The following is a 57671-nucleotide window of genomic DNA, read 5'->3' on the forward strand; positions in this document are numbered from 1 at the left end:
CGCTCCCGCCCCGGCCCGGCAACTGGACGAGACCGCGGAGCGGGCACAGGACTGGGCGGACTCCCTTCCCCCGGGCCAGCGGGACGGCGTGAGCGCGATCGAGGTCGACCCCTCCACGGGCGACGTCACCGTGGTGGTGGAGGACTCGGCTACCGCTCCCGCGCCCCCCGCCGACCTCGGGGCGGGCGTGCGCGCCGCAGGCCTGCGACCCGCCCAGGGGTCGCTCGGGTCGGGAGCGGCCATCCTCGACGCGCCGGACCCCCCGAACCCGGACCCGGGCACCCTGTTGTCGAACTCCATGGTGGGCGGGACCCGCATGTACGTCCTGTCCCCCTCCCGCACCGTCGCCAACTGGTGTTCCCTGGGTTTCAACGGGATACGTGACGGACGGGTCGTCAACATCACCGTGGCCCACTGCAGTTCCTTCACCGACCAGACGACGGGCCAGTCGGTGTTCCGCCCCGGCACTGTCTCTGAGGACAGCAGGTCGCCGAGACTCGGAGCCTTCACCTCCGCCGAGGCCGACGAGGGCATGGACGCGGCGCTGATCACCGTCGACCCCGAGGTCCGCCCGCGATTCCGGAACTCCCACGTCCTCGGCGAGAACGCGCTGCCCATCGCCCTGTCCGGCACGCAGTCCCCGGTCAGGGGGCAGATCCTGTGCAAGTACGGCCAACGGACGGGTCACACTTGCGGGTCGGTGTCCGGCGTCGACTCGGCGACACCGGGTGGGGTCAGGAACGTCACGATCAACCTGTGCGCGATCGCGGGCGACAGCGGAGGGGTGGTGTTCTCCGCGACCCGTGCGGTCGCCGTGACCAGCCTGTCCAACGCCTTCGACAGGTACGACCAGCCCTACCCCAACTGCGAGGCGGCCCGGACCGACCTCGCGCTCCGCGGAACGGTCCCGACGATGGTCGGGGTGACCGTCGGGGCGATCTCGTCGCGCTTCCCGGGCCTCCAGGTGGGCGCCGCCTGACACATCAATCCCACTAATCACACGTGTCGCACTGGACTCAGTAATCACATCTTCGTAATCTTGGCCTCAACTGGGCGACCTGAAGTCGTCCACCGTGCATCACGGAAGGCCACCATGCGCACCACCACGAGACTCGCCGCCCTCACCGCCGCCGCGGCCCTGGTCGTCACAGCGGCCCCCGCCGGCGCCGCCCCCTCCCCTGCGCCCGCCGCCCCCGCACCGGCGGACTCGCAGGTGCTACCCACCCTCGACTCCGCCCTGGGGTCCCAGTTGACCTCGCTGGTCGAGGCCCTTCGCCGGGACCTGGGGCTGACCCCCGAGCAGTTCCTGGACCAGGCCGGTATCGGCGAGCGCCTCGCCGAATCCCGGCCTCGCTGGGAGAAGGCGTTCCGCGACTCCTTCGGCGGCGTGTGGTTGGACGAGGAGGGCACCGGCCTGGTGGGCGTGGTCGCCGGGGAGGCGGGCGATCTGCTGCGCGCCGAGGCCACCGACGCGGGGTTCACCGTGCAGGACGTCGCGCTGACCACCGAGGAGCTCTCGGCCCGTGAGCGGCAGGTGAGCAAGATCGTCACGGACCTCCCCGAGGACCTCCGGGCACTGGTCACCGGGGTGCGGGTCGACCCCACTCGCAACACCGTCGTCGTGTCCACCCGCGGCGGAGAGGCCGCCCAGCTGGGCAACCTCACCGCGCGACTGAAGGACCTCGCCGAGATCGACATGACCGAGGCACCCGACCCCGCATGGGACACCGCGCCCTTCGGCAGCGAGGACGGTGGGACCCAGTCCGACGGCGCGCCGAACACGGCCGGGCTCCAGCCCGCCACCACCCGCGCGGGCACACCGGGCCAGACGCCCGCCGGTGGCGACTCCGGATCGCTCGGCAGTCTCGCCCTGCTCAACCAGACCGGTGTGATCCCCGAGGGCCCGATGCGCACCGTCGTCGAGCTGCTCGCCGGACTGACGCCCGGCACCGGCTCGATCATCGACGGGATGAGCCAGACGATGTCCGACCCCGTCACGCCGGTCCCCCAGAATCAGACACGTGCCGACGGTCCCGCCCCCACCGGCCCCATCGCCGGGGGCACCGCCTACTCCGTCGCCGTCCCGGGAGGGATCCTCGAGTGCTCGACCGGATTCAACGGTGAGCTCGACGGCTCGCCCGTCGTCATCACCGCCGCGCACTGCGCCGGCGCGGACGGCACCCGCGCCGCACTCGCCGACGGCGAGGAGTTCGGCACCATGACCCGGACCCAGCGGGAGGGGATCGACACGGCGCTCGTGGCCGTCGACCCGGAATTCTCAGACCGCTTCCGCACCAACCTCGTCGGCGCCGGTCCCGATACCACCCAGGCGATCACCGGGAGCGCCGAGCCCGTCGTCGGCCAGAAGGCCTGCAAGACCGGATTCCGGACCGGTTTCTCCTGCGGCACCGTGTCCGAGGTCGGCGCGACGATCGACGTGGCCGGGTCCCGAACCATCGCCAACGCGTTCACGGTCGACCTCTGCGCCCTCCCCGGCGACAGCGGCGGCGTCGTGTTCTCAGGCGACAAGGCGCTGGGGATCTCCAGCGCATCCAACGTCGCCGAGACCGGGACCTGCGCCAACGCGGACGCGGTGGCCAGGGAGAACGGGTACGTCCCGCGCCTGTCGGCGGTCCCGATCGCCGACGTCATGGCCGCCCATCCCGGTCTGACACTGCGTACCAACTGACGTCACCAACCTCGCGGGCCCCGTTCCACGAGTCGAGTGCGCTCCACTTAGGGCGACCTCAACTCGGTGAACGGGGCCCGCGTGGCTTACCTTTAACGACAAGACCGTCGGCGGGCACCCCAGGGGTCGTCAGGTGCTCGTGCGTCGAGAAGTGCGACGAAAGGCCGCGAACCATGTCAGGCGTGACCATCACTCTCGGGACGATCGGTGTCCTGCTCAGCCTATTTGCCTGGGCCTCGTTCATCGGCGGCCTGTCGCAGATGGTGCGGAGCATCATGCTCGGGCAGAAGGACGGCTTCAACCGATTCGGCCCGGTATTCGCACGGATGAAGAACACGATTATCGAGGTCGGCGCCCACACCAGGATGGCCAGGAAGCGGTCGGTCGGCTTCTTCCACTGGTTCGTCATGATCGGCTTCATGCTCGGCTCGATCGTCTGGTTCGAGGCCTACATCCAGACGTTCAACCCGCGCGGCGGCTGGCCGTGGCTGTCCGATCAGACGTGGTACCACGGGCTCGACGAGTTCCTCGGCCTGGGCACCGTCATCGGCATCACCGTGCTGATCATCATCCGCCAGGTCAATCAGCGTCGGGGCCTCAACCGCTTCAACGGTTCGGACCGCCGGGCCGCGTACTTCGTGGAGGCCGTGGTCCTCCTCGAGGGCCTGGGCATGATCTTCGTCAAGGCCGGCAAGCTCGCGCTGTACCGCGCCGAAGGCCAGGACTTCCACTGGTCGACCGACTGGGTCTCCGGCCCCATCTCCACGGTCCTGCCAGCCAACGAGCTCATGGTCTCCATCTTCGCGCTGATCAAGCTGCTCACCGGCATGATCTGGCTGTACGTCGTCGGCCGCAACATCACCTGGGGCGTCGCCTGGCACCGCTTCTCGGCCTTCTTCAACATCTACTTCAAGCGCGATGCCGACGGTCGCACCGCGCTCGGCGCACTCAAGCCCATGACCATGGACGGCGAGGCGCTGACCATGGAGAAGATCGAGGAGCGCACCGAGGCGGACGAGGACTTCGAGCCGGTCCTGGGCGCGGGCGCGATCGAGGACTTCTCGTGGAAGGGCTGGCTGGACTTCTCCACCTGCACCGAGTGCGGACGCTGCCAGGAGCAGTGCCCCGCCTGGAACACCGGCAAGCCGCTCAGCCCCAAGCTGATGATCATGGCGCTGCGTGACCACGCTCACGCCAAGGCCCCGTATCTGCTCGCCGGTGGCAAGACCACGATGGGTGAGGAGACGGGACTCGTCGACGCCGAGGGCAACCCGGACGAGAAGAAGCTCGCCAGGATCCCCGAGGCCGCCCGCGTGGAGGCCCAGCGCCCCCTGGTCGGCCACACCACCGCCGACGTGTCCGACGACCCGACGGCCGCCGGCATCATCGACCCGGAGGCCCTGTGGTCCTGCACCACCTGCGGCGCCTGCGTCGAGCAGTGCCCGGTGGACATCGAACACGTGGACCACTTCATCGACATGCGCCGCTACCAGGTGCTCATCGAGTCGGAGTTCCCCACCGAGCTCGCCGGCCTGTTCAAGAACCTCGAGAACAAGGGCAACCCCTGGGGGCAGAACAACGCGGGCCGCGACGAGTGGATGAAGTCCCTCGACTTCGACATCCCGGTCATCGGCTCCGACATCGAGGACTTCTCGGACACCGAGTACCTGTTCTGGGTCGGCTGTGCCGGAGCCTTCGAGGACCGCGCCAAGAAGACCACCCAGGCCGTCGCCACCCTGCTGCACACGGCCGGCGTGAAGTTCGCCGTCCTGGGCCAGGGTGAGACCTGTACCGGTGACTCCGCCCGCCGCGCGGGCAACGAGTTCCTGTTCCAGATGCTCGCCGAGCAGAACATCGAGACCATGAACAACGCCTTCGACGGGGTGCCCACCGGGCAGCGCAAGGTCGTCGTGACGTGTGCCCACTGTCTCAACGCGCTCAAGAACGAGTACGGCGACTTCGGCGGCGACTACCAGGTCGTCCACCACACGCAGCTGCTCAACCGCCTCGTGCGCGAGAAGCGACTCGTGCCGGTCGCACCGATCGATGGTGGCGTCACCTACCACGACCCGTGCTACCTCGGCCGTCACAACAAGGTCTACGAGGCCCCGCGCGAGCTCATGGACGGTTCCGGTGTGACACTCACGGAGATGCCCCGCCACGGCCAGCGCTCCATGTGCTGTGGCGCCGGTGGCGCGCGCATGTGGATGGAGGAGACGGTCGGCAAGCGCATCAACATCGACCGTGTCGACGAGGCGTTGTCGACCAAGGCCACCAAGATCGCCACCGGCTGCCCGTTCTGCCGCGTCATGCTCTCGGACGGCGCGACCGCCCAGACCGACGGCACCGAGCAGGAGGGCCAGGTCGAGGTCGTGGACGTGGCCCAGTTGCTGCTGGAGTCCGTCACGCGCGACGGCGGCCTGCCGGAGCCTCGTGAAGCCGCGTGGCTGGAGCAGCCGAAGCGCGAGAAGACCGCGGCCGAGAAGGAGGCCGACGATAAGGCGGCTGCACAGGCCGCCGCGCCGGCCGAGGCCAAGACCGCTGTCGCCGAGCCCGCCTCGGCCCCGGACAACCCGGTCATCGACGAGGGCGAGGGCGCCGAGGTGGCTGCGGCCGGCACCGCGGGCACCGTCAGTGCCGCCGAGTCCGGCCCCTCGGCCGCCGATTCGCAGGGCGCACCCAAGTCGGGCGGACTGTCGCTCGGTGGGGGCGGAAAGGCGCCCGGCGGGCCCAAGGCTCCCGGCGGGGCGAAGGCTCCCGGTGGGGCGAAGGCACCGGGCGGAGCCAAGGCGAGCGGTGAGTCCGCGACCGAGGCGCAGTCCGCGGTCAAGGACGCCGAGCGCACCGAGGAGACCAGGGAGGCCGCCACGGGGTCCGCGCCGGGCACCACCGGGGCTCCGAAGTCCGGCGGTCTCACCCTCGGCGGCGGCGCCAAGGCCCCGGGGGCGCCCAAGGCTCCCGGCGCAACCGGCGCACCCAAGGCACCCGGGGCACCGAAGACGGCGGCCCCGGCTCCTGCCGAGGCCGAGGCGCCCGAGCCCTCATCGGCGCACCCCGCCGGTGACGCCTCCGCTGACGCCGAACCCGCCACGCCGGCCAAGCCCACGGTCGGGCTGGGTCTGAAGGGCGGCGGCAAGGCCCCCGGTGCACCCAAGGCCCCCGGCGCGCCCAAGGCCCCCGGCGCACCCGAGGCGTCGGCCCCGGCCGCACCGGCCGAGGAGTCGCCCGCCGAGAAGTCGGAGACCGAGGAGCCGCCAGCTGAGACGGCGGATCAGAAATCGGAGACCGAGGAAGCGAAGACCGACACCCCGGCGGCCGATACCCCGGCCACCGAGGCGGAGGCACCGGCGGCGTCCGGGAAGGCCAACTCGATCCCCCGGTCGACGAAGCCGGGCGGCTACGGCCTGTCCCTCGGCTGACCTCCCGTCACACGCACCGCGGCCCGTGATCGACACCTCGATCACGGGCCGCAGTGCATTTCCGGTCCCGCCGTCAGCAGGGGTGATGAGCCCGCTGGACCTCGTACACCTGGGTGGGCACGCCCTCCATCCTCGCCTTGAGCTGCAGGGCGAGGTACTTGGAGTAGTGCCGTGACTGGTGCAGGTTGCCACCGTGGATCCAGAGCTGGTCGACGTTCGTCGGCTTCCACATGTTGCGCAGCTCCCCCTCCCAGGGCCCGGGATCCCGGGTGGTGTCGGAGCCGTAGCCCCAGACCTTGCCCACCCGGTCGGCCACGTCCTGGGACACCAGATCGGTCAGCCACTGGTTCATCGAGCCGTAGCCGGTGGCGTAGACGATGAGGTCGGCGGGCAGGATCCTCCCGTCGTCCAGCTCTACTCCGTCGGAGTGGATCCGCGTCACCTGACCGCGCGCCAAGGCGACCTCGCCGTCGATCACCAGCTGACTGGCACCGACATCGATGTAGTACCCCGATCCGCGACGGAGGTACTTGAGGAACAACCCGGAGCCGTCCTCCCCGAAGTCCAGCTCGAATCCGGCATCGCGGAGCCTGCCGTAGAACTCGGCGTCCTTCTCCGCCATCTGCTCGTAGACGGGGATCTGCACCCCGGGGAGCAGCCGGTAGGGCCAGGAGGCGAAGAGCATGTCGGCCTTCTCGGTCGTCACGCCGGCCTCGAGTGCCTCCTCGGAGTACAGGGGTCCGAGCGCGAGAGACATGAGCGAGTCACTTCTCGCGATGTGGGTGGAGGAGCGCTGCACCATGGTGACCTCGGCGCCGTGGTCCCACAGTGCGGCGCAGATGTCGTGCGCGGAGTTGTTCGAGCCGATCACCACGGCCCGCTTACCCTCCACGTCCCCCTCACCCGTGAACTCGGAGGAGTGCCACTGGTCCCCGGCGAACGACTCGGCACCCTCGACGTGAGGGATGTTCGGGTAACCCGAGACGCCGAGGGCGAACACCAGCTGGGTGGGTCGGAGCTCGACCTTCTCACCGCGCCGGTCCACCTCGACACGCCAGGTGCCGGACCGGTCGTCGAAGTCGGCGTTGAGACACTGCGTGCCGGACCAGTAGTCGAGCTCCATGATCGCGGTGTAGTGCTCGAGCCAGTCCCCGACCTTGTCCTTCGAGGGGAACACGGGCCAGTCGTCGGGGAACGGGATGTACGGGAGGTGGTCGTACCAGACCGGATCGTGGAGGTGGAGCGACTTGTAGCGCTTGCGCCACGAGTCGCCGGCCCGCTCGTTCTTCTCGATCACCAGGGTCGGCACGCCCAGTCGCTTGAGTCGGGCCGCGAGCCCGATCCCGCCCTGTCCTCCGCCGATGATCACCACGTACGGCTGCTCGGTGTAGCCGAGCGTCTCCTGGCGTTCCCGCTTCTGTTCGAGCCAGGTCTTGCGACCCCGCCGGATGACGTGTTCGACGCCCTGCTCCCGGGTCCGACGCCTTTTCTCCTCGTGGCCTTTGAGCTCCTGCATCGTGGTCAGGAGGGTCCAGGCCTTTCCGTCGCGCAGTCGGAGGTGGGCCCATCCGCGGCCGGCCACGGTCTCGAAGGTCACCCACGCCTCGACCACACCGTCCGACGCGCTCGCGGGTTCGTCGAGCGACCAGTCGCAGGGCGAGACCGCGGTGAGCTGGGAGTCGAGCATCCGGCGGATCTCCTCGCGTCCCTCGAGTGTCTTGAGGTTCCAGGTGAAGGCCACGAAGTCGCGCCAGTAGCCCTCGGGCTCGAACAGCTGCGCGGCCCGGTCGGAGTCCCCCGCCCGGAGGGCATCGTCGAACTCCGCGAGCCAGGCGGTGATCGTCTCGTCCGGCCCACCTCGCCCGGTGGGGACGACTGTCGTCTGGGTCATATCCGCTCCTTCGTGTCGTGTAGCTTCGGCAATGACGTAGATCACACTTTTGTCCCCAGGGGGTGGCAATGTCGTTGCACCCGGCCCTACGGTTCTCCGACCCCCGGGCCTTCGCCGAGCGCTCCATCCGGGCTCACGGGATCGCGCTCGCCGGGGGCGCGACCTCGGACCTCGACACGCGGGTACTGCAGGCGTGGAGGCGGAGCGGCGCGGCCGGGATATCGCCGGATCAGGAGCTGCCGACGCGGGTCCTCACCCGTGAGCAGGTGGCGGACGCGCGTGGGCGCACGCCCCTGCGGCACATCGCCGCCGACGTGGTGGCCTCGGTCTCCGACACGTCCGTCGCGGGCCGGCACCTTGTTGTGCTCACGGATGCCCGGGGATGCCTGCTCTGGAGATCGGGCAGTCCCGAGGTGCTCCGTCGCGCGGACGCGATCGCGTTCGCCGAGGGAGCGGACTGGTCGGAGCGGGGAATCGGCACGAACGGCATCTCCCTCGCGTTGGAGACCGGGACGTTGACCCATGCCACCGCGGGCGAACACTACGTGCGAGCCCACCACGGGTGGACGTGCACGGCCAGTCCCGTCCGCGACGCCGGCGGCAGGATCCTCGGCGTGCTGGACGTCTCCCACCCGGTGCGATTCTCGAGTTCGGAGACCGCGGCACTGGTCCGCTGCGGTGTGCGGCTGGCCGAGACCCTCCTCGCGAGCGGGGCGGGGGGACCGGGCACGGGGGCCCCGGTGACCGAGATCCGTCTACTCGGGTGGCGGCCGTCGGTGATCCGCGCCGACGGGTCGAGTGTCGACCTCACTCCGCGACGGGCGGAGTTGCTCGCACTGTTGGCGTCCCGGGAGGCGTGGACGGCGCGGTCCCTGTCCGAGGCGCTCTACGGCGACAGCGACGCCACGGCCACGGTCCGCGGGGAGGTACGCAGACTCCGTCAGCTCACCGGCCTGTCGATCGACTCCCAGCCGTACGCCCTGGCCCCGGACGAGAGGCGATGCGTGGACTACCTCTCGGTGGAGCATCCTGACGACCTCCTGCCCCATTCGGATATCCCGGCCATCATCGACCTGCGGCACGGGATCTGACGCCACGGGGCTGACGCCAGTCGAACCCCACCGGGTCGGCGCGACCGAAGCAGCGTCCGCCCGGGGTGGCACAATCTGCAGACATGACGCCTGAGACCACGGGACGCACGCTCCACCAGCCGCGCACGCTCGACCAGTCGTCCAAGCTCAAGGACGTCCTCTACGAGATCCGTGGCCCCGTGCTCGCGCGGGCGAACCAGCTCGAGGCGGAGGGCCACCGGATCCTCAAGCTGAACATCGGCAACCCCGCGCCCTTCGGGTTCGAGGCACCGGACGTCATCATGCGCGACATGATCGCTGCTCTCCCCCACGCGCAGGGATATTCCGAGTCCAAGGGCATCCTGTCGGCCCGTCGGGCGATCTTCACGCGTTACGAGTTGGAGCCCGATTTCCCCCACCTGGATGTGGAGGACATCTACCTGGGCAACGGCGTCTCCGAGCTCATCACCATGACGATGCAGGCCCTGCTCGACGACGGCGACGAGGTCCTCATCCCGGCGCCGGACTATCCGCTCTGGACCGCCATGACCTCTCTCGCAGGAGGCAGGCCGGTCCACTACCTCGCGGACGAGGACGACGACTGGAATCCATCACTCGAGGACATCGCCTCGAAGATCACGCCCAGGACCAAGGCCATCGTGGTGATCAACCCCAACAACCCCACCGGGGCGGTCTACTCCCGGGAGGTCTTGCAGGGGATCGTCGACCTGGCCCGCGAGCACAGTCTGCTCATCCTGGCCGACGAGATCTACGACCGGATCATCTACGACGAAGCCCAGCACACCTCCATCGCCTCGCTCGCGCACGATCTGCTGGTCCTGACCTTCAACGGACTGTCCAAGACCTATCGCGTGGCGGGTTACCGGGCGGGCTGGGTGGCGATCACCGGACCCAAGGCGCACGCGGCCGGGTTCCTCGAGGGGCTGGAGCTGCTGGCCTCGACGAGACTGTGCCCCAACGTGCCGGCGCAGCACGCGATCCAGGTGGCTCTGGGCGGGTACCAGTCGATCGACGAGCTGATCGAGCCCGGGGGACGGCTGCACGAGCAGCGCGGCATCGCGTGGGAGAAGCTCAACTCGATCCCGGGGGTGAGCTGCGTCAAGCCGATGGGAGCCCTCTACGTGTTCCCCAGGCTCGACCCGGAGGTCCACGAGATCCACGACGACCGCCTGTTCGCCCTGGACCTCCTCGAGCGCGAGCGCATCCTCGTCACCCAGGGCACGGGGTTCAACTGGCCGGACCCGGACCACTTCCGGGTGGTCACCCTGCCGGCCGGCCGTGACCTCGCCGTGGCGATCGAGCGGATCGGCAACTTCCTGGCCTCCTACCGTCAGTAGGCGGGCGAGCGCAGCGGGCGGGCACCCGGAAGCGGCCCGCCGCGCTCACGCACGCGTGCCGATCGTCGCCCGGTCCAGTTCCTCCGGGGTCACGTCCCGTGAGAGCCACACCGCGGCCGCGGTGGTGAGCGGGACGCACAGCGCGAGCGCGATCGCGCCGACGAGCGACCGCATCAGCTCCACCGCCACGACGTCGGAGGTGAGGATCGACAGCGGCGAGCGGGTTCCCAGCGAGAACAGCAGCAGCAGGGGGAGCGCCGACCCGGTGTACGCCAGCACCAGGGTGTAGACCATCGAGGCCACGTGGTCGCGTCCGACGCCCATCGCGGACCGGAACACCTCGACGGGGCCGGCGTGGGGGTCGAGGTGGCGCATCTCGAACACGGTCGCGGACTGGCTCACGGTGACGTCGTTGAGCACGCCGAGCGCGCCGATGATGAAGCCGGCGAGCAGGAGCCCGGTGAGCGAGACGTGTTGCACGAACACCTGGACCTGGGTCGTGGAGTCGCCACTGAGCCCGGTGATCCTGGTGGTCTCGATGACCACCCAGCTCAGTAACGCCGCCGCCAGCATCGCGGACAGCGTTCCGAGGAGGGCGGCGTGGGTCTTGAGGTTGATGCCGTGCACCACGTAGATCACCAGGTAGAGGACGGCGGAGCCGCCGATGACGGCCACCAGGATGGCCGGGTTGCCGTCCAGGATCGAGGGCAGGACGAACCCTACGACGACGACGAGGGCCACCACGATCCCGATGAGGGCCCGCAGCCCCTTCCATCGCCCGACGGCGACCATCACCGCGGCGCCCACGAGGAGCCACAGGGCCATGGGCACGGTCCGCGTGAAGTCCTCGAACGCGTAGATGTCGGTGGCTCCCTGGGGTGAGCGGCCCAGCTGGATCTGGTCACCGGCGCCGAGATCCGGGGATCCGGGCCCGGGCGGTATCTCCAGCAGCACCTCCCGGCCGGCGTCCGGGCCGGTGTCGAGCCGCACGATCGAGCGCGGGCACTCGGGGCCGGGGAACCGGGGGTCGAGCGGCGGCCCGGGCAGGACCCGCCCGTTGTCCGGGGAGCCGCAGGGCGCCATCTCGGTGGACACGACCTCGCCGCGCTCGGTCATCACCGAGGCCCCGGACGCCTGGGCGAAGTACGGGTCCAGCTCGGGGTCGGTGAAGGTGGGCCAGAGGAGCGCCACCCCGATGAGGGTCGCGATCGCGCCCAGGGTCAGGGCGACCACCGTGATCCGCCCGGCGCTGCCGGACGGCACGAGGCGGGTCCCGCGAGGGGCGCGCTCGACCCGGTGCCGGTGCCTGTGTCTGGGGCTAGGGCTGGGAGGGGTCGCCGACCGGTCGCTCACGCCGGTAACCCTAACCCGGACCGCGCCCGCCGGCAGGGGCAGCACGATCGCCGGCGCGACCGGTCAGGAAACGGCCACCCCGCGGCCGAGGGCGCGGTAGGTCCAGCCGGCCGCGCGCCAGGCCTCGGCGGGCATGCAGTTGCGCCCGTCCAGCATGATCCGCCCCCGCGCCACCCGGGCCACGGCCGCCGGGTCCAAGCCGAGGAACTCCGGCCACTCGGTGGCCACCAGCACCACATCCGCGCCCTCACACGCCTCGAGCGCCGACCCCGCGTACGTCAACGTCGGGAACAACGCCCGCGCGTTGTCCAGCGCCTGCGGGTCGTACACCACCGCCTGCGCCCCCTTGAGCGAGAGCATCCCCGCCACGTTCAACGCCGGGGAGTCCCGCACATCATCGGAGTCCGGCTTGAACGCCGCCCCCAGCACCGCGACCGTCTTACCGATCAACATCCCCCCACACGCCTCGGTCGCCAGATCCACCATCCGCTCCCGGCGACGCATGTTGATCGAGTCCACCTCCCGCAGGAACGACATCGCCTGATCGGCACCCAACTCCCCCGCGCGTGCCATGAACGCCCGGATGTCCTTGGGCAGACACCCCCCACCGAACCCCAGCCCGGCGCCCAGGAACCGCCGACCGATCCGCGGATCCATCCCGATCGCATCCGCCAACACCGTCACATCAGCGCCCGCCGCCTCACACACCTCCGACACCGCGTTGATGAAGCTGATCTTGGTGGCCAGAAACGCGTTCGCGCTGACCTTGACCAACTCCGCCGTGGCCAGGTCCGTCACGATCACCGGGCACGGATCGGACTCCAGGATCGGCACGTACGCCCCCCGCACCACCTCCTCGACCGGACCACCGGGCTCCCGCACCCCGATCACGATCCGATCCGGCGTGAGCGTGTCGGCCACCGCGAAGCCCTCCCGCAGGAACTCCGGGTTCCACACCACCTCCGCCCGCACACCGGCCCGCACCCGCTCATCGGCGATCTCCTGCAACCTCGCCGCCGTACCCACCGGCACCGTCGACTTACCCACCATCACCGCGTCCGCGGTCAGCAACGGCGCCAAGCGGGCCACCACCTCCTGAACATGCGAGGTGTCCGCCGCGAACTCCCCCTTGCGCTGTGGGGTCCCCACCCCGATGAAATGCAGATCCGCGAACTCCGCCGCCTCCGCATAATCCGTGGTGAACCGCACCCGACCCGCCTCGACCTGTCGCTTCAGGATCTCCGGCAACCCCGGCTCGTAGAACGGCACCTCCCCGCGACGCAGCCGATCGATCTTCGCCTCGTCCACATCCACACCCAGCACCTCATGGCCCAACTCCGCCATACACGCGGCATGAGTCGCACCCAGATACCCGGTCCCGAACACCGTCATACGCATGGCTTACTTCTACTGCCTTCGGACGACATCCCGGAAACGCCGGGGTGAACGCGGGACGAGCGTCCTGCTGCGGGTGCGGGTGCGGGGGCGGCCCGCTTCTCGGACGGGCCCGGTCCGGAGGCAGGGCCGGTCAGCGGAAGTTGAGGTACGCCTTGGAGGCCGTCGGCCCGCGCTGCCCCTGGTACTTCGAGCCCGTCGCCGCGGTGCCGTAGGGGACCTCGGCGGGGCTGGACAGCCGGAACAGGCACAGCTGGCCGATCTTCATCCCCGGCCACAGCGTGATGGGCAGGTTGGCCACGTTGGACAGCTCGAGGGTGATGTGCCCCTCGAACCCCGGGTCGATGAACCCGGCGGTGGAGTGCGTGAGCAGACCCAGTCGGCCGAGCGAGGACTTGCCCTCGAGTCGACCAGCGAGGTCGTCGGGCAGGCCCAGACGCTCGAGAGTCGCCCCGAGGACGAACTCTCCCGGGTGCAGCACGAACGGGTCCCCCTGGGCGGGTTCGACGAGTTCCGTGAGGTCGTCCTGCTGCTGTGCCGGATCGATGTGGGTGTAGCGCGAGTTGTTGAACACGCGGAACAGACTGTCCAGACGGACGTCGATGCTCGACGGCTGGATCAGCGAGGAGTCCAAGGGGTCGATCGTGAGCCGCCCGTCGGCGAGCTCGGAGCGGAGGTCACGGTCGGAGAGCAGCACGGTCTAGAGGGTATCGCGACCCCCCGGCGAGCAGTCGGAGCTGGGTGCCCAACTCCGTGACCCCCACGCACGCCTCGGCGAAGGGCAGCCGCTCGCGGTGGATGCGCCCGTCGCGACCGACGATCTCGATATCCACCCCCGCCCGGTCGATGCCGACCAGCAGCGGGCGCTCGGCCGGGAGGCATCGGCACACGCGCAGCGCCATACGCGGCACGACCTGGCAGCGCGGGTCGTTGAGGTGGGCGAGCCAGTGTCCCTCGAGGTCGGAGAAGGGGTCGGGCCCGGAGGTCGCCAGATCCTCGGGGTCGATGTCGGTCACGCCGTCATCGTCGGTCAGCACGATCCGCTCGGCCCGGAGCCGCACCAGCGCGACACCGGTGCCCACGTCCAGCAGGACGGTGTCGGGGAGGTCGCGGGCGATCTCGCCCGCGGTGCGGCGCTGGGCGCGCAGGCCCGGCAGTTCCACACGACCCTCGACGACGACGATGCGTCGACACCGCCCCTCGGCCGCGCCTCCGATGATCTCGTCCAGGACTTCGAGTCGGGCCGTCGCTCCCCCGACACCGATCACGCTCGCGTGCGCCATCGGGAGCGCCACCCAGAGGTCGGCGGTCCCGGGCACCTGGTGCACCAGGGTCACCTCTGGTGCGGGCGCGGCGGATGCGGCGGAGGGACTGCTCGGGGTGGAGAGAAGTTCCAGTGTCGCCCGGGGGCACCGGCGTAGCGCCGAGCTCACTCGTTCCGCGGGCTCGGGCACAGGCCCCACCAGTGATCGCATGCCAACTCCTCGTGGTCGTTCCCGCACCGTTCCGGCGCCTCTGGGAGGAGCGCCGGAACGGTCCGGGGGCGGGGACGTGACTACCCGCAGCGACCAACTTAGGTAAGGCTTACCTCTTTGGCAAGGGTTTGGGTCGAGGTGGTGTTTTCCGGCCTTATCCCCCGAGGGCGGCGATCTCGGCCAGAAGGTCTCCGGAATCGCGGCAGACCTGCGAGAACGGCAGTCGTTCGACCACTCTGGACCCGGTCGCGGCCCCGACCGAGAGATCCAGGCCGGCGCTGTCGACGCCGACGATCCACGGGTCGGTACCCGCGATCTGGTGGCCACCGCGCAGCGCGAGCCGCGCCGCGAGTGCGGAGTCGGATCCGAGACGGCGCAACCACGCCTGCTCGTCGACACCGATCGGGTCCACTGCTGCCGCCGCGAGCTCACCGCGCGCGATCACGTACGCCCCGTCGGCACACAGGTAGGAGATATCGAGCGGCCGCACCTCACTCAGTCGCAAGGCACCGGTCTCGCCGCCGTGCCCCGACCCGCCCTCGGCGGCGACCAGCCTGCGCCGCCGCGTCGGCGAGGACGCCGTGACGATCCCGGCGATGGTCACCACGCCTCGAACCACGGCGCACTCGTCATCGCATCGGGTGGACCCGGTACGGCCGTCCACCGCGAAGGATGGTCCTGCTCCGACCCGACGACATCGGCCGGTGCACACCGTGTCGACGATCTCGGCGGACGCTGATCCACCCGTGGACGCCACACCGCCCGACTCGCCCCCGTCGCGGGACATGCCGCCGACGTCGACGACGAGCACGATCACACCGTCGTCGCGGACCCGCGCGGACCGTAGTGGCCGGGTCAGCAGCCCTGAACCGACCGTGCCCGCGGCCCCGCGCGCCAGGACGGTGCGCACTCGTCGGGCGATGGGCCGCTCCGTCACGTCCTCCATGCTCGTCCTCCCCGGGAAGAGTCGTCCGTCGACCGGTGACCGGCCACTGAAACGGGTTCTCACACTATTCCAGCGTGAACGGCCACCGGATCCATACCCGTGGGCGCGGCAAATCGTCGTGAGAACGGCCACACCACCGGTCCCGGCGCAGACCCCCGGACCGCGCGGATATGCGCCGCGCCCCGCGCACGTGGTGCAATCGGGGGTATGGACGATTTCAGGGAAGAGCCCTCCAAGTACATCTGGCGATGGACCATCTGGTCCTGGGTGTGCGTGGGCATCGCCGCCCTCATCGTGGCGATGGGACTGACCGGCGGCGGTTCACTCACCCCGTGGGTCTTCGGCGCGCTCGCCGTTGCCGTTGTCGGCGGGGTCGGTTTCGGGTTCGTGCCCCGCGCCTCGCTCGCACAGACCCGGCGACCCATGACCACCGGAGCCAAGCGAAAGGCCGCCCGCAAAGACCCCCGGAATCGCTGACGCCCGGAGCCTTCGTGCTAATCTGAACCGGCCTTCGAGCGGCGACGCCGCGTGAAGTGCACTGCCGATGTAGTTCAATGGTAGAACTTCTGCTTCCCAAGCAGACGGCGCGGGTTCGATTCCCGTCATCGGCTCAGTTATCGAGGCCCTCCCCCCACGGGAGGGCCTCGAGTCATCTGGCGAGCCGATTCCTTCGTGACCCTGCTCCCTCGCGACACCCCGCCGCAATGGTCGCGATCAGGCGCCTGGCGTGGTCGTGCTCGGCACGGACGACCCGCCCTTTCCGTTACCGTTCTCGCCCCCGCGGCGCCGCAGGAGCTGGAACCCGGGAATGCCCTTGACCGCCTCGAGACAGTGCTGCGCGACCTCGAGGATCTGGTGGACCTCCGGTGCCACGGTGTCTAGCGAAGCGATCACGGGCATCACGTCGTTCTCGAGACTGTCGCCCAGCGCGGGCAGGTGGTCGATGAACTTGACGACGGCCCTGATCTCCTCCGGCTCGACCGATTCGAGTATCTCGTCGGCGATCGGTTCCAGGAGCGCGATGGTCTTGTCCGCCCACACCAGGACCTCGGTGAGGCGGGTCGCCACCTGCCCGGCTGTCTCCGGGGAGAGCTCGGCATCGACCAGCAGGGCCTCGACCACAGGCTTGACGGGCGCCAGGGCCGAGTCGGCGATATCCAGGAGTGGCTCCACTCGTCCGATGAGTCCACCGGCCTCGATCACCAGGTCGTCGGCGACGTCCACCGTCGCACTGACCCGTCCCACCACACCGTCCGCGGAATCCACAGTCGACCCCACTCGCGCCACGATCCCGTCCGCCGACTCCACCGTCGACCCCACCCGCGCCACGATCCCGTCCGCCGACTCCACCGTCGACCCCACCCGCACGACCGTGGAGTCGGCGGAGGAGACCGTGCGCTCGACGTCGTCGATCACCGCGTCAGCCCGCGAGACGGTGGTCCGCACCCCGTCGACGGTCTCCGCGGCCGTCAGCACGATCCGGTCGATGGAGGACACGGTCCGCTCGACCTCGTCCAGAAGACGCTGGACCCGCCGGACGACGGACTCCACGTCCTCCAGGAGGGCCATCACCCGCGCCGGCAGGAGGAGTAGCTCACGCGCCACCGAAAGCTCCCACTCCACCACTCGGAACGCGCTGTTGACGAGGGATGACGCGGAGGGCACCCGGACCTGCAGTTCAGCCATGGATCGATTCTGCCCGAACATCCCACGCGGGGCCTCCGGATCAGCGCACCATGGAGAAAGCAGCGGGTGGATGGCCCCCATGGCGCTCCCGGAAGGAGTACGAGATGAGCGCACGACAGGTCGTGACCTTCGACGATCTACGACTCGATGACTCACCCGAGTACGGAGGCAAGTCGGCCAATCTCGGGGAGATGACCGGTGCAGGACTCGCGGTGCCACCCGGTTTCGCGATCGGCCAGTCGGCGTATCTGGAGGCGATGGACGCCGGAGGCGTCCGCGCACGTCTGCACGCCGATCGGGTTCCGGAGGAAGGACTCACCGAGGCCGAGCTCATGGCGAGGTCCGCGGAACTGACGCGGACCGTCGCGGACGTGGACATGCCGGTTCCTCTGCGCGAGTCGGTCCTGGAGCACTACCGCGCGCTGGGACACGACGTCCCGGTCGCGGTCCGCAGCTCCGCCCCCGCCGAGGACGCGGGCGACACGTCGTTCGCCGGCATCCACGAGTCCTACACCGACGTCGTCGGCGAAGACGCCCTGCTCGATGCAGTCCGCAAGTGCTGGTGCTCGCTGTGGTCGCCGCGAGCGATGACCTACCGGGCGGTGTCGGGTTACGACGAGGAGCCGTCCATCGCGGTGGTCGTACAGCGGATGGTCCGCTCCGACACCTCAGGGGTGGCCTTCACCGCGGACCCCCGCACCTCCCGGACCGACCGGGTGGTGATCGAAGCGGCCTTCGGCCTCGGGGAGGTCGTCGTGGGCGGCAAGGTCGAGCCCGACACCTACGTCGTCGACAAGTCCGACCTGGGCGTCCTCTCCGCCCACGTGGGCCGCAAGCTCACGCGGATCATCGCCGGCCGCACAGACGACGGACTCGTGCCCGTTCCCGAGGAGATGCAGACCACCCGCGTCCTCGACGACGAACAGGTGCGAGCCGTCGCCCGTCAGGCCATGGCGTCGGAAGCGCACTACGGCACGCCTCAGGACACCGAGTTCGCATTCGAGGACGGCGAGCTTTATCTCGTCCAGACCCGCCCTATCACCACCCTCGTGGACCGGGCGCCGGACGGTGATCGGGGTGCGTCGGGTGACGGCCGGTCCGGGGGCGACGTGGAGCCGCTCGTCGAGGGACTGGGCGCCGGACCGGGCACGGCCACGGGGCGGGCCCGGGTCCTGCATGAACTCGCGGACGGCGCCGACCTCGCACCCGGCGAGATCCTGGTCGCGACAATGACCGACCCGGACTGGTTGCCGATCCTCAAACGGGCGGCCGCGATCGTCACCGACGAGGGCGGGGTCACCTGCCACGCCGCGATAGTCGGTCGCGAGCTGGGCCGTCCCGTCATCGTCGGCACCCGGTCGGCGACCACGGACATCCACGACGGGCAGACCATCACCGTCGACGGCACGGCCGGCGTCGTCTACCCGGGCACCGTCCGTCCGGCCGCCGCCGAACAGGCTCCCGCCGACGTCGGTCGGACCCCCGAGGCACGGACGCGCGAGGTCACCGCGACCGCGGTGTACGTCAACCTCGCGACCCCCGACGCCGCCGCCCGCGTGGCCGCGATGGACGTGGACGGCGTCGGCCTGCTGCGCGCGGAGTTCCTCATCACCAGCGCACTGGAGGGCGTCCACCCGCGCACGCTCATCACCGAGGGGAGGACAGCCGACTACGTGGACCGCATGGCGTCCGGGATCGCCACGATCGCCGCGGCCTTCGACCCCCGGCCCGTGATCTACCGCGCGACCGACCTTCGCTCGAACGAGTTCCGTGGCCTGCTCGGCGGGGAGGTCGAGGCCGAGGAGCGCAACCCGATGATCGGCTACCGCGGGTGCTTCCGGTACACCAGGGAGCCGGACCTGTTCCGACTCGAGCTGGATGCGCTGGCCCGGGTGCGCGAGAAGCACCGCAACCTGCACCTGATGATCCCGTTCGTCCGCACGGCGTGGGAGCTCCGCGCCTGCCTGGACATCGTCGACGGCCACCCACTGGGGCGCGACGCGGGACTCAAGCGGTGGATCATGGCCGAGGTCCCGTCGGTCGTCCACTGGATCCCGGAGTACGCGGCAATGGGCATCGACGGAGTCTCGATCGGGTCCAACGATCTCACCCAGCTGACCCTGGGCGTGGACCGCGACTCCGAGGTGTGCGCGGAGTTGTTCGACTCCATGGACCCGGCGGTACTGGCGTCCATCGACCAGATCATCGACCGCTGCCACGAATCGGGGCTCACCGTCTCCCTGTGCGGCCAGGCGGCGTCGACCGACCCCGCGATGGCCGAGCATCTCGTGCGCCGGGGGGTGACGTCGGTGTCGGTGACACCCGACTACGCCGAGATCACCCGGCGGACCGTGGCCCGCGCCGAGAAGTCGATCCTGCTCGATGCGGCCCGATCGGCGACACGCCGCTCACCTGCGAAATAAGAGCCTTTCCTCACCTTGGACGGATCGCTGACAACGCACTAACATCTGTCTTGTTACCGACGGGTAGGTTCCGGTGAGCACATGGCATCGGTGCCGTCCCGCGCGGCCACCTCCATTGCCACGACACCGCACTCCGATCGGAGAAGACCGTAATGGGTCACTACAAGAGCAACGTCCGCGATCTCGAGTTCAACATGTTCGAGGTCCTGCGCATGAACGAGGCACTCGACGCCGGCGAGTTCGGCGACATGGACACCGACACCGCCCGGGGAATCCTCTCCGAGGTCGCCACCCTCACCGAGGGCCCGGTCGCCGAGTCCTTCTCGTCGGCCGACCGCAACCCGCCGGTCTTCGACCCCGAGACCCACTCGGTCTCCCTGCCGGAGGATTTCAAGAAGTCCTTCCGCGCCTGGTACGAGGCGGGTTACTGGTCGATGGGCCTGCCGGAGGACCTCGGTGGCATGCCCGCTCCCCGCGCGTTGGTGTGGGCCGCCGGCGAGATGATGCTCGGCGCCAACCCCCCCGCGTTCATGTACGGCGCCGGACCGTCCTTCGCGGCCGTGCTCTACGAGAACGGCACCGAGGAGCAGAAGCAGTGGGCCGCCACCTGCGTCGAGCGCGGCTGGGGCGCGACCATGGTGCTCACCGAGCCCGACGCCGGATCCGACGTGGGCGCCGGTCGCACCAAGGCCGTCAAGCAGGACGACGGGAGCTGGCACATCGAGGGCGTCAAGCGGTTCATCACCTCCGCGGACTCCGACGATCTCTTCGAGAACATCTTCCACCTCGTCCTGGCCCGCCCCGAGGGCGCCGGACCGGGCACCAAGGGACTGTCGCTGTTCTTCGTCCCCAAGTTCCACTTCGACTTCGAGTCCGGTGAACTGGGCGAGCGCAACGGCGTGTTCGTCACCGGCGTCGAGCACAAGATGGGCATCAAGGTCTCCACCACGTGTGAGCTCACCTTCGGTGGCCACGGCGTGCCCGCCAAGGGTTGGATCGTCGGCGACGGAGAGCTCAACCTGGGCATCCGCCAGATGTTCGACGTGATCGAGCACGCGCGGATGATGGTGGGCACCAAGGCCATCTCCACCCTGTCGACCGGTTACCTCAACGCCCTGGAGTTCGCCAAGGAGCGCGTGCAGGGTGGCGACATGGCCGAGATGGCCGACAAGAACGCACCCCGCGTGACCATCACGCACCACCCGGACGTGCGCCGTGCACTCATCCGTCAGAAGGCGTTCGCCGAGGGCCTGCGCGCGGTGTACATGTACACCGCCGCCCATCAGGACGTCGAGATCGCCCAGCGCGTCTCGGGCGCCGACGGTGAGCTCGCCCACCGCGTCAACGACCTGCTGCTGCCGATCGTCAAGGGTGTCGGGTCCGAGCGGGCATACGAGCTGCTCACCGAGTCACTGCAGACCTTCGGCGGGTCGGGCTTCCTCCAGGATTACCCGATCGAGCAGTACATCCGCGACGCCAAGATCGACTCCCTGTACGAGGGCACCACCGCGATCCAGGCGCAGGACTTCTTCTTCCGCAAGATCGCCCGCGACCGCGGCACCGCCATCGGGCACGTGTCGGCGCAGATCAAGAAGTACATCGAGACCGAGGGGCCCGCCGAGTTGGCCAGCGAGCGCGAGGTGCTGGCGACCGCTCTCGCCGACGTCGAGGCGATGGTCGGCACCTGCTTCGACCACCTTCTCGCCTCGCAGGAGGATCCCAAGCACCTCTACACCATCGGTCTGGCCTCCGTCCGCCTGCTCATGGCGTTCGGTGACCTCATGATGGGCTGGCGTCTGCTCGTCGGCGCCGAGGTCGCGCTCGCCGCGCTGGAGGGCGCGTCGGACGCCGACACCGCCTTCTACAACGGCAAGATCGCCGCCGCCAAGTGGTTCGCGAACAACGAGCTGCCGCTCCTCACCGCCACGCGCGGGATCGTCGCCGGCCTCGGCGGCGAGCTCATGGAGCTGGACGAGGCCGCGTTCTGATGAACCGCTGAGCCGCTCCCCGCGATCCCCGGGGGGTGTGCGTCTTGTTGGGTCCCGACACGACGCACACCCCCCGGGGATCCGTGCATTTCGGGCGCGCACCTCGCGCGGGGGCGGGCGGTCAGTTGCCGGGCAGGACCGGGATCCGGAACTCCGGCAGACCCGGGATCCGTATCGCGTCGTCCGGCACCGGCGGCGGCGCGACCGGGCCGGGCGGCTCGGCGGTGGGTGACGGGCTCTCGACCCGACACTCGACGCGGACGCGGGGCGCATACGTCGAGGACACGGTGTCGGTGCTGACCGTCTCCTCGCCCCGCTGGACCACTCGGGTAACCCGGGCCGTGTACCCGTCGGCGCCCGGGTCCGGGGTGCACCCGGGGCTGGTGAGGACACGGGTCTCGGCGCGGCGGAGGTCGGCCCGCGGCGCGGTCGAGATCCGCACCGTGTACTCGCGGGTCCCCCACAGCCGTACGGTGACCGAGCTGCCGCTACCCGAGGCGTCGATCACCAGCCCCGTGCCCTGTTCGTTGCGGAAACCCACGTCCTCGGACGCGGTGGCGTCGCGACCGGCGGGGAACTGCGCCCCGTCGACCCCTCGGCCCGTCCTGACCAGTCCCTGCGCCCCGGACTCGAACGCGGCGTTGAAGAGCGCGGTGGCCACGGCGTCAGCGGACACGTCCCCCGAGACGACACCGGCGACGTCGGACATCGAGAAGGACTCGCCGGCGGGGATGAAGTGCCCGGCGAGCGAGGCGATCATCGACTGCGCCCGTCCACTGGCGCCCACCGCGACGGTGAACTCACCGACGGGCTCGCGGATCCCGGCCCTCTCGGCCTCCTCGGTGGTGACTTCCGGGTCCCGACCCACATAGGCGACGGGCAGCACACGCGGGCCCTGGACGTCGGTGAGCTGACCCGGGAGCGCACCGAGGAGCGGCCCCCACGAGACGGTGCGCCCCTGGACGGCGGGGACGACGGAGGCGGTCGATCCGCTGAAGGAGAACGAGGCGTCCCGCCCTTCCTGCTCGGTCTCCTCCAAGAGGGGCTCCAGGATCCCCTTCGCCGCATCCGCGTCGAACCGGGGCTCCAGCACGGCCCCGTCGCGCACGAAGGTCAGGTACTCGCCGATCCGGTCCCGCGGGAAGAGGACGGGCACGGCGTGCGGGTCGTCGGGGTCGACCATCTTCAGCTCCCGCTCGGCGGGAACCGCCCGGTCTCTGCCCGGGGGCGGCGGCGGGGCCGGCAGCCTCGTCGTGACGGTGGTGACGGGCGGTTCCGTCCCGTCCTCACGCATCCGCGAGGCCAGCAACGTCACGTCGCGCCCGGCGGCGGGCTCGGCCACGTCGCGGATGAGCGCACGCACCTGGTCCGCCTGGGTCTCAGTGGGGGTGTAGTCGACGACGAGGTCGACCCCGTCGTCGTCGAGCCAGTGGGCGAGCACGGCATCGCGCGAGCTCTCGATCCGCAGGCGCTGGCCGTCCAACGGAATGGCGGAGCGGACCTCGTCCCGGTCGAACCAGATGGCGCCCTCCCGCGGTTCGAAATCGGCCTGCAGGGCGAGCTTCTCCAGGAAGTCGGTCAGTCGCGCGTCGGGGATCACGCTCGCGATGCCCACCTCGGTGGACCACACCAGGCTGATCAGGCGCGTGACGGGGTTGAGGGGTTGCTCTCCCGCGCGGTCCAGGGTGCCCTGCCAGTCCACGGACAACCCGACCGACTGAGGATCGAGGGTGGTCGACACGACGCCGGCCCGGAGGTCGACCTCCTCGTCGACCCGTGGGCCCAACTCACGGATGAGGAGCTGTTCGGCGTCGGCCGTGCGCATCCCGCCCACCTGGATCCCGGCCACTTCCGCACCGCGCGGCACCCGGCCGATGCTGTGGACGAGGTCGAATCCGTAGAGCACGGCCAGTCCCATGAACACCCCGACACCGGTGTGGATCCACCTCGACCGCACGCGGTAGCGTCGCCGGTCGGCGGCCGCGGGATGCGGGCCGTCCCCCTCGAGCACGACGGGCCGGGCGGGGCCGGCGTCACCGGTGGTGGTGGATTCGTCCACTGGTTCTCACGCCTCCTCACGAGCGGGGGACTCTCGACCCGGCGGGGCGCCGACCGGGGTTGTCCCACCCGAACCACTGTGGCGTCCACTATGACGGACCGGCACCGATGAGTGCAGCCCCCGCGCCGTACGCGGGGGCTGCACTCAGGAAAACCAGCCGGGTGCCGACCGGGTCGGCTGCGGGGTCAGCGTTCGACGATCGCCGTGACGCCCTGACCGCCGGCGGCGCAGACGGAGATGAGCGCGCGGCCCGAGCCCTTCTCCTCCAGCAGCTTGGCGGTGGCGGCCAGGATGCGGGCTCCGGTCGCCGCGAACGGGTGCCCGGCCGCCAGCGACGAGCCGTGGACGTTGAGCTTGCTGCGATCGATCGACCCGAGCGCCGAGTCCAGCCCCAGGCGCTCGGTGCAGTACTCCTCGGACTCCCAGGCCGCGAGCGTGGCCAGGACCTGCGAGGCGAAGGCCTCGTGGATCTCGTAGTAGTCGAAGTCCTGCAGGGTCAGGCCGTTACGCGCGAGCAGACGCGGCACGGCGTAGGTCGGGGCCATGAGCAGACCGTCCGGGGTGCGGCCGTCGTGACCGTGGATGAAGTCGACCGCCGCGGTCTCGGAGTCCACCAGGTAGGCACGGACCGGGAGCTTGTTCTCCTCCGCCCAGGCCTCGCTCGCCAGCAGGACCGCCGAGGCGCCGTCGGTGAGCGGCGTGGAGTTGCCGGCCGTCATGGTGGCCTCGGTGCCGTGGGCCTCGGCGTCACGCTTGCCGAACACCGGCTTGAGCTTCGCGAGCTTCTCCTCGGACGAGTCGGGACGCATGTTGTCGTCACGCGGCACGCCGAGGAACGGGGTGACCAGATCGTCCTGGAAGCCGGAGTCGTAGGAGGCGGCGAGGTTGCGGTGGCTCGCCGCGGCGAGTGCGTCCTGGTCCTCGCGGGACACCCCGAGCTCCCGCGCGGTGATGGCCGCGTGCTCGCCCATCGACAGTCCGGTGCGGGGCTCGGCGTTCTGCGGCTGCTCGGGGACCAGCGACTGCGGACGGATGTCGCCGAGGAGCTTGACCCGGTCCATCGTGCTCTTGGCCGAGGCGACCTTGATGAGGATCTTGCGCAGGTCGTCGTTGACGGCCAGCGGGGCGTCGGAGGTGGTGTCGGTGCCGCCCGCGATTCCGGCGTCGATGCGCCCGACGGCGATCGCGTCGGCCACCTGGATGGCCGAGGCCAGGCCGGTGCCGCACGCCTGCTGCACGTCGTAGGCCGGGCTGGACGAGTCGAGCACCGAACCGATGACCGACTCACGGGTGAGGTTGAAGTCACGGGCGTGCTTGAGGACGGCCCCCGCGGCGACCATCCCGACACGCTTGCCCTGGAGGTTGTAGCGGCTCGCGAGGCCGTCGATCGCCGCGGTGAGCATGTCCTGGTTCGAGGCGTCCGCGTACTTGCCGTTCGATCGGGCGAAGGGGATTCGGTTGCCGCCGACGATGGCGACCTTGCGGGGGCTGGTGGTCACGTGTGTCACTCCCGTTTTATCTCGGTATCCGGTGGCCCGTAGCGCGGCCCGACGAGTATTGTTACTCAGCGGTAAGTTACTTGTCGACCCGTACGACCGCACCTCTCCAGGAGATGATCGCCATGGCACAGGGCAACCTCGACCTCTACTCGCAGTTCGTGACCTCGGCCCCCGGGTCGTTCATCGCCGGCAAGGTCGGCCTCCCGCAGCCCGAGCAGCTCCGCCGTTACGAGGCCGGGCAGCCGGCCCTCCACGGCCCGGTCCTCGTCGGGGGCGAGGGCCGCCTCGTCGAACCGGTCCGCGCAATCCTCGAATCGGACTACGAGCTCGCCGGAGCGGACGCCGAGGGCAAGTTCGCGGGCCTGGTCTTCGACGCGACCGGCGTCCGCCGCGCCGAGGACCTCAAGGCCCTGTTCGACTTCTTCAACCCTGTCGTCCGCCGCGTCGCCGCCTCCGGCCGCGTCGTCGTTCTGGGGACCCCTCCGGAGGAGACGGGCTCGGTGGAGGAGCGCATCGCCCAGCGCGCGCTCGAGGGCTTCACCCGCTCGCTCGGCAAGGAGATGAAGCGCGGCACCACGGTCCAGCTCGTCTACGTCTCCGCCGACGCCGACACCGGCGCGTCGGGCCTCGAGTCCACTCTGCGCTTCATCCTCTCGGGCAAGTCCGCCTACGTGGACGCTCAGGTGTTCCGCGTGGGTGCCGGCGCGGCGACCGCCCCCGCCTCCTGGGACCGCCCCCTCGAGGGCAAGGTCGCCGTGGTCACCGGTGCGGCCCGGGGCATCGGCGCGGAGATCGCCTCCGTACTCTCCCGCGACGGCGCCCACGTGATCTGCTGCGACGTCCCGGCGGCCGGTGAGTCGCTCTCCGCCACCGCCAACAAGGTGGGGGGCACCTCGCTGCCGCTCGACGTGACCGCCGCCGACGCCGCCGAGGTCCTGGCCAAGCACGTCCAGGAGCGCCACGAGGGCGTCATCGACATCCTCGTCCACAACGCCGGCATCACCCGGGACAAGACCCTGGCCGGCATGGACGCCGCCCGCTGGGACGCGGTCATGGCCGTCAACCTCATCGCCCCGGAGCGGATCACCGCCGAGCTCGCGGAGAAGGGCGTGCTCACCGAGGGCGGGCGCGTGGTCGGCGTCTCCTCCATGGCCGGCATCGCCGGAAACCGCGGCCAGACCAACTACGCCGCCTCGAAGGCCGGTGTGATCGGATTCGTCAACGGCGCCTCCGCCGAGCTGGCGTCCAAGAAGATCACGGTGAACGCCGTGGCCCCCGGGTTCATCGAGACCCAGATGACCGCCGCCATCCCCTTCGCCACCCGCGAGGCCGGCCGCCGGATGAACTCCATGCAGCAGGGCGGCCTGCCGGTCGACGTGGCCGAGACCATCGCCTACTTCGCCAGCCCCGCCTCCTCCGCGGTCACCGACAACGTGATCCGCGTGTGTGGCCAGTCCCTCCTGGGCGCGTGATCGCGGTGGAGTACACCCGCCTGCCCGCCATCCCCAACCTGCTCGCCCAGTACGGCAAGGCCGCCGTCGGCTCGGCCCCCGTCGTGGGCGGCAAGCGCGACGGCAAGTCGATGCCGGAGAAGGGCGTCGAGGTGGAGGGTGTCCGCGTGGACACGGCCAACCTCGCCGCCTACACCCGGGTCTGCGACCTGCGGTTCGGCGACGCACTGCCGCTGACCTACCCCTTCACGCTGGCCTTCCCCCTGAGCATGCAGCTCATGCTGGACCCGGCCTACCCGGTCCCGGCAATGGGCTCGGTGCACCTGACCAACGAGATCGAGTCCCACCGTCCGCTGCGGGTGGGCGACGAGCTGTCGATCCGCGCGCGGGCCGAGAACCTGCGCGAACACCCCGCCGGCCTGCTGCTCGACATCGTGACCGAGATCCGCACCGGCGACCACGATGAGCCGGCCTGGGTGCAGAGGTCCGGGCTGCTCTCCAAGCGCAGGACGTCCCTCACGCCGCCCAAAGACGCGCCGCGGCCGCCGAAGCCCGAGCCGCCCACGGCGGCGGAGATCGGTGATCCCACGGTGGTCAGGTCGGTCTCCGAGTCGCTGATCGCCGAGTACGCGTCGGTGTCCGGGGACCGCAATCCCATCCACGTCTCCAAGGTGGGCGCCAAGGCGTTCGGGTTCCCGAATGTCATCGCGCACGGGATGTGGACGGCGGCGACCCTGCTCGGTGTGGTCGAAGGGGCGATCCCCGAGCGGGCGCGTTACTCGGTCGAGTTCGGCAAGCCCGTGATCCTGCCGGCGAAGCTGGGCATCTACGCCCGGCGCGGTGCCGGTGCCGACGATCCGGCCTGGTCGCTGCGGGTGCGCAACCCGCGCAAGCTCGGAACCGTCCACGCGACGGCCACCATCGAGGAGCTCTGACCCCACGACCTCGACCCCGGTCATCCGCCCCGAACACGGGCGGGTGACCGGGGTTCGTCGTCGGTCCGGTTCCGCTCGACCGCGAATGGGCATATGTTCTGGGTCACACCGATTCTCGACCGCAGGGAGACCACCGTGCCCTTCTCTCCACCCACGTCCGCCGACCGATCCCGACCGAGCCCCCGGCTCCGACCGAGGTCCCGATCCGTGGCCGGCGTCATCGCCGCGGCAGCCCTCACCCTCACCCTGCCCGCCACGGCCGTGGCCCAGTTCGGCTCCCTCGGCGGCGGCTCGGTCGACACGGGATCGGTCCCCCCGGGCGTCCTGTTCCCCCCTGCGGTCGGCGTCGGTGCCGGCGAGGGCGTCGAGGTGGTCGCGGGCCCGGCGGTCCGTGCCACGACGGTGATGGACCGGCTCAACGTCCCGTGGGACGTGGTCCGCACCCCGGACGGAACCATCCTCACCGGGGAGCGCGGCGGCCGCGTGGTGGCCCAGCCCGCGGGCGGTCAGCGTCGCGACGTCGCGATCGACCTGCCCGGCCTGGTCCGGCAGTCCGAGAGCGGCCTGATGGGCATGGCCGTGGACGCCGGATTCGCGCAGAACCGCGAGATCCACGTGTGCTACTCCCAGAACGCGGGCGGGACGCGCGACAACCGCGTCACCACCTTCCGGGCCGCCGACAACTGGTCGGCGCTGACCAGGGTCCGCGACGTCGTGACCGGCATCCCACTGGGAGCCCAGGGCATCCACAGCGGGTGCCGTCTGCAGGTCGCCGCCGACGGGTCGATCTACATCGGCACCGGCGACACGTTCAACGCGACCGGCCCCCAGGACCCCGCCTCGTTCGCCGGCAAGATCCTGCACGTCAACCCGGACGGCACCCCGGCCACCGGCACCTCCCCGATCCTCACCCTCGGCCACCGCAACGTCCAGGGCCTGGCCGTCCAGCCCGGCACCGGCCGCGTCTACTCCGCCGAGCACGGCCCGGACGTCGACGACGAGGTGAACCTCCTCGCGCCCGGCGCCAACTACGGCTGGGATCCCAACGTGAACGGCCAGTACAACCAGAACGTCCCGATGACGGACACCACCCGTCACCCGGACGCTGTCGGGGCGGTCTGGTCCTCGGGCAGTCCGACCCTGGCGAGCGCGGACATCGAGTTCCTGCGGGGCTCCGCGTGGGGCGAGTGGGAAGGCGCGCTGGCCATGGCGAACCTCAAGACCCAGAAGCTGGTCCTGCTGCGCCTGTCCGAGGACGGACGGTCGGTCCGCGACGCCGCGGTCCTGCTGGAGGGCGACTTCGGTCGCCTCCGCTCGCTGACGCCGGAGCCCGGCGGCTCGCTGCTGGTCACCACCTCCAACGCGGACAACCGGGACCTGGTCTTCCGCGTGAGCCCGGCATGATCCCCACCGGGCCGGGGCGCTAGAGCTCCAGGACCCGCCGGGCGGCGTCGGCCAGCGCGACCGCGTAGCCGGCGCCGTGGCCGGCCGAGTGAGTGGCCAGCGGGTGCAGCTGATGCAGCGGCACCCGCTGGCGCCACCCCGGCCTCAGCGGGTGCCGCTCCTGGTAGCCGCCGAGGATCTCGTTCAGGTACGGGGCCCCGAACAGCGCGAGCATGGCCAGGTCGGTCTCGCGGTGCCCGCCGTGGGCGGCCGGGTCGATGAGCACGGCCTCCACGGACTCGACCGCGCCGACCCCGGACGCCGCGGGAGCGGGCGCCCACAGCACGTTCCCCGTCCACAGGTCGCCGTGGATGCGGGCGGGGTCGTCGCCGGGGTGGTCCAGCTCCCCGGCCGCGATCCGGTCGCAGGCGCGCTCGACCACCGCGAGGTCGGCTCCGCCCAGCACCCCCATGTCGACCGCGATCGCGACGAACGGTCGCACACGCTGCTCGGAGTAGAACTCGCCCCACGACCGGGTGGGGCGGCACTCCTGGGGGCGGTCGCCGATGAAACACCGGCCCGCCCAGTCGTCGGCGGGTGCGCCCCAGGCGGCGGCGCCGGCGTCGTGCATCACCGCGAGTGTCCGCCCGAACCGACGAGCCGCCTCCGCGGTGGCTCGACCGGCGGGAACGGGCTCGAGGGCGATCTCGTCGTCGTCGACCCCCAGGACCTCCACCACCCGGGGCCCGCCGGGCGCCGCGGCGAGCCAGGCCAGGCCGGCGGCCTCGTGGCGGTAGAAGTCGGGTCCGTGGCGCGACCCCCTCTTGACGAACGCCCCGGCCCCTCGTGTCGCGCTCATGCGCGCACCTCCCGGGCCCGCGAGGCCCGCTCGCGTCCGAGTAGCCGCCCGGCCAACAGGACGATCACCACCCCTCCGACGAGTACCGGCGCGACGGTCCAGCGCATCCCGGCGTGCTCGGCGATCAGACCGACGAGCGGCGGTGCCGTGAGGAATCCGAGGCGCATGACCCAGTTGAGCACGGCCAGCCCCGTCCCCGGGGACAGACCCGGGACCGAGTCGGCCCCCACCATCGCGCCCGGGATGACGGTGGCGATGCCCCAGCCCGCCAGCGCGAAGCCGGCGAGCACCACCGTCAGCAGGGCGGGACCGTCGAGGACGAACGAGCCGACCAGCGCCGCGCCCGCGCCCGCCACCACACACATCCCGCCCGTGCGGCCGACGTGCGCGGCGCCGATGCCGTCGACCAGACGGTCCCCGGCGAGCCGCCCGATCAGCTGCGCGCCCTGCACGGCGATGAACCCGAACCCGGCCACCCCGGCACCGGCCACCGCGACCTCCCGGAGGTAGAGGGCCGACCACGTCTGAGCGAAATCCTCGACGACCGCCGCGGACGAGGCGAGGAGGCCGAACGCCACCAGCAGGAGCAGCGTCCGGCCGCCCGGGAGCCGGCGCTGTGGACTCTGGCGCTGCGGGACCGGGTCCCGCGAGACCCTGCGCTGCGGGGCCCGGCGCTCGCCGGACGACCCCGCGGCGCGCAGTCGCAGGGGGTGCGCGGCCAGCGCGGCGAGCGCACAGGCGACACCTGCCGCGCTCATCTGCACCACGACCGACGCCCCGATGCCGGCGGCGAACGACCCCCCGGTGGCACCGAGGACCGCCCCGAGCGACCAGACGGCGTGAAAGCGGTTGATCAGGGAGCGACCGTGCCGCAGCTGCACGCGGATGCCGTGGGCGTTCATGGCCACGTCGGTGACGGCATCGCACACCCCGAACACCAACAACAGACCCGCGAACGCCCCCACGACCGGGGAGAGCGCGAGCAGCGCGGCGGCGAGCGAGGTCAGCACCATCGCGGCCACCGCCACCGCCCCGTCCGAACGCCGACGCATCAGCGCGGGGGCGAGCAGTCCCCCCACCAGGGCGCCCGCCGGGAAGCACGCCATCGCCAGACCGAAACCGGCCGGCCCCAGGTCCAGCGCGGACTTGAGATCCGGCAGGCGGGGGACGATGGCCCCGAAGATCGCGCCGTTGGCGACGAAGAGCAGGACCGTGGCGGCCACCGGCCCGCGCAGTCCGGTCCCGCCTCCGCGCGGGCCCAGCGGCCCTCCCGTCGCGATCACGACCGTCAGACTACGTCGTGCACCCACGCCGGTAGCGTTGACGGCGGTAACGGTCGGACGGGCGGCGGGAGCGCGACATGTACGGGGTGACGGCAGGGATCGAGGCCACGGACGAGAGCCGTCACGTGGTGTGCCGGGTGCCGCTTCCGGTGCCGCCGCAGGTGGTGTGGGACGCGGTCTCCACCGGCGAGGGGATCTCGTCCTGGTTCGTGCCCTGCGCGCTGGAGCCGCAGGTCGGCGGGCGCATCGTGCAGTTCGCCGATCCCGGCGCCCCCGACCCCACGACCGGTCCGGAGGCCGCCGCCGAGGCGATGCTCACCGCGACGGTCGGTGAGATCACGGTCTTCTCGCCCCCCGCCGGTGGTGTGCCGGGGGAGTTCGCCTTCGAGGAACATCACTGGATGGGCGAGGGGATCCCGGTTCCCCCGTGGACGACCTCGTGCGAGATCGCCGACGACGGCGAGGGCGGGACCGTCCTGACACTGCGGTCCGGGTTCGCCTCGGGTGGGCAGCTCGCGGAGGAGTCGATCGACGGCAGCGTGAGCGGGTGGGCCCAGTCCCTCACCGTCCTCGCGCACCGGCTCACCCACCGACCGGGCGACGGCGTGGTGACCGTCCACGCGGCCACCGACCCGGTCGCGTCGTCGGTTCCCGAGGTGTGGTCCCGGGTGCTCGGCCGGCTGGTCGCGCCCGCGGCCGGTACGGGTGCCCGGTCCGGCGAGGTCGCCCGGTCCGGCGAGGTCGGGGGCATCGTCGCGGCGGAGTCCGAGGCCTCCGCGGTGGTCATCCTGTCCGCACCGGTCGACGGTGTGATCGAGCTCTACGGGTTCCCCGCCGGGGACACGCCCGAGGACGCGACGAGCAGCGCCGCCGTCGCCGTCCGCGTGTACGAGTACGTGGAGGCCCCGGGCGGCTCCGGCGACCCGCTGGGCGCCGCCGCGGTCGACGGGGTCGAGCCCACCTGGGACGCCGACCGCTGGCGTGGGTGGCTCGAGGGCCTGGTCTCGGACTGACCCCCGGCGGCGGGCGGTCGGCGACGAAACATCGACGTCCGGTGCGACGATGTCCACCGAGACGGCAGTACTGTAGCGGAAGCACCAGCCGTGCGACCGGCACGTACTGAACGCGGCCCGGACCGCACACCGCATGAACCGCACACCGACGAGGAGCACCAGCTGCAATGGCGGATTCCAACGACACCGTGACCATCGCGACCAGCGAGGGCGCGTCCGGCACCACTCTCCTGGGCATCGGCGCCTACCGTCCACGTCGCGTGGTGAGCAACGAGGAGATCTGCGAGACGATCGACTCGAGCTCGGAGTGGATCTACGAGCGGTCGGGAATCCTCAACCGTCGTGTCGCGGGACCGGATGAGAGCATCGTCTCCATGTCCAGCGAGGCCGCGAGGAAGGCCCTGGCCTCGTCCGGAATCGATCCCGAGCTCATCGACGCGGTGATCGTGTGCACCTCCACCAACTGGACCCAGGTCCCGCACGCGGCCCCGCAGGTGGCCACCGACCTCGGGCGGAACGGGATCGCCGCGTTCGACCTCACCGCCGGCTGCGCCGGGTTCGGCTACGGCCTCGCCGTGGCCACCACCATGATCCGGGGCGGCGGCGCCCGGTACGTCGTGGTGGTGGGCGTGGAGAAGATGACCGACGGCATCGACTTCTCCGACCGCAACACGGCTTTCATCTTCGGTGACGGCGCCGGCGCAGTGGTGGTGGGCCCCTCGGAGGTCAACGACGTCAGCCCGGTGATCTGGGGGTCCGACGGAGCGCAGGGCAGCGCCATCCGCCAGACCAAGGATTTCAAGCAGTACGTCGACGAGGTCGACGCCTCCGCCGCCGCCGCGCGCGAGGAGGCCGTGCTCCAGCCCTACCTGGTCATGGACGGGTCCAAGGTCTTCCGCTGGGCCGCGGTCCAGGTGTCCAAGGTGTGTGCACAGACGTTGGAGGCGGCGGGGGTGACGGCCGAGCAGATCCAGGCGTTCATCCCCCACCAGGCCAACGGCCGCATCAACTCGGCCATGGCCAAGCACCTCGGGCTGCCGGACTCGGTGGCGATCGCCAACGACATCGAGCAGACCGGTAACACCTCGGCCGCCTCCATCCCGTTGGCCATGGAGGCCATGCTCCGCGACGGAGAGGCCGAGCCGGGTCAGATCGCGTTGTGCATCGGCTTCGGGGCGGGACTGTCCTACGCGGGGCAGGTCGTGCGGCTGCCCGCCAAGCCGCCCGTCGACTGACGCCACACGCCCGTCGACTGACGCTCCACGGCCCCGGCCCGGCGGAACCGGGGCTGTGTTCCCCTCTCATGGACAGGTGTTCATGAGAGAGTGATCCCATGCACACCTCACGCCTCCGTCGCAGCGCGGGGCCGGCGTTCGCCGGCGCCGTGGTGGCCTGCGCCTCCGCCCTCCTGGCGTCTCTCGTCTCCCCTGCCGTGGCCGCGTCGACGCCGGCGATTCCCGTCGCGCCGCCGCCCACCGGCTCCACGATCGAGCAGGCCGGCGGATCAGCCCAGACGCTGGGCCACAACGTCGCGGGTCAGCTCAGCGGCGCCGGCCTCGGCCCGTCCGTCTATGCCGGGACCGGCGGGGGTCCGGCGCGCTACGTGGCGCTGGGTGACTCGTATGCCGCGGTCGGCAGGGTTGCGCCGGGGTCCTGGGGCGCCGGCCCCGTGGCGTGCGTGCGCACCGACGACGCCTACCCCGCGGTCGTGGCCCGCGAGCTCGGTGTGGGGACGTTCATCAACGCCAGCTGCGGCGGGGCCACCGCGGACGACCTCTGGGAGCCGGCGCGTCACGGGGCGCCGCCCCAGCTCGACGCCCTGGACGCGCAGACCGACCTGGTCACCCTGACCATCGGCGGCAACGACGTGGGGTTCGCCGCGGTGATCGTGGCCTGTGCCCTCCGACCCAACACCGCCCCCGAACTCCTGCCCGTGGTGGACTCGATCACCTCGGGGCTCGCCGAGGGATTCGACGCCACCGCCGGGTGCTCCGATGTGATCGACCGCCAGGCCACCCGCGCCCTCGAGGAGCTCGACACGCGGATGGACTCGGTGTACGCCGAGATCGCCCGGCGCTCACCCGCCGCCCGCGTGGTGACCGTGGGGTACCTCTCCGCGGTCCCGGACGACCAGACCCTGCTCTCCTCCCCCGACTGCGCCCCGTTCATCGAGATCTCCGACGCCGAACGGGACAAGGTCCGCGGGTTTCAGCAGGGCATCAACCGGGTGGTTCGCGACGCGGCCCTGCGGAACGGCGCGACTGTCGTGATCCCCGACGAGCCCGGTCACTCGATGTGCACGTCCCCGGACACCCGCTGGGTCGACTTCACCGGCCTGCAGACCGCGTCCGTGCCCGTCCATCCCACGTCCGCCGGGCACGCACACGTGGCCGGTCGCGTGGTGTCCGCGCTCTCGGGGTAGCGACGACGCCGGCTGGTGAGAGCAGGACGCGGAGTAGAAGTTGCTTAGTTGTCAACGACGCGGTCGACGCCGCCGCCCCCCGCGATGAACTCCTGCGTGAGCTGATGCTCGCGCGAGGGTTCATCGCCGGGGGCGGCTGCGTGTCACCTCATCCCTCGAACAGCCCCTGACCGACGTACCCGCCCTCCGGTGCGCCGGGCGGGAGGGCGAAGACCGCGGACCCGATCGGGACGGTCCACGTGTTGAGCGCGTCCTGCTCGGCGAGCCGCTGCTGGACGGGAATGTAGGTGCGCACCGGGTCGGCCTGGTACGCGGTGAAGATCAGACCGCTGTTGCTGATCTTCCCCGGCTCCGGCGGGTCGTCGAAGTTGTACGGCCGCCGGAGCATGGCCTCCCCTCGGTGGCGCTGCCGGGCCCGGGCCATGTGCGACTCGGGCGGGATGACCGGCAGGCCCACGTCGTCGACGGCGTCGAAGTCGGCGGGGTCGTGCTCGTGGGTCCCGGTGAGCGGCGCACCGGTGTCGATCCGTCGGCCCACGCTCAGCTCACGGGAGGTGCGGTCGATCTCCTCCCAGGTGTCCATGGTCATGCGGATGCGGCGCAGGACGAGCGAGGAGCCGCCCCGCATCCACCGCTGGACCTGCCCGTCCGCGGACCTTCCGTCGGAGAACACGACCTGGTCGTAGTCCACGTCGTCGGGCCTCGGGTTCTCGGTGCCGTCGATCTGCCCGAACAGGTTCCGCTGTGTGCGACCGGTCGGGTCGGTGCCCACGGCCTTGCGGAACCCTCGCTGGGCCCATTTCTGCTCGGCCACGCCGCGCACGCCGGAGGCGAGGGTCCGGGCCGCGTGGGAGACGACCAGCGGGTCGTCGGCGCAGATCTGGAGTAGCAGATCCCCTCCCGACCACCTGTCCTCGAGCTGATCGATCTGCGGGAACGCCGGCAGCTGCCGCAACCACGCCGGACGCCGCTCGGGCATCCTCACCGCGTCGAACAACCCGGGCCCCAGCCCGATCGTGACCGTCAGCCTCGCCGGGTCCCGGGCCAGTTCGGGCTGGAGATCGGCCAGACCGCCGCGGCCTGAGGTGAGCCGGGCGGCGTCCTGCGACCAGGCCCGCAGGACACCCTGGATCTCGCCGCGGGTGGCCCCCGTCGCGAGGTCGAACCCGATAAACGCCCCGTGGGCTTGCGGAGGTGTGGTGATGCCGGCCTGGTGGGGTCCGTGGAAGGGCTCGGTGGCGGCGCCCACGACCCGTGAGTCCGCGACGGTCCTCCAGTCGGGTGCGGCCCCGTCGTCGTCGAGGATGCCCCGCCCCGCGTACCCGGCGGCGCCACCGAGCAGACCACCACCCACCACGGCTCCCGCGCCGCGGGTGAGGACCGACCGCCGCGACAGGGGGCGGGGGGCCCGGTCAGCCATCGTGGTTCATGCCCCCGTGGTCCATGCCCCCGTGGTCCATGCCGCCGTGGTCGCCCCCGACGTACTCTTCCTCGCCGCCGCGGAAATCGCGCGCGGAGACGGTGACCTCCTGCTCGGTGCCCCCCTCCCGGGCGCCGCCGGCGAACTGCAGGGTCAGTGCGATCTGCTGGCCGGTGGTGATGGGCTGGTCCAGGTCCATCAGCATGATGTGGTCACCGCCGGGCTCGAGGATCAGCTCGCCGCCGGCCGGGATGACGAAGCCGTCCTCCTTCTCCTGCATCATCATCCCGCTTCCGCCGGGGACGGTCTCGTGCAGTTCGGTGCGACCACCGAGCCCGCTGGAGACCCCGGTCAGGTGGAGGTCGACGTCGCCGGGGTTGCGGAGGGTGCCGAAGACACCGGACATGTCGGTGTCCGTGGCCTTGACCCAGCCGTCGTCCAGTGTCACGACGCCCGCGGCCTCGGCGCCGGACGTCTGGTCGGCGGCGACAGAGGTCTGGGCGGGGTCGTCGGAGGCGCAGGCCGCCGTGGTCAGGGCGAGGGTCAGTGCGGTGGCCGCGGCGAAGGCGGCACGGGTGTAGGTGCGAGTACGCATGGGTGGTCCAGTCCTTGAGGTGGTGTGTGAGGCCGCCCGGCGGCGAGAACGCGCACCGGTGCGGATGATGGGGTCACACAGCCACGGGCGGTGCCCGGGTGCCACCGCCGGTCAGGAGGAACCGGTGGAGCGGGGTGTCGGCGTCGTAGGAGCAGACGAGCGGGGCGACGACGACGAGGTGCGCGGCCACCCGGAGCGGCGTCACCCGGGCCGCAACCCAGGCCAGGGTCCCGGACAGGATCGCCACGAGGGCGAGAGTCACGGCGATGGCGGCGACGTGGGCGCCGAGCATCCCCGGGGTCAGCAGCGCCGCCGGACCGAGGGAGAGACCGGTTCCCGCCCCGTCCATCGCGGCGCGGACGAGGGTGGGGTCGGTCATGTGGTGGCCGAGAGCCGCGTGTGAGGCGCCCGGGCTGCCCGAGTGGGTGTGCCCGGAGGCCAGGAGGAGGTGCACGACCCCTTGCCCCGCGATCAGACCGGCCGCGGTGACCGGGATCGGGGACCGCTGCCGGGCGACGGCAGCGGTGGCCGCCCCCACCCCCGCGCTCGCTGCGGCGATCAGCAGGATCTGCCCGGGGCTCGGCGCCACCGCGCCCGTACCGGCGGCCAGACCGTGAGCCGCGATGCCGAACACCGCGCTGACCAACGCCACCACCATGCCGACAGCCGCGGTCACCACGGGTGGGACCTCGGTTCGCACTCGGTCGGCGGGCACGATCCGATTCTAATGGGACCCCGTGGCCCGGCTGGACTCGGTGGCCGGGCTGGACTCGGTGGCCGGGCTGGACTCGGTGGCGAGCTCGATTCGCGCGCGTTCCTCGTCCGCGAGTCCCGCCTCGAGCCGGGCGAGCATGTGGGGACGCATCTCGGGCAGGTCATCCACCGCGAACCAGCGGACGTCGGTGTTCTCGCCGTCGGCCGGGCGGGGGTCACCGTCGAGGTAGGTGCAGGCGAAGGTGTGGTCGATGTACTGTGCGCGGTCGCCGTTGGCGTAGGTGACCATCCTGGAGACGCCGAGGGACGCGACGCGATCCACGCGGATGCGGACGTCGGCCTCTTCCCGTGCCTCGCGGACGGCGGTCTCGGCGGGGTGCTCGCCCGGGTCGACGATGCCGGTCACCGGGGTCCACCAGCCGTTGTCGGCCCGTCGCACGAGCAGGACGCGCGCGTCGTCGGGGTCACGGATGACGGCGGTGGCGCCGGCCAGCCAGAGGGGCGCGGTGCCCACGTGGCGGCGTAGTTCCAGGACGAAGTCGGGGACGGACATGGCTCTGAGGGTATCCAGGTCCGGAGAATGCAGCGATCCCCGCCGACCGTGTGGTCGGCGGGGATCGGTGGTGTACTACCCGGACGCTGACTCGGTCAGCGTCGAGGGGTCAGAACCTCAGTTCTGCTCCTCGACGGGCTCGCACTCCTGGCGCTCCATGGAGCCGTTGTCCTTGAGGAACTCGATGGCCTCCGGCGGGAGGTTGCAGACGAGCCCGACGTTGACGCGCGGGAGCGGCGGCAGGGTGACGCCACCGGACACAGCCAGGCCGATGCCGATGCCGGCAGCAGCGAGCGAGCCCAGCGCGAGGAGGGTGCCGGCGTCGACCGAGCCGCCCTCGAGCGAGCCTCCGTCGACCGAGCCCTCGACGATCGTCTCGGAACCCTCGAACGTGGAGCCGAGGTCCGAGGAACCGAGCTCCGAAGAGCCGGCCGTGATGGCGGCGAGGATGCCCTCGAGCGAGCCCGCGTCGAGCGAGCCCGCGTCGAGCGAGTCGGAGACCGAACCAGCCTCAAGCGAACCGGCCTCGAGCGAGTCCGAAAGCGAACCAGCCTCAAGCGAACCGGCCTCAAGCGAGTCCGAAAGCGAACCAGCCTCGAGCGAACCGGCCTCAAGCGAGTCGGAGACCGAACCGGCCTCGAGCGAAGCCGGATCAAGCGACTCGGTGTCCAGCGAGTCCGAGGCCGAACCGGCCTCGAGCGAAGCCGGGTCAAGCGACTCGGTGTCCAGCGAGTCCGAGGCCGAACCGGCCTCGAGCGAAGCCGGGTCGAGCGACTCGGTGTCGAGCGAGCCCTCAGCGGACGCGGCGTCCAGCGAACCCGGGTCGAGCGACTCGGTGTCGAGCGAGCCCTCGGCCGAGCCGGTGATCGCGTCGAGGATGCCGGTGAGCGAGCCACCGTCGAGTGACTCGGTGTCCAGCGAGTCCGAGGCCGAGCCGGCCTCGAGCGAAGCCGGGTCAAGTGACTCGGTGTCCAGCGAGTCCGAGGCCGAGCCGGCCTCGAGCGAAGCCGGGTCGAGCGACTCGGTGTCCAGCGAGTCCGAGGCCGAACCGGCGTCGAGGGAACCGCTCACACCCTCGAGCGAACCGGTGTCCAGGGAGCCGTCCGCGCCCGCGGAACCGAGCGCGGCACCGAGGTCGAGGCCGAGCTCGGCCGAGCCTTCAAGAGCCGCACCGAGACCGAGGTCGAGGTTGAGGCCGGCGCTCTGCGCGTTGGCGACACCCGGCATGGTGCCGAGCGCGAGTCCGGAGGCCGCGATGACGGCGATCATCCGCTTGGAGTTCTTCATAGGAACTGCCTTCCTGTTCGTTGGTGACAATCCAGCGACCCGGGTTCTCCCCCTCGTCGCCCGGTCCAGCGCGCGGCCCAGGGGCCGCTCACCGTCGGATCGTGTCATCACCCTATCGAGCAATTTTCTGGACTTGTTACAAGAAGTCTCGTTCGGGCACAGCTAAAACCCAGCCATGCATGGGTGCGAAGTCGGCGGGATTCACGCAATGAGTGCTGCTAAAGACCCCCTAGCCCCCTACTACCTCGACTTATGTGAACCTTAATAAGTGAGCGACAGCTTATAGAAGTCCGCCGCGCCGCCTAATTAGTGACGTTGATCACTTTTCACCTTCGTTTGCCTGACTCGCCGCCAACTCGTCGCCCCGCGGGCTCAGACGTGGCTAAATGTGAGGTTGACCTCGCATAAATCCGTCCCCGATCCAGGAGCGTTATGACACCCAACAGCAGCGGCGTTCAGTTCCCCGCCGACTCATCCGGAAACCGCTCGTCCGGACGGCTGGCCAAACAGGTTGTCGCCGACGCGCTCGCCACCGTGGACCCGGCCGCGAGTGAGCGGGTCCTGAAGATCAAGGACTGGCGGAAGGGGTACATCCAACCCTTCACGGAACTGGTCAGTGTCGGCGTCGCCGACGCGGCCGCCTGGGACGGGGTCGCCCGGGCCGCCCTCGACTCACTCCAGACCAAGATGGTGGGCGTTCACGAGGTCGACGGCGAGGCCGTCGAGACCCCGATGAAGGACTACCTCGCCGTCGTCGCGCCCCGATCCACTCCGGGGACCGAGACGGTTCAGGGCACGGCGGCCCCCGCCACGGAGCTGTCCATCCCCTACCGCGGCGAGGAACTGACCGGCGCGATGCTCCGAGCCCGGCTGGACAAGTGGGTGGACGCCGGGGTGATCGAACCGAGCTGCGCGGACGCTCTCAGGGTGGTGCAGGACAACCCCGAATGGCTCTCGCTGCCGGGCCGCGCGATGCTCGTGCTCGGCCTGGGGTCCGAGATGGGGCCCGCTGCCCGGTTACTACGGTGGGGCGCCGACATCCTGGGCGTCGACCTCCCCTCCAGCCCGGTGTGGGACCGGTTCCGCCAGACGGCCGCGGAGTTCGCGGGACGGATCCACTTCCCCACCGACGAGGACGGTCGGCCGGGCGTCGACCTGCTCACCCAGCTGCCGGAGCTCGCCGCATGGGCCCGGGCGGCCGCACCGGCCCCGCTCACGGTGGGCAGCTACTTCTACGCGGACGGCGGCACCCACGTCCAGCTCTCCTCCGCGGCCGACGCCCTGGTCGTCGACCTCCTGCAGGACGGGGCCGCTGATGCCCTGGCCTACCTGGCCACCCCCATGGACACCTTCGTGGTGCCCGCGGACGTCCGGCAGGCCTCGGACGCGGCGCTGAGGGCCCGCAAGATCACGGACATCAAGAGGATCGTCGGCACCCTGACCGGCCAGAAGGTCTTCCACCGCAACTACGAGAAGGGCAGCGGTCCCGCGGTACACGACGCCCTGGTCCCCCAGCAGGGCCCCAATTACACGCTGGCCAAACGGGTGCAGCGGTGGCGCGCCACCACCGCGTTCGCGGACGGGCACACCGTCTCGATCAACGTGGCCCCCGCCACCGACACCCGGTCGGTCACCAAGAACAAGATCCTCGCGGCGACCTACAAGGGGGCGCACGCGTTCGGCATCGAGATCTTCGAACCGGCCACCTCGTCCGCGTTGCTCGCGGCACTGCTGGTCCACGATCTCAACGTCGGCCGGCCGGACGTCGGGGTGCAGTGGGAGCACGAGTCGCACGGGGCCGCCTCGGGAGGCCTGTGGCGTCAGCCCTACCTGCCCCGTACCGCGCTGCCGGTGGCCGCGCTGCTCGGTACCGTCAAGAGGTAGGAACACGCCACGGGTCGGCCTTCCGGCCCGCGCCCACGGTGCCGACAGTTAGGACCCCGCCATGCCGAACCCGTTCTCCAAGAGCTGGAACTACCTCAAGGCCTCGCTAGACAAGAAGGTCGACGACAACGCGGACCCCAAGATCCTCGTCCGCCAGGCCATGGACAACGCCCGCCAGCAACACAAGGCGGTGACCGACCAGGCGGCCTCGGTGATCGGCAACGCCAAACAGCTCGAGATCGCGATGGGCACCAAGTCCCGCCAGCTCGACGAGGTGCAGGGCCAGATCCGTCAGACCCTCCAGGTGGCCGAATCGGCCCGGGCGGAGGGGGACACGGCCCGCGCCGGCCAGTTCGACGCGCAGGCCGAGCAGCTCGCCTCGAAGATGGTCACGCTGGAACAGGACCTGGAGAACACCAAGCAGCTGCACGGGCAGGCGGTCCAGGCCGCCGAGCAGGCCAAGCAGGCGGTCAAGGAGTCCGACCAGAGACTGCGGGAGACGCTCGCGCAGGAGGACCAGCTGCTCCTCCAGGCCACGCAGGCCGAGATGCAGCACCGCACCGTCGAGTCCGTGTCCTCGCTGGAGGGCGGCGGCGGTGGCAACTCGCCGACATTCGATGAGATCCGGGCCAAGATCGAGGGCCGCTACACCACGGCGCTGGGCAAGCAGGAACTCGCGGAGGCCACGGGGGCACCGTCCACCGCGCAGCTCGACGCCGCCGCGTTCACCCGCGAGTCGGAAGGGAAGAGCAAGCTCGAGCAGATCCGGGCGTCCATGGGCCTGAACAGCGGCGGGACCGCCGTCGAGGGAGCCGGGGCGGCCGGCGCGACGGACCGTCAGCTGACCGAGGGTGCAGGGGCCGACGGTTCCGCGGGCGCCACGGACGCCGCGACGCGCGGCGAACAGACGGAACCCTCGGGACCCACCCCGCAGGACGCGGGGACCCCGGAGCCGGGCCCCTCCGATCTCTCCGGCGGGCCGACCCTCCCCCGCGACACGAGGGACTGACCCGTTCGCGCTCGTCTTCGGCAGCAATGAGTCCGGGGCGATTTCTGCTGGTCCCACGCGGCCGTGCGCGGTATTCTGGCGGTCGGCGTCGCCGTGAGCCCGTCCACGGCGTCGGCCTGATCACCAGGAGACGCCATGCCCACCGCACCCACGCCCTCCGGCCGTCTCTCCGAGTCGGGAGCGGTCGTGTTCTCCCGCCGCCTGCCCCGGTCCCGTGCGGAGGCGTGGGCCGCAGTGACGGACCCGACGCGCACCGCCCGGTGGATCGGGCCGTGGTCGGGCGACCCGGCGTCCGGCACCGTCCAGCTCACCATGACCGCCGAGGAGGGTGACCCCGTCGACGGGGTCGAGGTGGTCACCTGCGACGCGCCGGGGTTCCTGGTGGTGCGGACCGGACCGGGCGGGTGGTTGCTCACCGTGAGAATCGAGGGCGACGACGACGAGGGCAGCGGCAAGGGCAGCAACGAGGCCGTCATCTCCCTGGAGCAGGACATCGCGGACGCCGAGTCCGCCGCGTCCATCGGTCCCGGGTGGGACTACTACCTGGATCGCCTGGTCGAAGCGGAGGCGGGACGGGATCCGGACGCCCTGCGCTTCGAACCCGACTACTACCCCGGCCTCGCGGAGTACTACCGGAACCTGGTGGGCGGCTGAGCGGCCTGTGCCGCCTCGCTGGGCATCACACCTCGCTCTGCTCCCTCCCATTTCTCCCACCCCCGTCTCTTCTCCCACCCCCGTCTCGACCCCACCTCCCTTGCCACCGCTGACGCCGCTGCCCCCGTAGCCCCGGCCGCTCTGACCGCCCCGGCCGCGATATGGGCATCTGTCGTGGTCAGAGCGCCGTGTCGTACCCCGTTGCTAGTGTTTCCCTATCGAACACAGGAGCGATTACTTGGCTCCCGGGATTATCTGGCTACAGGGAAGGGGAGGCGGATGTCGGCAGAACACGGTTCGGGGATCGCAGCGGCCGGGCTGGCCGCCCTCGATGCTCTCCGCGCCGAGAACCGCGCTGCCGCAGCCCGCCTGCAGGCCTGTCACGATCTCCTCGCATTGTGCGAGGAGGAGCAGTTCGCCCGCGATGTCGAGGCCGGCTACTACGACCCCGATGGGCCTCCGCGTCCGCGCGACCACGCCGTGCTGGACCCCTTCGACGTCGCCTGCGCGGAACTGGTCGCCACCTACGGCGTTCATCACCACCGTGCGTCGGCGATGCTCACACTGGCCCGGGACCTCGTCATGGGGTTCCCCGGGATCGTCGAGGCCATGAGGTCCGGCCTCCTGGACGAGCGCACGGCGGGGATGCTCGTCAGACAGATGCGGACGGTCGACCCCTCCGTGCTGGACGCCGTGCACCGGCTGGTCGTGGACTGGCTGCTGGGCTCCATCGAATCCGGCGAGCGGCCCGGCCGCTCCGCGATTCTGGCCAAGACCGACAGCATCATCGCGGCCTTCGACCCGGAGGGCGTTGCCAGACGGTGCGCCGCTGCGCGGCTCGAGCGTGGAGTCAGCGTCCGTCGCGGGGCGGACGGGATGTCAGAGCTGCGCGCGCACCTCACCTCGACCGAGGCCAGCGCGGTCCACGACGCGCTCCAGCACACTGCCGGACAGCGGCTCGAGCAGGAGAAGCAGGCCCGGATCGACGCCGTCCGCAACGGCACCGGGCCGGCGTACGACCCGCACGCTCGCTCACGCCAACAACACCGCGCGGACGCCCTCGTCGACGCGATCCTCGGCACCGGAGACTGTTCTGACGCCGGAGACTCGGGCCGCTTCGCACCCGCATCCGCCCCGCAGATCAGACCGGTCATCACCATCCTGGCCCCTCGCGGTCCGGGCGAGGAGCCGGAGGTGTACGTCCCGCGAGGCGGGCCCGCGTCGATCGACGCGCTGATCGCTCTGCTCGCCCGCAGCGTCGGAGCCCATATCTCCCTTCCCGATCCCGAAGCCGGGTCCGCGGACTCGATCGACGGTGCGCGCCGCTACCGGATCAGCGCCGAGCTGGCCCGCCGGATCCGGTTACGCGACGGCACCTGCCGCCACCCCGGATGTTCGGTCCCCGCCGAGGACTGCGACGTGGACCATGTCGTGCCCTTCGACCACTCGGACCCGGAAGCCGGCGGTCAGACCATCGAGGCCAACCTCATGTGCCTCTGCCGGCGGCACCACAGGTTCAAGACCTTCCACACCTGGTATTACCAACTACTGCGGGACGGAACGCTGACCATCGTCACGGAGAGTGGTCACACCATCACGACTCTCCCCGACGGCCCCCTGGCGAAGTGGCGGGACCTGACCCGCAACGGGTTCGCCACGCTGCCCGGCCCCGGTTCCGCGGAGCGACCCTGGCTCCGGCCCCGGCCCCTCAGCACCCACTGGTATCGACGGGCGTGCCGCATAGCCGCCCAGCGCCGCGAGAACGTCGCGGCGTCGCGGGGCGACGGGCCGGACGTCGACGACCGCGATCCCCCGCCCTTCTGACGCCACGGCGTGAACGCCCGCGGCCCGCCCGGGTCAGCGGTGCTTGAGCAGAACCGCGCGGATCCCCTCGTGGAATCCATCGCGCAGCCGAACCCGCTGCGCCTCGGTCAGGGTGAACTCGTTGAGCATCTGACACGCGAACTGCAGCAGCGGGCGGTCCACCGCGGGCGGGAGCACTCCCCCGGAGAGCAGGTGGGCCTGATCGCGCTGCTCCTCGGTGGCGGCCTGTTCGTACCACCAGGTCGCGTACTGCTGGCCCACGTCGAACGGCGTCTGCTCACCGGACGAGGTCCACACCTCCTCCGACAGGGGGACGAACTTGGACCGCAGCGGGCGGCGATGGGGCGCCATCATCGACGGGCTCGGACGCGAGGACCCGTTGGACTGGGGGCCCGGCGTCGACGCCTCCGCCTGAGACCGGTCCGGGGACGGCGGTGGGGACTGGTCGTCCCTGGGCTCGGTTCCGGGTGCCGTGTCCACCGACTCCGACCCGACGCCCGACCGCACCCCACGCTCGGCGATCGCCGCGCAGTCCTGTGCGTCGGCCGCCTGCTCCTCCGCATCGGCAGCTCGCTCCTCGTCGGCGATCGTCAGGCGTGTCTCATCGGCCACCGAGGTCGCCGGCGCGCGGTCGGGGCGCAGATCCACCTCGACCATCCCCACCGACTCCTCACCCTCCGGCTCGCTACCGTCATCACCCGGCGTGGAGGGACGCTCGGACGAGGACCGGACCTTCGGTGGGATCGGCCCCTCGAGAACCCTGATCTGCATGGCGTCGTGAAAATCAGTGCGCGGATCCAGCACCAGCGTGGTGTCGCAGGCGTGCCGCAACGCCGAGGAGATGGAATCCCACCCGAAGCCCACCAGATGCATGCGCACCCCGGCGTCCACGGCGACCCGGACCCCGGGGATCATGTCGGCATCACCGGTGACCAGCACCATGTCCGAACACTGGCCCTTGTAGGCGGCCTGGATCATGTCCGCGACCAGGAGTGTGTCGACGGCTTTCTGGGTGCGCCGCTCGCCCCACTCGATCAGTTGACCTGCACGCAGCTGCACGCCCTCGATCACCCGGAGCGTGCGCTGGTAACGGTGCGGGCCGGAATCCGGAATCCCGTCGTACCAGTTCTGCCGTTGCACCGGCTGGTCGACGAGACCGTGGGCAACCTGATCTAAGCGGTGCACGACCGTGGCCAGGGATATCTCCAACTGACCGCGCGCACCCTCCTCCCACGAGTTGTAGAAGCTAGCCAAGAGATACGAGGTATCCACGAGGACCAGAGTCCGTTCGAGCATGATGATCACTACCTATCACTATGTAAACGTCGGACTTCCAGCATGCCGCAGGGCGGAAGACCCCGCAGGGGCCGCCACCGATCACAGGAGGACACCCACCATGTCGAGCCCCACCACCACCCCACCCGAGTTGACCGGAAAAGTCGTGCTGGTCACAGGTGCCGCCCGCGGCCAGGGCCGGGCCCACTGTGAGGCGTTCGCGGCCGTCGGATGCGACGTGATCGCCGTGGACCTGTGCCGGGATATCGAGACGGTCCCCTATCCGATGGCCGGGCCTGAGGACCTGCAGGCGACCGCCGAGGCGGTGCGGGCGCTGGGCCGGAGGTGTGTGACCGCCGAGGTCGATGTCCGCGATCTCCAAGGGATGCGCGATGCCGTTGATGCAGGGGTCGCCGAGCTGGGTGGACTCGACTTCGTGGTGGCCAACGCCGGCGTCTCACCCGAGCCCGCCGCCTCCTGGGAACGCTCCGAGGAGGAGTGGGACGCCACCTTGGACATCAACCTCAAGGGCACCTGGGTCACCACGACGGCCGCGATCCCCCACATCCTGGCCACCGGCCGGGGCGGGTGCGTCGTGATCATCAGTTCCATGGTCGGCCTCCGCGGCGCGCCGTTCACCTCCAGCTACACCACGTCCAAGTGGGCGGTCCGGGGGCTGGCCAAGTCGCTGGCGGGCGAGCTCGGCTTCTCGGGCGTGCGATGCAACTCCCTCCACCCCGGCAACGTCCGCACCCCCATGATCGAGAACCCGTCGATGATCGCGATGATGACCGGGGGCGAGGGCACCACGCTCGAGGACGCCGCCGAGACCTTCAGCGGGATGAACCAGTTGCCCGAACCATGGGTGGAGGCGTCGGCGATCTCGTCGATGGCCGTCTACCTCTGCAGCGCCGCGGGAGCGGGCATCACCGGCGCCTCCATTCCCATCGACCTCGGCGGCAGCGAGAAGTTCGGGCTCTGACGTACCGGAACGCGCTACGACCCGGAACGCGCTACGCCCCTGAACGCACGGCGGCCCGCCTCCCGGATGAGAGGCGGGCCGGTGCGGTGCGCCGAGGCGCTGGGCCGGGATGAGTACCCGGCGGCGTCCGATCAGGCGGACGGGGTGGGCGACACCGGGCGCGGGACGCTGACGGTCGATCCGGTGGCGGTCCACACCAGGGTCCAGAAGATGTCGACGATGGGCTGGATGGCCTGCAGGAAGATGTCGTTGGCGCTGCTCATGATGTGTCCCCTTGTGTGTCGTACTTCGAGCGTACTGGCGTAGCTGGCGGTCTGGTGGTCTCGTGTGCCGCCAGCCGGGCTCAAGGGACAACCTCGAACCGGCCGCGGCGCGTGACAACCCGTATGTCGTCGCGAACGCGTCCGACGTTACACAACCGTGACAAATGATGTCGCATCGTTGCGCTCCACCGCTGGCCAGAGCGTCGTACCTTTGTCCGCAACGGCGACCCCCGTGGCCCCGATCGAGCGCCCCCGCCACCGCTCTGTCACCGAGGATCGGTGTGATTCACCCGACGTAACCCTACCTACGCGACCGTAACCTACGGTACCGTAGGTTCATGGCTATCACGGACATCCCGGAATTCGCACACCTCACCGAGGCGGATATCGAGGCCCTCGGCGAGGAACTCGAGCAGATCCGCCAGGACATCATCGGCTCCCTCGGCGAGCGGGACGCGACCTACATCCGCAACACCATCCGCTTCCAGCGCGCCCTCGAGGTGGGATCTCGCGCGTTGCTGATGGTCGGCTCGCGCAATCGCACCGCGTGGGCCATCGGCGCCGGCGCGCTCGGGCTGTCGAAGATCATCGAGAACATGGAGCTCGGGCACAACATCATGCACGGGCAGTGGGACTGGATGAACGACCCCGAGGTGCACTCCACCACGTGGGAGTGGGACATCGTGGGCACGTCCGAGCACTGGAAGCAGACCCACAACTACATCCACCACAAGTACACCAACATCGTCGGCCTGGACGACGACGTCGGATACGGTGTGCTCCGCGTGACGCGCGACCAGCGCTGGCACCCGTACTTCTACGGCAACCTCGTCTACAACGCGGCCCTGGCACTGCTGTTCCAGTGGGGTGTCGGTATCCAGCACCTCGAGCTGGGCAGGGTCGCCAAGGGGCGTGACGACCGCCCCGAGACGATGAACAAGCTCCGCGTGTTCGCGCGGAAGGCAGGACGCCAGCTCGCGAAGGACTACGTGTTCTACCCGGCACTCTCGCGCAAGGGGTGGAAGTCCACGTTGACGGCCAACCTCGCCGCCAACGGCATCCGCAACGTGTGGACCAACGCGGTGATCTTCTGCGGGCACTTCCCCGACGGCGCCGAGAAGTTCACCAAGAAGGACGTGGAGAACGAGACGCGGGCCGAGTGGTACCTGCGGCAGATGCTGGGTTCCGCCAACCTCACCGGCGGGCCGGTGATCGACTTCCTCTCGGGCAACCTGTCGTATCAGATCGAGCACCACATCTACCCCGACATGTCCTCCAATCGACTGGCCGAGGCGTCGGTCCGCGTCCGCGAGGTGTGCCGCAAGTACGACCTGCCGTACGTGGCGGGCCCGCTGCCGGTGCAGTACTTCAAGGCGTGGCGGACCATCGCCAAGATGTCGCTGCCCGACCACATGCTGCGCCGCACGGCCGACGACGCCCCGGAAACGCACTCCGAGCGCATGTTCGCCGACCTGCCCAAACCCCTTCCCGCGCAGGAGGAGGGCCAGCGGGCCGGCCTGCAGACCGCGCTCAAGTACGCGTCCAGGCGTCGCGCCCGGAAGCTCGCCTCCGCGGCCTGACCTGCCCGACTTATTCTCAGACGCCCCGTCACCAGAACCGGTGGCGGGGCGTGCCGTTATTTCGATCCAGGATCGGGATCCCGGCGATAGGCTGACCCTCTAGTCGGCCCACCCGCGCTACAGCGGTCGAGCCGAGGGACTGTGAATCACGACGACGGGAGCCACTATGGAGGACCGGCGCATGCTGATCGCCGATTCGGCGATCGAGGTGGTGGCCAGGGACGGCGTCCGCGCGCTGACCCACCGCGCCGTCGACTCCGAGGCCGGACTGCCCTCGGGTTCCACCTCCTACTACTGCCGCACCCGTGCGCAGCTCCTCTCCCTCACCGTCGACCGCCTCACCTCGCTCCTGCGTGGATTCGTCGAGGTCTCCGGGATCCAGGAACTCGCCTCCTCCGACGCGGACGACGTCCTGTCGACGCTCACGCGGATGATCGAGGGACTCCTCGCCGACTACCGCGGCGAACTGGCAGCCCGCTCCGCACTCATCATGGAGCTCACCGGCAAGGACGACACCACCGATCTCGTGGCCGCCCTGCTCGACCCGAGCGACCTCACCGGGGCCCTCGACGCGGCCGGACTGCGAGACCCCGCCGCCGCATCCCTGGACCTCCTCGCGGTGTACGAGGGACTGCTCTGGGAGCGTACGGTCGGCCGTCTCGCCGACGCCGAGATCGACCGCGAGCACGACGCCGACCTCCTCGGGTCCGCGCTCTCGCGCCACGAGCACCGCGGCGGACGCCTCTTCGGCCTCCTGCGCTGACCCCTGCCGCTTGCGGCACACTCCACCACCACACGCACGCCCGGACGCGGCTGCCCTCAGCCCTCAGCCCGCGCTGCCTCGCATCCTGACTTAGGTTCACCTTGCTTGCTACTTAAGGTTCTCACAGTCTAGAGTTCCCGCCCAGAAGCACAATGACATGTCAGTCAACTGCCGAGACTGCAGGATTCGTGCCTCTCTTACCCCTCCAACCGACCGTGTGCACCTGCGACGAGAATCGCTGTGCTGGTCCATGTTTCCGCTGTTTAGTTGAACAGATGGGCTGTGCGTCTTGAATCGAGCGGGGCCGATCGCCGGTCCGCGGCGGTTTCGGACCGTGCCCGGGCGAGGCGGCGAGGCGAGCTGAGGCAATGAATTAATCAGTTTGTTTTGACAAACTCTGTTGATGTGCCATAGTGATTCTCGTCACTGATTCACACCGAATCGGACGCCCCCCTCCCCTCGGGTCGACCGACCCCCGCACCAAAGGACGGTTCATCATGAGCCAGGTTGCTGCATACTTCTTCACGCTCTACGCCCTCGTGAGCGACCGCTTCGAGGACCGCAAGGACCGCGGCGCTACGGCCGTCGAGTACGGGCTCATGGTTGGGCTGATCGCGGTGGCGATCATCCTGGTCGTAACCGCCCTGGGCGGCCAGCTCCAGACCCTGTTCCAGAACGTCACGGCTGCGATTCCCAACGGAACCCCGCCGCCGGCCGGCGGCTAGAGTTCGGCGATCAGCCTCCGGCGCAGTGCCCCAGCACCGGGCACTGCGCCGGAGCCGTCTCAACCCCTCCCAATCCCCCTCACCCCTCACGAGGACCGTCATGACCAGATCGCTCCCCGACCGCGGAGCCGCGGCAGTGGAGTTCGCTCTGGTCGTGCCGGTCCTCCTCACTCTCGTTCTCGGAATTATCGAGTTCGGCCGCGCCTACAACATCCAGACCACGCTCTCTAACGCCGCTCGCGACGGGGTGCGAGTCATGGCGCTGCAGAACGACGTCGACGCCGCCAAGTCGGCCGCGACGAACGCCGCCACCGGGTTGGGCATCCCCGCGTCCGACGTCGTGGTGACCCCGCTCAACTGCGCCCCCGAGGATTCGACCCCCACCGCCACGGTCACGGTCACCTACCAGTTCGAGCCGCTCAGCGGGTTCCTCCCATTGGGCGACTTGACCCTCACCGGCACCGGGAGCATGCGATGCAACGGCTGAATGCGATTCGGGCGCAGAGCGACAGGGGTGCGGTAAGCGTCCTCGCCGCCCTCCTCATGGTTCCCCTCATCGGCTTCGCGGCCATCTCGATCGACATCGCCGCCGTTCACTCCGACAGGCAGAAGCTACAAATGGGCGCAGATGCCGCCGCTCTGGCGATAGCCCAGGACTGCGCGCGGAGCGACTGCGGAACCTTGCGGGCCAGAACGACCGCCCGGCAGCTCGTGGACAAGAACACCTCCGCCACCGAGAGCTCGGTGTCCGTGGACCTCGTAGCCGCGGCCGGCAAGGTCACCGTCGATACCTCCGACACCCGAGACCACTGGTTCGCCCCCGTCCTGGGCATCAACGAGTCCGAGGTCGGTGCGACCAGCACCGCGGGGTGGGGCTCCCCGATCAGCGGCACGTCCGCCCTTCCGCTCGCCTTCTATGTATGTGAGTTCTGGGCGCAGACCGGCGGAGGAATCCCCTCGGACAGGATCGAGCGGACCATCGAGTTCACCAAGACCTCCAACACGGACTGCCCTGTGCCCTCGGGAAACCTGGTCCCGGGGGGGTTCGGCTGGTTGGCCCCGAACGCAGGGACGTGCCAGGCATTCACGAGGATCGGTCAGGAAGTCCAGGGGGCCCCCGGCAACAAGGGCGGCACGAGTTGCATGTCGTCCCTCCACAACAAGACGATCCTCCTCCCCTTGTTCGACGCCTACCGAGGCCAGGGCAACAACGCCTACTACCGCGTCTACGGGTACGCGGCATTCACGATCACCGGTTACCACCTGTCCGGCGCGAACTGGAACAGCCCGTGCAGGGGAAACGAACGGTGCATCAGCGGCTACTTCACGGAGTTCCTCGATCGCTCCGACGACTTCGAGTACGGGCCGAGCACGCAGAACCTCGGTGCCACCGCCGTCTACCTCCTCCCCGATCAGTAAGTGAGTTGACGTGAACCGTCGTGTCGTGGCCGTCGCCGCCGCAACCCTCCTGGCGCTGCTCGGCGCCGCCCTGTTGATCCGCTACGTCGGCGCCGCGGACGAGCGAGCGCTGGCGGACCTCCAGCCCGTGACCGTTCTGGTTGCGACCCAGTCGATCGCAGAGGGCACTCCCGCCTCCGCCCTCGGGGAATTGGTGGAGGAGCGACAGCTCCCCGCCTCCTCCGTGGGCCCGAACTCCGTCACCGATCTGCGGGAACTCGGGAGCATGGTCGCGGCGACCGACCTCGCCGCCGGTGAGCAGCTCCTGGCCGGGCGCTTCGCGTCACTGCAGTCGCTCCAGCAGTTCGGCGGCATCCCCGCACCCAAAGGTTTCCACCAGGTCACGATTCCGCTCAACTCCGCGCGAGTGGTGGGAGGGACCATCACCCCCGGCGACACGGTGGGGGTCTTCGCCTCGATCGGGGACCAGACCCATCTCATGCTGCACAAGATCCTCGTCCTGCGGGTCCAGGGCGGGTTGTCGCCGTCCGCATCCGGAGTGACCGAGTCGACCGATCCCGCCGACGCCCCTGTGCACGAAGGTGGGGTGATGGTCACCCTCGCGCTGACCGCCCCTGACGCGGAGAAGGTCGTTTACGCGGGGGAAAACGGCTCCATCTGGCTCTCGCTCGAGGACGCCGCCACGCCGGAGGACGGCACCCGCATCGTCAACCCGGGGAACGTGTACCGATGAACAACATCCTCCTGGCCACCGACTTCGTCGATCTCCGCGACCGCTTCCGAGCGGCCACCGGGCAGGCGATCCCGGCGCTTCCCCCGGGCCCCCTGCCCGCGAGTCCCGCGCAATTGTTCCAACAGCTCGGCGGCGGAGACGTTCCCGAGGTCGTGGTGATCGACGAGCGTTCCGGGACAGAAGCAGCCCTGGAACTGGCCTCCAGACTGAACGCGGAATGCCCGGGTATCGCTGTGGTCCTGGCCAGCGACCGCGCCGCCGAGCTCGGCCTCGCGGCGATGCGGGCCGGCGTCAGCGACATCGTCTCCACCGAATCCGACGAGGACGAGATCCGCCACGCCCTCGACCGAGCTGACAGGGCCGCACGGCAGCGCACCCGGGTAGGACCCGGCGACCGTGACGACTCCCGCACGGGTTCCCGGTCGACGCGTGGTCGTGTGATCAGCGTGGTCTCGCCCAAGGGCGGTGTGGGCAAGACGACGATCGCCGCGAACCTTGCCGTCGGGCTGGCCCGGGCGGAACCCCATTCCACCGTCCTCGTGGACCTGGACCTGCAGTTCGGAGACGTGTCCACCGCCCTCAACCTCGCACCCGAGCACACGATCGTCGACGTGGTGCAGGGCGCGGCCGCGAGAGATTCGATGGTGCTCAAGACGTTCCTGACCCAACACGAGTCCGGACTAACCGTGGTGTGTGGACCCCACTCACCCGTAGAGGCAGACCTGGTCGGCGTCGACGAGCTCACCCACCTGTTGCAGACACTGGCGGCGGAGTTCCGCTTCGTCGTCATCGACACCGCACCGGCGATCACGGACCACGTCCTCGCCGCGCTCGACCTGACCAACGATCTCGTCCTGGTCACCAGCATGGACGTGCCCGGCGTGCGGGGTCTACGAAAAGAGATGGACATCCTCCGCGACCTCGGGATGGCGTTCGAGCGCCGCCACGTGGTGGTCAACCTCGCCGACCCGCACTCCGGACTGACCCGATCAGATGTAGAGGCCACACTCGGCACCGGCGTCGACCTCGTGCTCCCGCGGTCCCGGGGCGCCGCGGTGTCGATCAACCAGGGTGTCCCCCTTCTCCAGAGTGACGTCCGCGATCCCGCGGCCAAGAAGCTGCGGCGCCTGGTGGACCGCTTCGCTCCGGCCCCGAAGAAGGAACCCCGCCCCTCACGGGAGAAGGCCGGGTCCCGATTCGGCGGCCGCCACCGTCTGCAGAGGAAGGGCGCACAATGACACTGAGCGATCGCCTGCGCGCCGCCCGCGGGGAAGCCCCGGTGCAGGAGGCCGCCCCGGATGCTCCGGGCGCCACGCTGCCCGTAAAGCCGGTCGTCGCGGCCACGCCGTCGTCGACCGGGGTGTATCCCTCCGCCCCCACCACTCCGGCGGCTCCCGCGATTCCCGAGCCCGATGCGTTGATCTCCCTCAAGGACCGTGCGTCCGCCGCGCTGTTCGAGCGAGTGGGGGCCAGACTGAATAATCCGTCGCTCACCGAGGAGCAACTGCACGCGCTGGTGCGCACCGAGCTCAACAAGGTCGTCGAGGACGAGACGGTCCCGCTCACCGCGGAGCAGCGTCAGAGGCTCATCAGCGACATCCAGGACGATGTCCTGGGGCACGGTCCGCTCGAACGACTCCTGGCCGACCCGACGATCACCGAGATCATGGTCAACGGTCCCGACATGATCTACATCGAGCAGCGGGGACGCCTCACCCGCAGCTCCGCGCGATTCACCTCCGAGGAGCACCTGCGCCAGGTCATCGAGCGGATCGTCTCCCGTATCGGTCGGCGCATCGACGAGTCCTCGCCCCTGGTCGACGCCCGTCTAGCGGACGGGTCCCGTGTCAACGCCGTGATCCCCCCGCTGGCGGTGAACGGCTCGTCGCTGACCATCCGCAAGTTCTCCAAGGATCCCTTCAAGGTCAACGACCTGATCGGGTTCGGCACGCTCACGCCCGAGATGGCCGAACTCCTCCGGGCCTGTGTCGAGGCCCGTCTCAACATCATCGTCTCCGGCGGCACCGGCAGCGGTAAGACCACACTGCTCAACGTCCTGTCCTCGTTCATCCCCGAGGGCGAGCGCATCGTCACCATCGAGGACGCCGTGGAGTTGCAGATGCAACAGGATCACGTGGTGCGGCTCGAGGCCCGGCCGGCGAACATCGAGGGAAAGGGCGAGATCAGCATCCGCGACCTCGTGCGCAATTCCCTGCGCATGCGACCCGACCGCATCGTGGTGGGCGAGGTCCGTGGCGGAGAGACCCTGGACATGCTGCAGGCGATGAACACCGGCCACGACGGGTCCCTGTCCACGGTCCACGCCAATTCGCCCCGCGACGCGGTGGCGCGGCTCGAGACTCTGGTGCTGATGGCTGGGATGGACTTGCCGCTGCGCGCCATCCGCGAACAGATCGCCTCGGCCGTGGACGTGATCGTCCAATTGACCCGGCTACGTGACGGCACCAGGCGGGTCACCGCGGTCACCGAGGTCCAGGGGATGGAGGGCCAGACGGTCACCCTGCAGGACGCGTTCCTGTTCGACTACTCCGCAGGTGTCGGACCCGACGGCAAGTTCCTCGGCAAGCCGGTCTCCACCGGCGTGCGTCCCCGCTTCACCGATCAGTTCGAGGAGATGGGTATCCGACTCTCTCCGAGGGTGTTCGACGTTCCCACCGGGAAGGGGCGATGAACGTCTCGGCGACGCAGGTGCTCACCTCCCCCGCCGGTCTCGGGGTGATGGCACTGTCGCTCGCGGTTCTCATCATCGCGTTCCTCGTGTTCTCCCCTCCCCCGGGCCGGATCCCCCGAGCCAGGCGGCGGCCGGGCGTTCACGACGGGCCCGGGATCATCTCGCGGATGGCGACATCCGCCACATCGGCGATCGACACCACTCTGAGCCGCCGCGGCGCCCCGGGCGCAGGCGCGCTGGAGCGGGCCGGGGTGAAGATGGGTCTGCAGGACTTCGTGTTCCTGGTGGGGGTCGCGGCGGTCGTGACGTTCGCCCTCGGCCTGGTGGCGGTGGGTCCGGTGACGGGCTTCTTTCTAGCCCTTCTGACACCTCTCGGCGCCAAGGTGTTCCTCGATGTCCGTGCCTCCCGCCGCCGGGCCGCCTTTGCCGATCAGCTGGATGACTCGCTGCAGCTCATGGCCAGCAGCCTGCGGGCGGGACACAGTCTGCTCCAGGCATTGGCGTCGGTCGCACGCGAGGCCGAGGAACCCACGTCCGAGGAGTTCGCCCGCATCATCAACGAGACCCGGGTGGGCCGCGACCTCGCGCCCGCCCTCGAGGAAACCGCACGCCGCATGGGCAGCGAGGACTTCGAATGGGTCACCCAGGCCATCGCGATCAACCGCGAGGTCGGCGGCAACCTCGCCGAGGTGCTCGACGGCGTGGGGAACACCATTCGCGAGCGCAACCAGATCCGCCGTCAGGTCAAGGCGCTGGCCGCGGAGGGCAAACTCTCGGCATACGTCCTCATGGCGCTGCCGTTCGGCATCGGCGGGTTCCTCTTCGTGAGCAACCCCGAGTACATCTCCAAGTTCTTCGAGAGCCTGCTGGGTTACACACTCATCGGCATCAGCGTCGTCCTACTCGTGGTAGGCGGGCTCTGGCTACGCAAGGTCGTCAACATCAAGTTCTGAGCGCATCGCGCGTTCTGGAAGGAGCATTCCGTGGCACCGATGGCATGGCTCGCCGTCTCGGTCCTCACCGCATCGGTGTTCCTGGTGAGCTGGGCCGTTCTCTCGGGCCCCGGTCGCGTCCGCCAGCGCACCGTGGAGAACCTGCACCGGGGATCGGGGCCCGAGCCCGCCATCGAGGCCGTGCTCCCCGACGAGGAGGAGTCCGGCGGCACTCTGGCCACGATCGCCCGGCGCCTGACCCCGGGGCCGTCGGTTCGATTGCTGGAGAAACTGCTGATCAAGGCCGGCAGGCCGCAGGGGTGGCCGCTGGAGAAGCTACTGGTGTCCAAGATCGTTCTGGGTCTCGTGGCGGTGACCCTCAGCATCCTCTTCCTCTCGGGTACCTCCGGCGGGCTCCCGGTGCTGATGGCCGTGGCGGTCATCCTGGTCTGTTACTTCCTCCCCGAACTGCTACTCCACAGCCGGGGTCAGGAACGGAGCCAGGCCATCCAACTCGAGCTTGCCGATACCCTCGACCAGATGACCATCGCCGTGGAAGCCGGGCTCGGTTTCGACTCCGCCATGGCGCGGGCCGGCAAGAACGGCAAGGGGCCGCTGGCCGATGAGTTCACCCGCACTCTGCAAGAGATCCAGGTGGGTCAACTGCGCCGCCACGCCTACGAATCGCTCGCCCGTCGCACCGACGTCACCGACCTGCGCCGCTTTGTGCGCGCGATCATCCAGGCCGACGCCTACGGCATCTCCATCGCCGACGTGTTGCGCACCCAGGCCTCGGAGTTGCGAAGCAAGCGCCGACAGCGAGCGGAGGAGAAGGCCATGCAGATCCCGGTCAAGGTGATCTTCCCGTTGATGGTGTGCATCCTGCCGGTGCTGTTCATCGTGCTCCTGGGCCCCACGGCGATGAACATGATGGAAGCCTTCTCCTAGTGCTCACCAGCAGTGCCGTGCTCGTGATCCTCACCGCGATCGTGTGCGGGGCAGTCGCCGCGGCGCTGACCGGGTGGATCCGGTCGATCGCCGACTCCGACTCCCGCTGGTTGCGCTCCGGTCTCCCCGTGGGACTGGCCGCGGCGGGGGGCGCGGGGGCCGCGGGTCTGGCTGGCACCGTTCCCGAACTGGTGGCGTTCGCGGCCCTGGCCGTGGCGTGCGGGCTCCTCGTGCCGATCGACCTGGCCGTGCACAGGCTGCCCGACGTCGTCGTCGTCCCCCTCTACCCCGTCCTCCTGGCGACGCTGGGCGTGGCGGCGATGGTCACCGGCGACTGGGGCGCGCTGGGGCGCGCCGCCGCCGCGGCGCTGGCACTGCTCGCCCTCTACTTCACCCTGGCGTTCATCAACCCGTCGGGGCTCGGGCTGGGCGACGTCAAGCTCGCCGGCGTCCTGGGTCTCTTTCTGGGCTGGCTGGGTTGGTACTACGTGCTGGTCGGGACGCTGGCGGCGTTCGCGATCAACGCGGTGGTGGCACTGGTGTTGCTCGCCAGCCGTAGAGCCAACCGCCACACCGGCATCGCGTTCGGGCCCGCGATGATCGCCGGTGCGGCGGTGGCCGCGTGGCTCTCGGTGGGAGATTAGGCCCGCCCGGGCCCGCCTAGTCCGAGATCGCCTCCAGCGGGTCGGTCTTGGCGGCCCGGTGCGCCGGCCACAGCGAGGCCAGCACACCCACGACCGCGGAGGCCACCAGCACGACCCCGATGTTCCCCCATGGGATGGTGGTCTCGCTGAGCCCGCTGTCCGCGAGCACCGAGACGAA

The 57671-nt window shown here is 70.2% G+C and carries 49 protein-coding genes and 1 tRNA gene (2 of these 50 cut by a window edge); 31 read left to right on the top strand and 19 right to left on the bottom strand.

The window, feature by feature from the left end:
* The 3 genes from CEY15_RS08570 to CEY15_RS08580 form a co-directional block, all read left to right on the top strand.
* Positions 1 to 979, top strand: partial view of a S1 family peptidase gene (locus tag CEY15_RS08570; protein ID WP_245847423.1) — the 3' portion only. The gene continues 398 nt to the left of window position 1, outside the view; the window shows 979 of its 1377 coding nt (coding positions 399-1377); its start codon lies beyond the left edge, outside the window; the stop codon is at positions 977 to 979.
* 114 nt (positions 980 to 1093) lie between these two features.
* The gene (locus tag CEY15_RS08575; protein ID WP_095718074.1) at positions 1094 to 2689 is read left to right on the top strand and encodes a S1 family peptidase; all 1596 of its coding nucleotides are present in this window, start codon (positions 1094 to 1096) and stop codon (positions 2687 to 2689) included.
* Between the two features lie 173 nt (positions 2690 to 2862).
* Positions 2863 to 6108 (top strand): (Fe-S)-binding protein, encoded by a 3246-nt coding sequence (locus tag CEY15_RS08580; protein WP_245847425.1) that lies wholly within the window; start codon positions 2863 to 2865, stop codon positions 6106 to 6108.
* 73 nt (positions 6109 to 6181) lie between these two features.
* Here the strand turns inward: CEY15_RS08580 and CEY15_RS08585 are convergent, their stop codons facing one another.
* A complete protein-coding gene (locus CEY15_RS08585; RefSeq protein ID WP_095718075.1) occupies positions 6182 to 7999 on the bottom strand; it encodes an NAD(P)/FAD-dependent oxidoreductase in 1818 nt (605 codons plus the stop codon).
* 68 nt (positions 8000 to 8067) lie between these two features.
* On the opposite strand from CEY15_RS08585, the gene CEY15_RS08590 reads away from it, so the two are divergent.
* Positions 8068 to 9090, top strand: coding sequence for a helix-turn-helix domain-containing protein (locus CEY15_RS08590; RefSeq protein WP_095718076.1), 1023 nt, complete (start codon positions 8068 to 8070; stop codon positions 9088 to 9090).
* Between the two features lie 83 nt (positions 9091 to 9173).
* Positions 9174 to 10427, top strand: a complete 1254-nt coding sequence (locus CEY15_RS08595) for a pyridoxal phosphate-dependent aminotransferase (RefSeq protein WP_095718077.1) — start codon at positions 9174 to 9176, stop codon at positions 10425 to 10427.
* Positions 10428 to 10472: 45 nt separating this feature from the next.
* Here CEY15_RS08595 and CEY15_RS08600 read toward each other — a convergent pair whose 3' ends face one another.
* From CEY15_RS08600 to CEY15_RS08620, 5 genes are all read right to left on the bottom strand, one after another.
* Complete coding sequence (locus tag CEY15_RS08600) at positions 10473 to 11690, bottom strand: YibE/F family protein (RefSeq protein ID WP_245847427.1); 1218 nt, start codon at positions 11688 to 11690, stop codon at positions 10473 to 10475.
* A 153-nt stretch (positions 11691 to 11843) separates the two neighbouring features.
* The gene (locus CEY15_RS08605; protein WP_095718079.1) at positions 11844 to 13178 is read right to left on the bottom strand and encodes a UDP-glucose dehydrogenase family protein; all 1335 of its coding nucleotides are present in this window, start codon (positions 13176 to 13178) and stop codon (positions 11844 to 11846) included.
* A 130-nt stretch (positions 13179 to 13308) separates the two neighbouring features.
* Positions 13309 to 13872, bottom strand: a complete 564-nt coding sequence (gene dcd, locus CEY15_RS08610; protein ID WP_095718080.1) for a dCTP deaminase — start codon at positions 13870 to 13872, stop codon at positions 13309 to 13311.
* Positions 13853 to 14503, bottom strand: a complete 651-nt coding sequence (locus tag CEY15_RS08615) for a hypothetical protein (RefSeq protein WP_245847429.1) — start codon at positions 14501 to 14503, stop codon at positions 13853 to 13855. Before CEY15_RS08615 ends, dcd begins: the two co-directional genes overlap by 20 nt.
* A 301-nt stretch (positions 14504 to 14804) precedes the next feature.
* Positions 14805 to 15596 (bottom strand): hypothetical protein, encoded by a 792-nt coding sequence (locus CEY15_RS08620; RefSeq protein WP_095718082.1) that lies wholly within the window; start codon positions 15594 to 15596, stop codon positions 14805 to 14807.
* A 207-nt stretch (positions 15597 to 15803) separates the two neighbouring features.
* Here CEY15_RS08620 and CEY15_RS08625 point away from each other — a divergent pair, with 207 nt between their 5' ends.
* Together CEY15_RS08625 and CEY15_RS08630 are read left to right on the top strand one after the other, a co-directional pair.
* Positions 15804 to 16073 carry a hypothetical protein gene (locus CEY15_RS08625; protein ID WP_095718083.1) on the top strand — a complete coding sequence of 90 codons (270 nt, stop codon included), beginning with the start codon at positions 15804 to 15806 and terminating at the stop codon, positions 16071 to 16073.
* A gap of 63 nt (positions 16074 to 16136) precedes the next feature.
* Positions 16137 to 16207, top strand: a tRNA-Gly gene (locus tag CEY15_RS08630).
* A 103-nt stretch (positions 16208 to 16310) separates the two neighbouring features.
* On the opposite strand, the gene CEY15_RS08635 is transcribed toward CEY15_RS08630, so the two are convergent.
* Positions 16311 to 17282 carry a methyl-accepting chemotaxis protein gene (locus tag CEY15_RS08635; protein WP_245847431.1) on the bottom strand — a complete coding sequence of 324 codons (972 nt, stop codon included), beginning with the start codon at positions 17280 to 17282 and terminating at the stop codon, positions 16311 to 16313.
* Between the two features lie 104 nt (positions 17283 to 17386).
* Between CEY15_RS08635 and ppsA the strand changes: the two genes are divergently transcribed.
* On the top strand, positions 17387 to 19705 hold the full coding sequence (ppsA, locus tag CEY15_RS08640; protein WP_095718085.1) for a phosphoenolpyruvate synthase: 2319 nt from the start codon (positions 17387 to 17389) through the stop codon (positions 19703 to 19705).
* Positions 19706 to 19857: 152 nt separating this feature from the next.
* Positions 19858 to 21693 (top strand): acyl-CoA dehydrogenase, encoded by a 1836-nt coding sequence (locus CEY15_RS08645; RefSeq protein WP_095718086.1) that lies wholly within the window; start codon positions 19858 to 19860, stop codon positions 21691 to 21693.
* A 121-nt stretch (positions 21694 to 21814) separates the two neighbouring features.
* On the opposite strand, the gene CEY15_RS08650 is transcribed toward CEY15_RS08645, so the two are convergent.
* Entirely contained in the window at positions 21815 to 23752 is a 1938-nt protein-coding gene (locus tag CEY15_RS08650) for a VanW family protein (protein WP_095718087.1), read from the bottom strand.
* Between the two features lie 185 nt (positions 23753 to 23937).
* Positions 23938 to 25251: an acetyl-CoA C-acetyltransferase gene (locus CEY15_RS08655; protein ID WP_095718088.1), complete on the bottom strand. Its 1314-nt coding sequence runs from the start codon at positions 25249 to 25251 to the stop codon at positions 23938 to 23940.
* A gap of 122 nt (positions 25252 to 25373) precedes the next feature.
* Between CEY15_RS08655 and CEY15_RS08660 the strand changes: the two genes are divergently transcribed.
* The 3 genes from CEY15_RS08660 (at position 25374) to CEY15_RS08670 (ending at position 29041) form a co-directional block, all read left to right on the top strand.
* The gene (locus CEY15_RS08660) at positions 25374 to 26723 is read left to right on the top strand and encodes a 3-oxoacyl-ACP reductase (RefSeq protein ID WP_095718144.1); all 1350 of its coding nucleotides are present in this window, start codon (positions 25374 to 25376) and stop codon (positions 26721 to 26723) included.
* Positions 26724 to 26728: 5 nt separating this feature from the next.
* The gene (locus tag CEY15_RS08665; protein WP_095718145.1) at positions 26729 to 27637 is read left to right on the top strand and encodes a MaoC/PaaZ C-terminal domain-containing protein; all 909 of its coding nucleotides are present in this window, start codon (positions 26729 to 26731) and stop codon (positions 27635 to 27637) included.
* A gap of 207 nt (positions 27638 to 27844) precedes the next feature.
* Positions 27845 to 29041 carry a PQQ-dependent sugar dehydrogenase gene (locus CEY15_RS08670; RefSeq protein ID WP_095718146.1) on the top strand — a complete coding sequence of 399 codons (1197 nt, stop codon included), beginning with the start codon at positions 27845 to 27847 and terminating at the stop codon, positions 29039 to 29041.
* Between the two features lie 19 nt (positions 29042 to 29060).
* Here CEY15_RS08670 and CEY15_RS08675 read toward each other — a convergent pair whose 3' ends face one another.
* Both CEY15_RS08675 and CEY15_RS08680 read right to left on the bottom strand, forming a co-directional pair.
* Positions 29061 to 29879 carry a fructosamine kinase family protein gene (locus CEY15_RS08675; RefSeq protein ID WP_095718089.1) on the bottom strand — a complete coding sequence of 273 codons (819 nt, stop codon included), beginning with the start codon at positions 29877 to 29879 and terminating at the stop codon, positions 29061 to 29063.
* Positions 29876 to 31162 carry an MFS transporter gene (locus tag CEY15_RS08680; protein ID WP_095718090.1) on the bottom strand — a complete coding sequence of 429 codons (1287 nt, stop codon included), beginning with the start codon at positions 31160 to 31162 and terminating at the stop codon, positions 29876 to 29878. Before CEY15_RS08680 ends, CEY15_RS08675 begins: the two co-directional genes overlap by 4 nt.
* 77 nt (positions 31163 to 31239) lie before the next feature.
* On the opposite strand from CEY15_RS08680, the gene CEY15_RS08685 reads away from it, so the two are divergent.
* The 3 genes from CEY15_RS08685 to CEY15_RS08695 all read left to right on the top strand — a co-directional run bounded on the left by CEY15_RS08685 (position 31240) and on the right by CEY15_RS08695 (position 34597).
* Positions 31240 to 32175 (top strand): SRPBCC family protein, encoded by a 936-nt coding sequence (locus CEY15_RS08685; protein ID WP_095718091.1) that lies wholly within the window; start codon positions 31240 to 31242, stop codon positions 32173 to 32175.
* A gap of 167 nt (positions 32176 to 32342) precedes the next feature.
* The gene (locus tag CEY15_RS08690) at positions 32343 to 33410 is read left to right on the top strand and encodes a beta-ketoacyl-ACP synthase III (RefSeq protein WP_095718092.1); all 1068 of its coding nucleotides are present in this window, start codon (positions 32343 to 32345) and stop codon (positions 33408 to 33410) included.
* A 98-nt stretch (positions 33411 to 33508) separates the two neighbouring features.
* Positions 33509 to 34597, top strand: a complete 1089-nt coding sequence (locus CEY15_RS08695; RefSeq protein ID WP_095718093.1) for an SGNH/GDSL hydrolase family protein — start codon at positions 33509 to 33511, stop codon at positions 34595 to 34597.
* Positions 34598 to 34745: 148 nt separating this feature from the next.
* On the opposite strand, the gene CEY15_RS08700 is transcribed toward CEY15_RS08695, so the two are convergent.
* The 5 genes from CEY15_RS08700 to CEY15_RS08720 form a co-directional block, all read right to left on the bottom strand.
* Positions 34746 to 36017, bottom strand: coding sequence for a Dyp-type peroxidase (locus tag CEY15_RS08700; protein ID WP_095718094.1), 1272 nt, complete (start codon positions 36015 to 36017; stop codon positions 34746 to 34748).
* Positions 36010 to 36612, bottom strand: a complete 603-nt coding sequence (locus tag CEY15_RS08705) for a copper chaperone PCu(A)C (RefSeq protein ID WP_095718095.1) — start codon at positions 36610 to 36612, stop codon at positions 36010 to 36012. Before CEY15_RS08705 ends, CEY15_RS08700 begins: the two co-directional genes overlap by 8 nt.
* A 73-nt stretch (positions 36613 to 36685) precedes the next feature.
* On the bottom strand, positions 36686 to 37327 hold the full coding sequence (locus CEY15_RS08710; protein WP_231750366.1) for a hypothetical protein: 642 nt from the start codon (positions 37325 to 37327) through the stop codon (positions 36686 to 36688).
* Positions 37328 to 37336: 9 nt separating this feature from the next.
* Positions 37337 to 37879, bottom strand: coding sequence for an NUDIX hydrolase (locus tag CEY15_RS08715; protein ID WP_095718097.1), 543 nt, complete (start codon positions 37877 to 37879; stop codon positions 37337 to 37339).
* A 117-nt stretch (positions 37880 to 37996) separates the two neighbouring features.
* Positions 37997 to 39166 (bottom strand): hypothetical protein, encoded by a 1170-nt coding sequence (locus CEY15_RS08720; protein ID WP_095718098.1) that lies wholly within the window; start codon positions 39164 to 39166, stop codon positions 37997 to 37999.
* A 432-nt stretch (positions 39167 to 39598) separates the two neighbouring features.
* Between CEY15_RS08720 and CEY15_RS08725 the strand changes: the two genes are divergently transcribed.
* The 4 genes from CEY15_RS08725 (at position 39599) to CEY15_RS08740 (ending at position 44537) form a co-directional block, all read left to right on the top strand.
* On the top strand, positions 39599 to 41050 hold the full coding sequence (locus CEY15_RS08725; protein ID WP_095718099.1) for a hypothetical protein: 1452 nt from the start codon (positions 39599 to 39601) through the stop codon (positions 41048 to 41050).
* Positions 41051 to 41111: 61 nt separating this feature from the next.
* Positions 41112 to 42059 (top strand): PspA/IM30 family protein, encoded by a 948-nt coding sequence (locus CEY15_RS08730; protein WP_095718100.1) that lies wholly within the window; start codon positions 41112 to 41114, stop codon positions 42057 to 42059.
* Positions 42060 to 42194: 135 nt separating this feature from the next.
* Entirely contained in the window at positions 42195 to 42713 is a 519-nt protein-coding gene (locus tag CEY15_RS08735; protein WP_095718101.1) for a transcriptional regulator, read from the top strand.
* Between the two features lie 279 nt (positions 42714 to 42992).
* A complete protein-coding gene (locus tag CEY15_RS08740; RefSeq protein WP_095718102.1) occupies positions 42993 to 44537 on the top strand; it encodes an HNH endonuclease signature motif containing protein in 1545 nt (514 codons plus the stop codon).
* Between the two features lie 33 nt (positions 44538 to 44570).
* Here CEY15_RS08740 and CEY15_RS08745 read toward each other — a convergent pair whose 3' ends face one another.
* Positions 44571 to 45833 carry an NYN domain-containing protein gene (locus tag CEY15_RS08745; protein WP_095718147.1) on the bottom strand — a complete coding sequence of 421 codons (1263 nt, stop codon included), beginning with the start codon at positions 45831 to 45833 and terminating at the stop codon, positions 44571 to 44573.
* 100 nt (positions 45834 to 45933) lie between these two features.
* On the opposite strand from CEY15_RS08745, the gene CEY15_RS08750 reads away from it, so the two are divergent.
* On the top strand, positions 45934 to 46794 hold the full coding sequence (locus CEY15_RS08750; RefSeq protein ID WP_095718103.1) for a mycofactocin-coupled SDR family oxidoreductase: 861 nt from the start codon (positions 45934 to 45936) through the stop codon (positions 46792 to 46794).
* Positions 46795 to 46925: 131 nt separating this feature from the next.
* On the opposite strand, the gene CEY15_RS18965 is transcribed toward CEY15_RS08750, so the two are convergent.
* Entirely contained in the window at positions 46926 to 47057 is a 132-nt protein-coding gene (locus CEY15_RS18965) for a hypothetical protein (protein ID WP_017836200.1), read from the bottom strand.
* Between the two features lie 338 nt (positions 47058 to 47395).
* On the opposite strand from CEY15_RS18965, the gene CEY15_RS08755 reads away from it, so the two are divergent.
* The 11 genes from CEY15_RS08755 to CEY15_RS08805 all read left to right on the top strand — a co-directional run bounded on the left by CEY15_RS08755 (position 47396) and on the right by CEY15_RS08805 (position 57493).
* Positions 47396 to 48637, top strand: coding sequence for a fatty acid desaturase family protein (locus CEY15_RS08755; RefSeq protein WP_095718104.1), 1242 nt, complete (start codon positions 47396 to 47398; stop codon positions 48635 to 48637).
* A gap of 181 nt (positions 48638 to 48818) precedes the next feature.
* Positions 48819 to 49400, top strand: a complete 582-nt coding sequence (locus CEY15_RS08760) for a TetR/AcrR family transcriptional regulator (protein ID WP_238556241.1) — start codon at positions 48819 to 48821, stop codon at positions 49398 to 49400.
* A gap of 497 nt (positions 49401 to 49897) precedes the next feature.
* Positions 49898 to 50125, top strand: a complete 228-nt coding sequence (locus tag CEY15_RS08765; protein ID WP_095718105.1) for a Flp family type IVb pilin — start codon at positions 49898 to 49900, stop codon at positions 50123 to 50125.
* A 100-nt stretch (positions 50126 to 50225) separates the two neighbouring features.
* A complete protein-coding gene (locus tag CEY15_RS08770) occupies positions 50226 to 50612 on the top strand; it encodes a TadE family protein (protein ID WP_095718106.1) in 387 nt (128 codons plus the stop codon).
* On the top strand, positions 50600 to 51544 hold the full coding sequence (locus CEY15_RS08775) for a pilus assembly protein TadG-related protein (RefSeq protein ID WP_095718107.1): 945 nt from the start codon (positions 50600 to 50602) through the stop codon (positions 51542 to 51544). The genes CEY15_RS08770 and CEY15_RS08775 overlap by 13 nt, the downstream gene beginning before the upstream one ends.
* 10 nt (positions 51545 to 51554) lie before the next feature.
* On the top strand, positions 51555 to 52277 hold the full coding sequence (cpaB, locus tag CEY15_RS08780) for a Flp pilus assembly protein CpaB (RefSeq protein ID WP_095718108.1): 723 nt from the start codon (positions 51555 to 51557) through the stop codon (positions 52275 to 52277).
* Positions 52274 to 53515 carry an AAA family ATPase gene (locus CEY15_RS08785; RefSeq protein ID WP_095718109.1) on the top strand — a complete coding sequence of 414 codons (1242 nt, stop codon included), beginning with the start codon at positions 52274 to 52276 and terminating at the stop codon, positions 53513 to 53515. The genes cpaB and CEY15_RS08785 overlap by 4 nt, the downstream gene beginning before the upstream one ends.
* The gene (locus CEY15_RS08790; protein ID WP_095718110.1) at positions 53512 to 54969 is read left to right on the top strand and encodes a CpaF family protein; all 1458 of its coding nucleotides are present in this window, start codon (positions 53512 to 53514) and stop codon (positions 54967 to 54969) included. The genes CEY15_RS08785 and CEY15_RS08790 overlap by 4 nt, the downstream gene beginning before the upstream one ends.
* Complete coding sequence (locus CEY15_RS08795; protein WP_095718111.1) at positions 54966 to 55922, top strand: type II secretion system F family protein; 957 nt, start codon at positions 54966 to 54968, stop codon at positions 55920 to 55922. Before CEY15_RS08790 ends, CEY15_RS08795 begins: the two co-directional genes overlap by 4 nt.
* A gap of 39 nt (positions 55923 to 55961) precedes the next feature.
* Complete coding sequence (locus tag CEY15_RS08800; protein ID WP_095718112.1) at positions 55962 to 56849, top strand: type II secretion system F family protein; 888 nt, start codon at positions 55962 to 55964, stop codon at positions 56847 to 56849.
* Complete coding sequence (locus CEY15_RS08805) at positions 56849 to 57493, top strand: prepilin peptidase (RefSeq protein WP_095718113.1); 645 nt, start codon at positions 56849 to 56851, stop codon at positions 57491 to 57493. The genes CEY15_RS08800 and CEY15_RS08805 overlap by 1 nt, the downstream gene beginning before the upstream one ends.
* Before the next feature lie 16 nt (positions 57494 to 57509).
* On the opposite strand, the gene CEY15_RS08810 is transcribed toward CEY15_RS08805, so the two are convergent.
* A protein-coding gene (locus tag CEY15_RS08810; RefSeq protein ID WP_245847433.1) for an ABC transporter permease crosses the window boundary here: on the bottom strand, positions 57510 to 57671 show its final stretch. 2433 nt of this gene lie beyond the right edge of the window; the window shows 162 of its 2595 coding nt (coding positions 2434-2595); its start codon lies off the right edge, out of view — the gene reads right to left on this strand; its stop codon occupies positions 57510 to 57512.

The organism is Dietzia natronolimnaea (assembly GCF_002289575.1).
Taxonomy (GTDB): domain Bacteria; phylum Actinomycetota; class Actinomycetes; order Mycobacteriales; family Mycobacteriaceae; genus Dietzia; species Dietzia natronolimnaea_A.

Bases quoted from the DNA above. Each gene is read 5' to 3' on its own strand.
- CEY15_RS08605 (WP_095718079.1), bottom strand. From the start codon at position 13,178: ATGCGTATGACGGTGTTCGGGACCGGGTATCTGGGTGCGACTCATGCC.
- CEY15_RS08750 (WP_095718103.1), top strand. From the start codon at position 45,934: ATGTCGAGCCCCACCACCACCCCACCCGAGTTGACCGGAAAAGTCGTG.
- CEY15_RS08660 (WP_095718144.1), top strand. From the start codon at position 25,374: ATGGCACAGGGCAACCTCGACCTCTACTCGCAGTTCGTGACCTCGGCC.
- CEY15_RS08700 (WP_095718094.1), bottom strand. From the start codon at position 36,017: ATGGCTGACCGGGCCCCCCGCCCCCTGTCGCGGCGGTCGGTCCTCACC.
- CEY15_RS08765 (WP_095718105.1), top strand. From the start codon at position 49,898: ATGAGCCAGGTTGCTGCATACTTCTTCACGCTCTACGCCCTCGTGAGC.
- CEY15_RS08690 (WP_095718092.1), top strand. From the start codon at position 32,343: ATGGCGGATTCCAACGACACCGTGACCATCGCGACCAGCGAGGGCGCG.
- CEY15_RS08645 (WP_095718086.1), top strand. From the start codon at position 19,858: ATGGGTCACTACAAGAGCAACGTCCGCGATCTCGAGTTCAACATGTTC.
- CEY15_RS08790 (WP_095718110.1), top strand. From the start codon at position 53,512: ATGACACTGAGCGATCGCCTGCGCGCCGCCCGCGGGGAAGCCCCGGTG.
- CEY15_RS18965 (WP_017836200.1), bottom strand. From the start codon at position 47,057: ATGAGCAGCGCCAACGACATCTTCCTGCAGGCCATCCAGCCCATCGTC.
- CEY15_RS08735 (WP_095718101.1), top strand. From the start codon at position 42,195: ATGCCCACCGCACCCACGCCCTCCGGCCGTCTCTCCGAGTCGGGAGCG.
- CEY15_RS08795 (WP_095718111.1), top strand. From the start codon at position 54,966: ATGAACGTCTCGGCGACGCAGGTGCTCACCTCCCCCGCCGGTCTCGGG.
- CEY15_RS08755 (WP_095718104.1), top strand. From the start codon at position 47,396: ATGGCTATCACGGACATCCCGGAATTCGCACACCTCACCGAGGCGGAT.
- CEY15_RS08685 (WP_095718091.1), top strand. From the start codon at position 31,240: ATGTACGGGGTGACGGCAGGGATCGAGGCCACGGACGAGAGCCGTCAC.
- CEY15_RS08635 (WP_245847431.1), bottom strand. From the start codon at position 17,282: ATGGCTGAACTGCAGGTCCGGGTGCCCTCCGCGTCATCCCTCGTCAAC.
- CEY15_RS08770 (WP_095718106.1), top strand. From the start codon at position 50,226: ATGACCAGATCGCTCCCCGACCGCGGAGCCGCGGCAGTGGAGTTCGCT.
- CEY15_RS08575 (WP_095718074.1), top strand. From the start codon at position 1,094: ATGCGCACCACCACGAGACTCGCCGCCCTCACCGCCGCCGCGGCCCTG.
- CEY15_RS08590 (WP_095718076.1), top strand. From the start codon at position 8,068: ATGTCGTTGCACCCGGCCCTACGGTTCTCCGACCCCCGGGCCTTCGCC.
- CEY15_RS08695 (WP_095718093.1), top strand. From the start codon at position 33,509: ATGCACACCTCACGCCTCCGTCGCAGCGCGGGGCCGGCGTTCGCCGGC.
- CEY15_RS08625 (WP_095718083.1), top strand. From the start codon at position 15,804: ATGGACGATTTCAGGGAAGAGCCCTCCAAGTACATCTGGCGATGGACC.
- CEY15_RS08730 (WP_095718100.1), top strand. From the start codon at position 41,112: ATGCCGAACCCGTTCTCCAAGAGCTGGAACTACCTCAAGGCCTCGCTA.
- CEY15_RS08745 (WP_095718147.1), bottom strand. From the start codon at position 45,833: ATGCTCGAACGGACTCTGGTCCTCGTGGATACCTCGTATCTCTTGGCT.
- CEY15_RS08580 (WP_245847425.1), top strand. From the start codon at position 2,863: ATGTCAGGCGTGACCATCACTCTCGGGACGATCGGTGTCCTGCTCAGC.
- CEY15_RS08705 (WP_095718095.1), bottom strand. From the start codon at position 36,612: ATGCGTACTCGCACCTACACCCGTGCCGCCTTCGCCGCGGCCACCGCA.
- CEY15_RS08760 (WP_238556241.1), top strand. From the start codon at position 48,819: ATGCTGATCGCCGATTCGGCGATCGAGGTGGTGGCCAGGGACGGCGTC.
- CEY15_RS08775 (WP_095718107.1), top strand. From the start codon at position 50,600: ATGCAACGGCTGAATGCGATTCGGGCGCAGAGCGACAGGGGTGCGGTA.
- CEY15_RS08585 (WP_095718075.1), bottom strand. From the start codon at position 7,999: ATGACCCAGACGACAGTCGTCCCCACCGGGCGAGGTGGGCCGGACGAG.
- CEY15_RS08595 (WP_095718077.1), top strand. From the start codon at position 9,174: ATGACGCCTGAGACCACGGGACGCACGCTCCACCAGCCGCGCACGCTC.
- CEY15_RS08620 (WP_095718082.1), bottom strand. From the start codon at position 15,596: ATGGAGGACGTGACGGAGCGGCCCATCGCCCGACGAGTGCGCACCGTC.
- CEY15_RS08740 (WP_095718102.1), top strand. From the start codon at position 42,993: ATGTCGGCAGAACACGGTTCGGGGATCGCAGCGGCCGGGCTGGCCGCC.
- CEY15_RS08715 (WP_095718097.1), bottom strand. From the start codon at position 37,879: ATGTCCGTCCCCGACTTCGTCCTGGAACTACGCCGCCACGTGGGCACC.
- CEY15_RS08675 (WP_095718089.1), bottom strand. From the start codon at position 29,879: ATGAGCGCGACACGAGGGGCCGGGGCGTTCGTCAAGAGGGGGTCGCGC.
- CEY15_RS08785 (WP_095718109.1), top strand. From the start codon at position 52,274: ATGAACAACATCCTCCTGGCCACCGACTTCGTCGATCTCCGCGACCGC.
- ppsA (WP_095718085.1), top strand. From the start codon at position 17,387: ATGAGCGCACGACAGGTCGTGACCTTCGACGATCTACGACTCGATGAC.
- CEY15_RS08720 (WP_095718098.1), bottom strand. From the start codon at position 39,166: ATGAAGAACTCCAAGCGGATGATCGCCGTCATCGCGGCCTCCGGACTC.
- CEY15_RS08800 (WP_095718112.1), top strand. From the start codon at position 55,962: ATGGCATGGCTCGCCGTCTCGGTCCTCACCGCATCGGTGTTCCTGGTG.
- CEY15_RS08725 (WP_095718099.1), top strand. From the start codon at position 39,599: ATGACACCCAACAGCAGCGGCGTTCAGTTCCCCGCCGACTCATCCGGA.